We start from the raw sequence: 57,671 nt of genomic DNA on the forward strand, positions 1-57,671 counted from the left end.
GGCGCCCGGTGCCCACCTGGACCTCATCCTGCCCTCGGGCAAGGTGCGGCAGTACTCGCTGTGCGGGGATCCCGACGACCGCGCTGCCTACACGGTGGCGGTGCTGCGCGACGAGCACGGCCGTGGCGGCTCACGGGAGATCCACGACAGCGCGCTGGTCGGCCGGACGATGTCGGTGCGCGGACCGCGCAACCACTTTCCCCTGGTCGACGCCCCCTCCTACCTGTTCGTGGCCGGGGGGATCGGCATCACGCCGATGCTCGCGATGGTCCGCGAGGTGCGGCGACGGGGGGTGCCGTGGCGACTGGTCTACGGCGGGCGCAGCCGGTCGTCGATGGCCTTCCTCGGCGAACTGGACCGCCTCGGTGGGGGGAACGTCGACGTCGTCCCCCAAGACTCGCACGGGATGCTCGATCTGGACGCGGCGCTCGCCGCGGTCCCTGGCGACTGCGTCGTCTACTGCTGTGGGCCCGAGGGTCTGATCCGGGCGACCGAGGAGCAGGTCGATTCCCGATTCGCGCCGGACGCCCTACATGTTGAGCGCTTCGGTGCGGCGTCGAGCAGTCAGTGCAGCGAGAGGCCCCCGGCCGAGAGCGCCGGCACGGGGTTCGAGGTCGAACTGCGTCGTACCGGCGCGGTGTTGGACGTGCCGCCCGATCGAACTCTGCTCGACGTCGTCCGGGACTCTGTCCCGGACTTCCTGTCCGATTGTGAGGAGGGCTTCTGCGGAGCCTGCGAGGTGCGGGTACTCGAGGGCGAGCCCGAGCACCACGACCTACTGCTGTCCGACCGCGAGCGCGAATGCGGTGACCGGATGATGATCTGCGTGGGTCGCTCGAGGTCCCCGCGTCTGGTCCTCGACCTGTAGTTCGCCGCGCCCCTACAGATGGGAATAATCTTGGAATCCATAACATTTCCGGCGGTCGGCCGCCCGCGTGGCGCGGCGGCAGACTTCCGGTACGACGCAGGGGCGACGGCGCCCGCACCCGCCCGGGTGCGGCCACTCGACGAGATCGTGCGTGAGGTGGTGGAGCCGGGAGACCAGATCCATTTCCCGTGGCTCTCGACGCGCGCGTACGCGTCGCTGTTCGAGGTGCTCCGGCAGGTCAGATCGGGCCGACTGCGCGGGCTGACCGTCATCTCCGCGTCGCTGCGCGCGGAGGTCGCCCTCCTCGTCGCCTCCGGCGGAGTGGACCGGCTCGTCACCGCGTTCGCCGCCACCACGTATCCGGCGGTGCGGCCGAACACGATCCTGGCGCAGGCCATCCGGGACGGCGCGCTCGTCGTCGAGGAGTGGTCCATCCTGGCGCTGATCCAGCGGGTGCTCGCCGGCGCGCTCGGATGGCCGTTCGTGCCCGCGACGACGATGGACGGCACGGACCTGCCCGTCGTGCCCGGATCGCGGCCCGTCCGCAACATGGTCAATCCCTTCGATGAGTCGGACTGCTCGGTGATGCCGGCCCTGCGTCCGGATGTGGCGCTGATCCATTGCCCGGTCGCGGACTGGCACGGCAACGGCGTGGTGTTCCCGCCGTTCGCGGAAGACCTCCACACCGTCTATGCGGCGCGCAAGGGCGTCATCCTGACGGCCGACCACATCGTGTCGCCGGCTGATCTGCGGCGGTGGGCGGGCCACGTGAGGGTCCCTGCGGCCTGCGTTCGCGGGGTCGCGCACGTCCCGTTCGGGGCGCACCCCTCGGCTTCCCCGGTCCCGATTCGGGTAGAGGGCGCCGCCGGGTACGGCGAGGATTACCGGTTTCTTGCCGACCTGGGGTGCCTGCGGACCCTCGAGGAGGCGGAGGAGTTCAGCCGGCGCTGGATCGACGTGCCGACCCGCGCACGCTACCTCGGCGAACTCGGTCGTGAGCGCATCGAGCACCTGATCGCGATGGACCTCGACGAGTCCTGGCGGATCGACGAACTCGATGCCGAACAGACCCGCGCGGAGACCGGCTCGGTGACCCTGGGCGAACGCCTCGCCGTCTCGGGTGCCCGCGCCATGGCGAACCTGGCGCGCGCGTCCGGCACCCGGACCGTGGTGGCGGGCGCCGGCGTGTCGCACCTCGCCGCTGCGCTGGGCCGGGTGACACTGCTGGACGACGAGCATGTCGTCGACCTGGTCTTCGAGAGCGGGGTGCTCGGGTATATCCCCAGACCGCACGACGCGACGCTCTCGAACACCCGCAACCTCCCCACCGCGCGTCACCTCAGCAGCGCGCTGGAGGTGCTCGGCATGCTGCTGCCGGCCACCCCGGACACCACGATCGCGGTGCTGTCGGCCGGGGTACTCGACAGCGATGGGAATGCCAACAGTAATCGCACGCCGTCCGGACAGTTCCTTGTCGGCGGCGGGGGGAGCACCGACATTGCGTCGCGGGTTCCGACGGTCGCCGTCGTCGCCGCCGACTCTCGAAAATTCGTGGGCATGGCCGATTTCACCAGCTATCACGGAGCGAATGTCGCGGTGATCGCCACCGACGTCGGGCATCTGAGTAAGTGCGACGGCAAGTACGTGCTGTCGGCGTGGTTCAAGGAGGCCGCCGCCGGGGCCGACGAGGCGCTGGCCCGCGTGCGCGCGGCGACCGGATGGGATGTGCGGCTCGCGCCGGACGTCGAGCAGCTGGCGGCGCCGTGCACCGCGGAACTCGAATACCTCAGGGCCATCGACCCGGAGGGCAACCTGATCGGATGAGCGCGGACTCGCCCGATGATCGAAAACGCAAGGATGGGCCGGATGAACAGCGAGGACCGAGTACTCGTACAGTTCGCGGCGAACTGGGCACCGTTCGGGGGCGCGCCACCGGACGAGGTGTTTGTCACGTTCGGGATGACCGTGGACCGGTATCAACGCCGGCTGCGGGAGATCCTCCGCACCGCGCGGGCAACCGATTCGCCGACCGCGTCCGGACGGGCAGATGTCGCTAGGCGAGCTTATAAGCTGATGGAATCAGTTGAACCACAGCGTATTCGATGATCCATTCCGTTGACCGGTTTCGTGACATCGTGTACCTTCCAATCGGCAGGGTAAAATGCGATCGATATCACACCTACTCTGCTCGGGTGGGTAGAGCTCCGAGCGATGCCCGCCGGCGAGCCAGGCGCCATCGATGCCGGTCCGAGCCGACACGTAGGTGGACGGCGCAGTGCAGCGCGACCGCGGTCCGGTCGTTCCTCGGGGATCCGAGACTTTCTTCGGTGCATAACGTCATGTCGACAGAATGGAGTCATGAATGGCGCTCGATATTCACAACCCGGATGTCGAAAGTCAGGGTAGGGAACTGGTGCGGTCGGAGCCCACCTTTCTTCCGGATCCGCAGCCTGGGGAGCTGTGGTGTCCCCTCATCTCGGTGGACGATCACGTTCTCGAGCCGGCGGACATCTTCACCAGCCGAACGAGTTCGCGGTATCGCGATCTTGTTCCGTCGGTCGTTCCGGATCAGGACGGCATACCGTATTGGCACATCGATGGTGACCGAGTTCCCATGCGTCTCACGATGTGTGGTGCGGTCGGTCGGCCGATCGAGGAGTGGAGTCTGGCACCTCAGAAGTACGAAGATTTCCGCCCCGGGGTGTGGGATGTTCATTCCCGGATAAAGGATATGGATCTCAACGGGGTGTATGCCTCTCTGAACTTTCCGTCATTCATCTGGGGGTTTGCCGGGAAGCGGTTGAGCGGGATGCGCGATCGGGAGGTTGGTCTGGCTTCCGTTCGGGCGTACAACGACTGGATGCTCGAAGAATGGTGCGGGGCCAATCCGGACCGATTCATCTCGTGTCAATTGCCCTGGCTTCTCGACCCGGAGGTGGCGGCATCGGAGGTGAGAAACAACAGGGAACGTGGCTTCCAATCGGTGACATTCTCGGAGAATCCCGAGGGGCTGGGTCTTCCGTCGCTCTACTCCGAATACTGGGATCCGTTCTTTCGTGCATGCGAAGAGACCGAGACCGTGATCAACCTGCACGTGGGGTCCTCGGGGTCGATTTGCCAACCGAGCGTGGCATCGCCTGCAGATGTGACGGTTGCGCTTTTTCCGTTGAACTCCGTCCAGGCAGTGGTCGATTGGATTTTCTCTCGGATCCCTCTGCGGTTTCCGCGTCTGAAGATCGTACTCTCCGAATCCGGCGTCTCATGGGTGCCGATGATCATTGAGCGACTCACTCGTTCCTACCGACAGGCTGCCAGTTCGAAGACGTGGAGCCCGTCGGATCCGAACCCGGTCGACATCCTGCGACGCAACTTTTGGTTTACGTCCATCGAAGATCCGGCGGCGTTCCGGATGCTCGACATCATCGGCGCCGACAGAGTCATGGTCGAGACGGATTATCCGCATGCCGACTCCTCGTGGCCGGAGTCGCAGGACCTGTTCCGTCGGGACATGAAGTCGCTGCCTCGTGACACGGTCGAGAAGCTCTGCTTCCGGAATGCGAGTGCGCTCTATCAGCATCCTCTCCCTCCTCAGGCGCTGATCGATTCCTCGAGCATCGCCCACTTCTGATCTCGAGTATCGGAAGCGACATCACTCTTCCTCCCTTCCAGGAGTAGTCAATGATGCACACTCTCGACCTGCCGGATCCGCCGACATTTCAGTCTGTCGCTGAAGAACGAAATCACAGGAAGGTGCGCCTTGCCGCAGCGTTCAGGGTCTTCAGCAAGTTCGGATTCGACGACGGAGTCACCGGACATATCACTGCCCGCGATCCCGAGCACACCGATCACCTCTGGGTGAACCCGTGGGGGATGTCCTTCGGCCACATTCGCGCATCGGACCTGTGCCTTATCGATGGGACCGGACAATTGGTCGAGGGTGTAGGTCCCGTCAATCCGGCAGCAATCACGATACATGCCAGTGTGCACGACGCCAGACCTGATGTGGTCTGCGTTGCTCACAGTCACTCGTTGTATGGGAAAGCGTGGTCCGCATTCGGCCGGAAGTTGGAGCCCATCACGCAGGACGCGTGTGCCTTCTACGAAAGGCACTCCGTTTTCGATCAGTACAATGGCGTGGTGCTGGAGGGCGACGAAGGTCGTGCCCTCGCGGAAAGTCTGGGTGCGAATCGCGCTGCAATTCTCAAAAATCACGGCATACTTACGGCCGGGGCAACGGTTGACGAAGCCGCATGGTGGTTCATCTCCCTCGAACGATCCTGTCAGGCGCAGCTCCTCGCCCTCGCCGCCGGGAAGCCGGACGTGATTCCTGCCGGGACTGCGCGGCAGGTCGCCGCGCTCTGCGATCAGCGTGCTGGTTGGTTCAATTTTCAGCCAATACTTGCGCGAATCATGCGAGAGCAGCCCGACCTGGCTGAGTAGATCGCCGAACTTCGATGTCGGTGCCCGAGGTCATTCGTCCACGCCTCGGTCGGTGATTACGGCCTGCCGAATCGTCCACCCGTCTGCGCATTGCGCTAGAGGGTCACCCAACGCAAGCACATTTCTCATTCCTCCGGAATGTAATACGAAAGGTGATGTAATGCGCACACGCTTTCACGTCAGTAGACTTACTTGCGGGCTCACTGCCGCTGCGGTCGCCCTCACGCTCGCCGGCTGCGGGGCTGCCAGTAACGCCGAGTCGCAAAGCGATGTCATCAGACTCGGTGAGACGAGTGGAATCAGCGGGCCGGCTGGGGGGTACGGCAAGGCACTGAGTGAAGGCCAGCAGGCGATCTTCCGGGCAGTCAACGACGCCGGGGGCGTGAACGGGAAGAAGATCGAACTGACCCTGCTCGACGACGGCCTCGATGTGGCCCGCGCAGTGCAGAACGTCCGAAAGCTCGTCACAGACAAAAATATAGCGATCGTCGGTGGCTCGGGCTCGGGCTCGATCGATGCAATTGTCCCGGTTCTGGACAAAGCGGGCGTTCCTCTCCTCTTCCCGGCGAAGTCGAGTCCGTCGTTTGTGAACACGGTGGTGCCGCAGGCCTTCGCGCTGGTCCCCACCTTTCCCGACCAGGCGCATGCCGTAGTGTCCGCCGCCTTCCAGAAGACAGGCGCCGGCAGCGTCTTCCTCGTCCGCACGGTGTCCGACCAGAACGATGCCATTTTTGCGAAGGTCGAGACAGCCGTGCGCGATGGTGGCGGCGCATTTCTCGGCACGGCAATCGTGCCTTTCGGCGCCGACGTGACGCCGGTAGCCCTTCAACTCGCCGAGGCGCGACCGGATTATGTGGTGTTCACGTCCGCTCCCGCAGAAACCACCAAGATCGTCAATTTCCTTGCTGGTAAGGACATGCTGCCCAAGAAGGCGATCCTGGGTACGAGCTCGCTGCCTGGTAACACCTTCTTGCAAGGGACCCCACCGAGTGCGCACGGTCTACTGTTCAGCCTGGCAATTACCAAGCCACCTGCGGACCCGAGCGCAGCCGAGTGCCTGGAAGCGGTCGAAAAGTACTACCCCGGCGCGGAGGTCGACACAGTGACCACGTTCGGGTGCGCGATCGCGCAAACGGTGGTCGCGGGGCTCGAGATGGCCGGACCCAACCCGAGCAGCGAGAGCCTGGCCGATGCGTTTGCCTCCATGCGGGACCATCAGACCAGTCCTCTCATCCCGCCCGTAACGTTCTCTCGAGATTCGCACATGGGCCTGACGTCATTGCCGGCGGTCACTGTCAAGGACGGTGTGTACGAGGCAGTCGAATCGGTCAGCGTACCGGTTCTGCAGTGATGCTTACCCGATAGTCACTGGAGGTGTCATGAGTCTGTTCTTGGAGACGGTTCTGAGCGGCGTCGCTGTCGGCATGCTGTACGGCCTGATGTCCTTTGCGATGGTTGTGCTTTTCAAGACAACCGCGACAGTAAATTTCGCCCAGGGAATGATGGGCACGGCAGCTGTCTTCGTCGCCTTGACTGTAATGGTCGAGTTCGGCGCCTCCCTTGTCGTGGCCGTCGTGATGGGGTTGTTGTTCAGCACAGTCTTGGGCGTGGTCACCTTCTACGCCGTCATCCGTCCCAAGCCGAGGGCGGACAAGACGAATGTGATCATCAGAACGCTGGCTCTGTCGCTCGTACTGGCCGCATTCATCGACCGATTCAAGGGAGTCGGCCAACCGTTTCAGTTTCCACAGCTTGTGGCCTCCGGCAGCTTTGGTATTCTTGGGGTTCGCATCGACTATTCCCTGATGGAAGCGGTCGCCGTGGCAGCGATTCTCCTCGGTGGCTTCGGTCTCTTCTTCAGATTCTCCGGCGCTGGTCTGCTGCTTCGCGCGGTGGCCGAATCTCGCGAAACGGTCAGGTTGCTCGGCGTCCGGAGCGACCGATTGTGTGCGATAGCTTGGGGGATCAGCAGCTTCTTGGCCGCAATCGTAAGCCTCTTGGCTGCCAACCACGCCTACGTCTCGACATTCATGCTCGAGGGCTACTTGCTCTATGCCTTTACGGCAGCGATCGCTTTCGGGCTCACGAGCCTGACCGGGGCGGTCATCGGCGGCGTCAGCGCGGGTATCGTCAGCAATGTAGTGGCAACCTACTTTGGGCCCGACGCGGCCAACCTCGTCATCTTCGTGGCACTCATCACCGTCCTGGTCATTCGTCCCCAGGGAGTTTTCGGAGAGCGGAGCGTACATCGTGTTTGAGCACTCGATACCGCGACAGCAGCGAAGGTTCCCTTATCGGTACTGGGGCCTGTCCGCGACACTTGTATCGCTTGCAGCCCTCGGGATGATCGTTCGTGACCCCTCGTGGCAGTACATTCTTATACTCGGTATGGCATGGGGCACCGTGGCCGTCGGGATGAACCTGTGGCAGGGGCACCTCGGCGAGATCTCGTTCGGCCATGGTGCTTTGGTCGCCGTTGCCGCGTATACCTGGACAGTCGCGAGGACCGCGGGGATGTCTCCGTTTCCGGCGCTCGTTGTCTGCCTGGGCGTCACCCTGGTTGCGTGCGGGATCGTTGCGCTGGCAGTGGTTCAACTTTCTCATTTCGGTTCGGCAGTGGCCACGTTCTTTCTGGCGTTTGTCGTGGCGGCCGGCCTACAGTCGAGTGCGTTCGTCAGTCTTACGGGTAGTCAGTCTGGTCTGCTGGTTCCGGAGCTCCTCGTTCTCGGCGTCGACCTCGGAAATGGCGCTGGGCTGTATTTTCTTGCGCTCTGCTTCTTGGCGCTCGTTCTCTTCACCTCCTCAAATTTCGGCAGTGGAAGGCGCGGGCACGAGCTACGGTTGATACGCTCGAGCGAGCAGGTTGCTTCCTTGCTGGGAGTCAGGGTCAAGCACGCTAAATGGACCGCGTTTGTCTTTACAGGGCTCGGTGCAGCGTTGGCAGGAATTGTCATCTCCCAAGGGCTTACGGTGATCACCCCAGATTCGTTCGGGGTGGCGGCGTCCATCACGCTGGTCGCGATGGTTGTCGTGGGTGGGCAAGGAACCTTGTCGGGCCCATTGCTCGGTGGGCTGTTCTTCGCAGTGTTGCCTGCCGTGTTTCACGGCGCTCCTGAGAACCAGGCCCTATACGCAAGCATCACCTTCCTTGTCTTTGTCGTGCTGGCTCCGGCAGGGATTCTGGGTGCGCTGTCGAAGTGGAGTGGTGGAGTTCACTTGTGGGGGGAAGGCACTGTCGCGCGGCGAGCACCCGAGCGTTCCGGCACTGCGGTGGACATGACCGGCGATCTCGATAGCGTTGACGCTGGCGAGCCCTCATCCGAGGATCTCGATCGTACGGCGCTGGGCCGGGGCCAGAAGTCTGCGGAAGATACCGCGACTGCAAGGACCGAGGTCGCCGCGATCGAGCTTGCCGGCGTTGGTGTCGCTTTTGATGGGGCGCAGGTACTTCATGGAGTCGATCTTGCGGTAGGCCACGGTCGGATCCATGCTCTGATCGGTCCAAACGGCGCCGGTAAGACAACGTTGATCAACACGGTCACCGGCCTGCTCCGACCGACAAGTGGCGAGATCAGGATCAACGGTCTCGAAACCACCACTATGTCGCCACCAGAAATCCGTGCGACGGGAGTCGGACGCACCTTTCAGAATCCCTCGCTCGTTGATGACTTGTCCGCGGTGGAGAACGTTGCCCTAGGTCTTTTGCATCAGCACCGTCGCTGGCTGCTGGTAGATCTGTTGCGCCCGACGCCCGGCCGAAAAACGGATGCCGATGTTCGAACCAGGTGCGAGGAGGCCCTGTCTCTCGTCGGCGTGTCCGAGTCCGTGTGGAACAAGAGGGCCGATGAAATCTCTCTGGCTGACAGGAAACTGGTCGACCTGGCCAGGTCGTTCGTGTCGGAGCCGAAGGTCTTGTTGCTCGACGAACCCACAGCCGGACTGGGTGAACATGAGATCCACTGTGTTGAGAATGCGATTCGAAAACTACGCAGCAGTGGGAGAGTCACGATTCTACTCGTCGCCCACCATATCGCGTTCGTGCGGCGAGCAGCCGATACCGTCACGGTACTGGACGGCGGGGAGGTTTTGGCCTCCGGAGAACCAAACCACGTCACACGCGACGAGCGGGTACTGGAAGCCTTCGTCGGCAAGCCCGTCGAACTGCCGGACCCGGAGCGTGAATCGGACTCCAACCCAGTCCAGTCAACCGCGGTCCGCGGGGCTGAGTCAGTTGGCGCCCGATCTTCCTCGACGAACCCTCAGGCGGAATCGCTCAGCTTGAATCTGTCGTCACAAGGCTTGGTGGTTACCGACCTGACCGTCGGGTACGGACCCACGCGCGTTCTCGACAATGTTTCCCTGCATGTCTCCCGCGGAGAACTCGTCGGCCTTACAGGCAGGAACGGCGCGGGAAAGACGACACTACTACGCGCACTGTCCGGAGTGATCCCGCGCGGAGACGGTCTTGTCACCATGGATTCGACGCCGGTTCCTTCGTCGCCAGTGGCGGCGGCCAGATCTGGGTTGATCCATGTACCGGAGGGCCGGGGCGTAGTCGGATCGCTTTCTGCGCTGGCCAATCTGCAGGTCGGCGCCTTGGCGGTCGGCCACAAATTGACGAATGAGGACCTAGATCAGATTTTGGACCGGTTCCCGGGGCTCAGGCCTCTGTTGGATCGCCCCGCAGGGCTATTGAGTGGGGGTCAACAACAGATGCTGGCGATAGCCCGGGGACTTGCCGCCGAACCTTCCATTCTGATGGTGGACGAACTCAGTCTGGGGCTATCGCCCAAGGCGACAAGCGAAGCGCTACGGGTGTTGTCGGCCCTGGCCCGCGAAAACGGCGAGGGTGTGCTTGTCGTCGATCAGAATATCCAGACGCTTTCGAGTGTCTGTGATCGGTTGTACGTCCTGAGGGATGGGTCTGTCGTCGAACTCGACGGAGACGCCGGATCGATTCACGAGTTGCAGGATGTCTATTTCTAACCTCAATACCGGTGGGCGTCGTTTCCGAAGGGGGCGGGTCTGTCAACCTGGCAGTGTGCCGTCGTCGGCCTCTGTAGGCAGCACCGGGTGAGGGCTGCGGTCGAGACGGAACGCCCGGTCGGGCCGTCACTACCCGTCTTCTGCAGTATCTGTAGCAGCAGATCCATGCGCAGGCGATGAACCACCACGATCCGGAGGCGCGGCAGGTCGACTGAGCGATGCCAGGGCCGGTTTCACCGTTATGGAGATTCCCCGGCAGTTCGTACTGCGTGCCACCCAGTTGGAGACACTGGGCGGCACGCAGCCGACAGGGCTGGATCTGCGCTGGAGTTGTCGGTTCACGATGTCGACGAACCGAGTTCATCGGCTCTTCCGGATTTAGAGTGCATCGATCGGGTGGGAGAGGTTGCCGCAGTGCAGCAGTGACCGGATCCGGTAATGGGTCAGGTTGCGGAATCCGAGGGCATGCCGGCGCAGCGCTTCGAGCCGGCCGTTGATCGCCTCGGTGGGCCCGTTCGAGGCCCGGTACTCGAAATAGGCCAGTACATCGGCCCGGCGCCGGTGCAAGGTTCGCCCGAGCTGGGCGAGCTCGTCGAGACCGTCCGGCACCCCGGTGCGAATCGTGTCGATCACCCGGGTCAACCGCTTCTTGCCACGCCGACGGTCGTGGTCGGCGTAGGCGTCGCTGACATCCCTGGTAGACCCGCCACGTGACCGCGAATGGCAGGTGCCGATCCTCGGCGAACACCACCTCGAGGCGGCGGCGTTGCCGGCCTGTGAGCAACTCCTGCCGGGTGCGGGCGCTGCGACGAACCCCGTAGAGCGGATCCCCCGAACGGCCCCGATGTCCGCGGGTGTGCTGCTGGATGCGCTGGCGACACAGATCCAGCTTGGCGCCGGCCAGGGCGACGACGTGGAACGGATCCACCCGTCGTCACCGCATCTTCGAACTGTGCTGGTCGCAGCGTGTGTGTGGCCGCCGAACCCGTCCATCGCGACGACCTCGATCCGGTCCCGGAACGCGGCGCCCTGCCGGTCGAGCCAGGTCGTGAGCACCGCCGAGGACCGGCCCGGCACCAGATCGAGCAGGCGTGCCGGTCCGGTGCCGTCGAACACCGGCGTCAGGTCCACGATCACGGTGACGTATCCGTCGCCGGCCGCACCACGGGTGTGCGCCCAGCGATGCTCGTCGACCCCGATCACCCGCACCGACTCCAGGCGGAGGTGTCGGTGGTGATCAGTGTCGTGGTGGCCCAGGTCGCGATCGCGTTGACCGTGTCCCACGACAGGCCGAGCTCTCGGGCGATCGCCGCGATCGAGGTGCGGTCGATCATCAACCGGCGCAGGATGTGCCGGGCGCAGCGTCGGGTGGTCGACCAGCCGGGACGCGCCAGACGATCGGTGTTGTGTTTCGAACACCTCCCGCTCACACGAGGCGCTCTCGCACCGGTAGCGGGGCACCCGCACCCGTAGCTGCAGCGGGTGGCCGGCCACCGGCAGGTCCGTCACCGTGCGCACGATCGTGTCCCGGTACGTCCCTGCCTGGCTGCAGCTCGGGCACCGGTCGGGTCCGTCGACCAACAGATCGCAGAACACCACGGTGACCTGGTCGTCGAGGGCGGCGTCGGTGATCGTGACCCCGAGTTCGATCGTGCACATGATCGTGTCGGCGACGATCGACGCGGGCAGGGAAGTAGGCTCGGACACTGGGCTCCCGGTGTGGTCGCGATGTGTGGCGTAGGACCCTTCATCTTCGACTGCCCGGGGCCCTTCTTACGGCAACGACACCAGCGTCAACCTCGGACCTAAGTTAGGACATTTCGCTTAGAGCGTGTCTCTTATGGATAGGATCGTCTGTGCGGCATGATGCCTGTCGTGGTCGATGCGTTGTCTACTCGGTTGGTGCCGGATGCGTTGTGGGAGCTTGTCGAACCGCTGTTGCCCGGGTTCCGGGCTCGGCCGCAGGGTGGCGGTCGGGCAGCGCTCGACGATCGGGCGGTGTTCACCGCGATCGTCTATGTGCTCACCAGCGGCTGCGCGTGGCGGCACCTGCCGCCGTCGTTCGGGGTCAGCGTCCCGACCGCGCACCGCCGCTTCGCGACCTGGGCCAAGGCGGGGGTGTTCGACGAGTTGCATCGGCAGGTTCTCGACCGGCTCGGAGCCGGCGGGGACCTGGACTGGTCCGCCGCGATCCTGGACGCCGCGCACGTCCGGGCGAAAAAGGGGGATCTTTGACCGGTCGCAGTCCGGTCGACCGGGGCAAGAAGGGATCGAAGATCCACGTCCTGTCCGACGCCGACGGTATCCCGCTGCTCACCACGGTGACCTCGGCGAACACCCACGACAGCGTCATGCTGCAACCCATGGTCTCCGCGATCCCGGCGGTGCGCTCGCGCCGTGGTCCGCGGCGTCGCCGACCCGGCCGGTTGCGGGCCGACAAAGGTTACGACGCCGCCGTGCACCGCCGGTGGCTGCGCGAGCGTGGCATCGTTCCGCGGATCGCGCGCCGGGGTGTCGACACCAGTGAGCGCCTGGGCCGGTACCGGTGGAAGATCGAACGCACCCTGGCCTGGCTGACCGGCTACCGCCGGCTGACGATCCGCTACGAACGCCACGGAGAGCATTTTGCCGGCTTTCTCCAACTCGCAGCCGCGCTGACGTGCTGGAAGAAGCTCGCCAAATGAGATGTCCTCTTAGTACCCCGCTTCGAACCCGAGGCGAGACAGAATTTCCTGGTCGGCGGCCGGGATCTGCGGCGGGAAGTCCTGGACGGCGGCGTTGATCGCGATCGTCGAGGTCCGCAGCGGCCGCAGTTGCTTGACCACTCGTGCGATCGCCACACCGGTCCGGTCCTGAACACAGCGCGCGACTGCCAATGCCGCGAACACGATGGTCAGGTGCGCCTCGATCGCGTCGCGGGTGCGGTGGAACATCGGCCGTGCCCGCAGATCGGTCTTCGACATCCGAAACGACTGCTCGACATGCCAGAGATCGTGGTACTTGCCGATCACCTCACCCGGTTCCATCAGCGTGACCGGAATGTTGGTCACGTATCCCTTCAGGCCGACGAGGGACCGGGCCCTGCCCAGGGCGGCATCATCGAGTTGCTGACCGGCCGTGGTGGTCTTGACGAACCGAGTGGCCTTGGCTTTCTTCGTGCCGTCGACGACCGCCTTCGCCCGCGCTTCCTGCGCATTGAGGGTTTGGTTGTCGCGCACGGCGCGTTTGCGGGTGTACTGCCAGATCGCCCGCCACGAGGTGGGGTGCCGCACCGGATCCCAGACCGGTTCGGCTCGTCTCTTCACGGTGTTGACGACACTGCGTGCGTGCCGGGGTGTGACGGTGTCGATGATCTGCCCGTCGGTGAACACATCACCGTGCCAATGGAAATGAGACGTCAGATCAGCGGGCGCCTTCGTCACCCGGGAGCCGACGATGAACTTCAGGCCCGCCTCGTCGAGAGCGGTCAGGTTCGAGGCGGAGAGCATGCCGGCGTCGGCGGCGATGACCATCTCCACACCGTCGACGCCGTGGCGGGTCTGGAACTGGCGCACGATCGGGATCAGGGTGTGGGTTTCGGCCTTGTTGCCCTCGAAACAACCGATCTCCAAGGGGAAGCCGGTTCGATCGACGAGCAGTCCGACCACGATCTGTGGATCGACCCGCCGCTCCTTGCTGTAGCCGACCTCGCGCAGGTCGTCTTCCTTCTCGGCCTCGAAGTACAAGGTCGTCACATCGAACAGCAACAACCCCAACCCGCCGGGGGCGGCGGCGTATTCGAAGCAGCGGCGGGCGATCCGATCCCGGTAGTCACCGGTGATGATCTGCGCGAGGTGGCGTTGAATCGTTTTGTACGACACGGTGTCCGCACCGAGATCGTCGAGGACACGCAGGGCATCGATCTTCGAGGTCGGTTCGACGATGCGTGCGATCACCAGATCCTTGAACACCGCCTGAGTTAGGACATTTGGCTTAGTGTCCCGATTCGAAGCCGAGACGGGTGAGAATCTCCAGTTCAGCAGCAGGGATCTGCGGCGGAAAGTCCTGGACGGCGCCGTTGATGGCGATGGTCGAGGTTCGTAGCGGCCGCAGTTGCTTGACCAGCCTCGCGATCGCCACACCGGTGTGGTCCTGGGCGCAGCGGGCGACGGCCAGAGCGGCGAACACGATGGTCAGGTGCGCCTCGATGGCGTCGCGGGTGCGGTGGAACATCGGCCGTGCCCGCAGATCGGTCTTCGACATGCGAAACGACTGCTCGACATGCCACAGGTCGTGGTACTTGCCGATCACCTCGCCCGGTTCCATGAGCGTGACCGGGATATTGGTGACGTATCCCTTCAAGCCGACCAGCGATCGAGCTCGTGCCAGCGCGGCATCATCGAGTCGCTGACCTGCGGTGGTGGTCTTGACGAAGCGCGTCGCCTTCGACTTCTGGGTGCCCTCGACCACCGCCCGCGCCCTCGCCTCCTGGGCATTGAGAGTCTGGTTGTCGCGCACGGCACGTTTGCGGGTGTACTGCCAGATCGCCCGCCACGAGGTGGGATGCCGAACCGGATCCCAGACCGGTTCGGCCCGCCTTTTCACGGTGTTGACCACGCTGCGGGCGTGCCGGGGGGTGACGGTGTCGATGATCTGCCCATCGGTGAACACATCACCGTGCCAATGGAAATGGGACGTCAGATCAGCGGGCGCCTTCGTCACCCGGGAGCCGACGATGAACTTCAGGCCGGCCTCGTCGAGAGCGGTGAGATTCGCCGCCGACAGCATGCCGGCATCGGCGGCGATGACCATCTCCACGCCCTCGAGGTCGTGCCGGGCTTGGAACTGACGCACCATGGGGACCAGGGTGTGCGTTTCGGCCTTGTTGCCCTCGAAACAGGCGATCTCCAGTGGGAACCCGGTGCGGTCGACGAGCAACCCGACCACGATTTGTGGATCGACCCGGCGCTCTTTGGAGTAGCCGACCTTGCGCAGGTCGTCTTCCTTCTCGGCCTCGAAGTACAAGGTGGTCACATCGAACAGCAGCAATCCCAACCCGCCGGTGCTGGCCGCGTACTCGAAGCAACGGCGGGCGATCCGGTCGCGGTAGTCGCCGGTGATGATCTGCGCGAGGTGGCGTTGAATCCTTTTGTACGACACCGGATCAGCGCCGAGATCGTCGAGGACGCGCAGGGCATCGATCTTCGAGGTCGGTTCGACGATCCGGGCGATGACCAGGTCTTTGAACACCGCGTCGTCGATGATGTCGAAGCCGAGCCCGTCGTAGACGAAGGTGAGCACGTCGTAGAGCAACCGGGCGCTGGTGCGCACGGTTCGTCCCGCCCCGGCGAGCTCGCCACCCTTGCTCGTCGTCGGGCCGGGCAGTTGGCCGGTCCGCCAGTCGGCAACATCGGCGATCTGCTCGACGGGCGTCGGCACATCCAGCTCCAGCACGCCTTGATCGCCGTGCAGCAGGTGTCGGGCTCGTTCGAGCAGAATGCCCAGCTCGACGTCGGTATGCGCGGACCCGACGTGAGCGAGGATCTCGTGCCGGCCGCGGTGTTTGCGCACGACCTGCACCGCTACCGCCCCGGATGCGGTGCGCACTTTCCGCACGAATGCCACGGCCCGAACCTACCTGCTTAGTGTCCCGATCCGCTTCGTCGACGTCGTGAATGCGCAGGTGGAAGCCTCGGCAGGTGTTCTACCCGCCAGTAATGTCCTAACTCAGGTTTGCGCACGAGCTGCACCGCGACCGCGCCGGATGCGGTGCGCACTTTCCGCACGAATGCCACCGCCCGAACCTACCCGCTTAGTGTCCCGATCGGCTTTCGCGGGATCACGAAGGCGCAGGTGACGAGCCTGCCGAGCTTTCTACCCGCCAGTAATGTCCTAACTCAGGACACCAGCGTCAACCTCGGATCTTCACGCCCTCTCCTGCACTCCATTTCCGGAAGAGCCCCATAACCAGCTTCGTCCACATGAGACACGCTCCAACTAAGCCAGGTTCGAACACGCAGGTTGCTACTGAGAAAACCTCGCTGTTTCCTTACCGTCTAGATTATGCCATCACGACGGAGTTCCTCGATCTCATCGGCGCTCAGATCCAGAATGCGGGTGAGGACGTCCTCTGTGTCCTCACCGTAGTTGGGTGCGCCACGATCCTTGGGACCCCCCATCCGAATCGGCGTCTCTTCGAATTCGGCGGGAAACGTGCGGACAGGCCACGTTCCCGTCTCAGTCTGATTCAGTTCCGTCATCCAGTCGAGAGCGGCAAGCTGGTCGTCGCTCTCGAATCGGTCCTGTGTATTCTGTGCGACCCCGGCGGGAACCCCCGCCGACTGGAGTGCGGACATCAAGTTGTACCGCTCCCATCTGGCCGTTTCCTGGTCGATCAACTCATCCAACGCATCCTGATTCGCGAATCGTGCCTGACTCGTTGCGAAGCGAGGGTCGGACGCCCAGTCTGGGTTGCCCAATACCGACATTGCTGCAGCCCATTGACGATCAGTGAAGATCGAGATGGCGATCCAACGATCTGTACCCTCGCACCGGTAGATTCCGCTCGGGGCAGCGATCTTGTACGGTGATCGGTTACCGTAGCGCTGCCACGTTCGGCCGTTGGCCGAGTTATCGAGAATCGCAGTCCCCGTGAGATAGAGACCGACCTCCACCTGCGAGGCATCGATATGGCATCCCTCACCGGTCACATTCCTCCGATGGAGGGCCGCCAATGTCGCGGTCGCCACATTGTATGCACCGAACCAATCCAGGTAGCTGAAGCCGATACCCGCCGGAGGCCAGGGATTCGGAAGACCCGACATGTCCGTGATTCCGGAGAACGCCTGTGCGGTCGGCCCGAACGCCTTCGCGCCACCGTACAGACCGTATTGCCCGAGACCCGATTGCTGGACATAGATAATGGAGGGGTTCAGTTCCTTCAATCGATCGAATCCGAAGCCGAGGCGCTGCATCGTCCCGGGCGAGAACCCTTCGACGACCACGTCCGCGTCACGGATGAGATCGGCCAAGATTTCCTTTGCTCGATCCGTCTTCAGGTTGAGCGAGATACCCAGCTTCCCTGTATTGATTTCATTGAAACTGGCGGACTGATTCACCGACTCCTGAGGGGGCGCGGTTATCGGGGAATCTGCGCTGTCTCGCTCAGCACGACCACCTTCGGGATATGAGATCCCTGATGACCTCATTCCATCGAGTCGCGACAGGTGCTCGACCTTGATGACTTCCGCGCCCATGGCAGCCAGGATGCGGCCGGCACCGGCGGATGCCAGCATCCAACTGAGATCGACTACGCGGACGCCGTCCAGAACAGTCGGCCGACTTGCTGATATGGCCCCGACACGGCTACCCCGCCGAGGCGCTGCAACCGTGATCGGCGTCTTCGCCCACGCCGACAGCACTTCTGCCGTGTGCTCACCGAGATGCGGTGCCCTTCTTGGCGCCGCCCAGTTCGCCTCTCCGGACAGCCACCGCGGCCCAACGTCGGTGAAAGTGCGGCCGAGCTCAGGGTACGGCACTTCTACGAAAGTCCCCCGCTTCGCCCAGTGCTCGTCACCGAGATTTTCTTCCGGACTGCGAATGGGGGCCCAGGGAACTCCTGCATCGAGCATCTCGCGCCACAGACCGGAATCGAACGTTGTCCGCTTTACGAGTCGATCCATGACATCGGCGAGATGCTGGCGGTGATCTGCCCGATACTCCGGGTCCTCCCACCGTGGGTCGTCGAGGTCTTCTTGCATTCCGTACTTGCGCAAGATGGCGACGTCAGCATCCCAGCTTGACGGGAAGTTCTTGATATACGTGGCGTAGGGCAAGATGTATCGCCCGTCCTTCGTCTGAGACTGAGCACGCATACTCAAAGCCGGCATTGCGTGGCGGCCGGTCTGGCGTATGGACGGAGTTCTCAGCGCCACCCACCGGGGAATGTCGGACTCGGTGGTCACCGCAACGGCATGATGAACCGACAGCGACAGCCTCTGGCCCCTGCCAGTCGACAAACGATGGTTCAGCGCAGCCAGAACCGACATGACTCCGATCTCGCCTGCAATGTGATACGCCTGCCACATTTGCGGCGCGATCGGCGGAGTATCGTAAAACCCGTTCGGATCGGGGTCGTAACCCGAGTTCATCGCGATTCCCCCGAGTGCCAGGTGCACCAGATCACTTCCGGCGTAGCCCGCCCATGGACCTTTTTCCCCGAACGGCGTGATCCGCAGATGAATCAAACCTGGGTTTGCAGCGCGGAGGCGATCAAAATTAAATCCAGGAACGTCATCGCCAGGCTGACGGGCGTCGATGATGACATCAGCGCTGGCCGCCAGTGCCTCTAGATCAGTCTGGCCCGACGGTGCCCGAAGGTCGAGGCAGATGCCCCGCTTACCCATGTTGTAGTGCCAGAAGTAGAGACTGCGATCAGGGCCTGGAACGTCCTCGTAGAACGGGCCGTACTCGCGTGTCCGCTCGCCTCTCGGCGGCTCCACCTTGACAACATCCGCACCGAGCGCAGCAAGCACTTTGCCCACATACTCGCCGTGCTCATCGGCAAGCTCAAGGACGCGAATGCCATCCAGATAGGTGTCGGTAGTCGTCGTCATGGCTAGATCTCTCTCTCAAACGTCACGTGGGCAGAATGCCTGCGCCTCCGTGCCAATCAGCAGATTACTGGGACGTCGTAGATGTCGAATCGCGAAGTACTCCAACGCAGGAAACGACGATGAGCGCCGGCTGATCGGTGGGATTGCGCCACGCGTGGCGGGTCCCGCGCTGGACCACACAGGATCCCCGGGTCAACCGCTCCAGCCGTCCCCCATCAAGTTCCAGTACAACCTCGCCTTCGGCGACAAAACAGTAGTCGATCGTGTCTGTCGCATGAAACGCCGCGTCTTCGCCGGCAGTCTCGTGTGCCTCTCGAAGCCCAGGGAGGTCGTCAGTCGCTTGCCCCTCGCCATAGACGGGGTCGGCAACAGTCGAGTCGGGCGGAATCACGAAGACCAGGAAGCGCGTCCCTCCCGGACCCGGGAAGAGTGGTGCGTGGACTGGCTCCGCCAGGTCTTCAAAACTCACGCTCCCATCTGGCGTACCCCAAACTTGCCACAACGGCACAATGCGCTCGCTCTTACCCTGTTCATCGGCCGGGGGTCGTGAGAAGACCGGATTCAAAACGCCACTCGAAGTGACCGTCGAATTACCGGCGTCATCCACGCCGGTAATGACTCTCTTAATGGATTCGATCATGCGCACCCCTGTTCGTGTTACATTTTGTCGTGCAATCTCGTTCGCTTGGGTCAGCTACAGTTCGGAAATTCATTCGCCTTGACGTCCCGAATCCCCCGGGGGTTAGTCGGTTAATTCCTCGGCTCGCCAGTTGATCAGCGTCCATCCGTGAGCTTGGGGCTCGAATACAGCGCGAACCCGCATCCCGTCCTCCGGCACGTGTCCGGAAGATACGAAATTGCCGTAGGCAAAGAGATCTTCCTGCTCGACAAAATTTACGAGGAGCACGGTGTAGGGGGTCTTCCCCACGAGATTCGGATGATAAACCTGGTATGTCACTGTCCACGCCGCAACGCGGGCTCGGCCAGATACCTCAATCCACTCATATTCCATGCTTTCGCATGAAGTACATATAGGCGACGGTGGAAATCTGAGCCGCGAGCATCCTGAGCATCTCTGGACTACTAGACGTCCTTCCCTGGCAGCGTTCCAGAAGGGTTCAGACAAATCCGTTACGACCGGCGCGAGGGACGATATCACTGCTTCTCCAAAACAATCGCGGAACTTATTCCGTTGATATACCCGGGACCACCAGTGGAGAGGGCGACTGCCGCACCATCGATTTGCCGCTCGCCCGCTTGCCCGCGCAACTGTGCTACCGCCTCACAGATATGGTTCAGTCCGTGAATGTAGCCTTCGGAGAGAAACCCGCCGTGTGTATTCACCGGAAGTGACCCGTCGCGGCGGGTTGCGCCGGACTCCACCATCGGCCCTGCGTCTCCTTTGGCACAAAACCCGTAGTCCTCCAGTTGAACGAGAACTGAGTAGGTGAACGCATCGTACAGTTGTGCCACATCGACATCAGTCGGTCCGAGCCCAGCGGTGGGCCACAGCGATTCAGCGACAATGCGTGCAGGACTCTGAGTCAGATCACCCAAAGTGTTCGAGAAGTCGTTCGCGCCGATCGCCCATGCCCATCCGCGAATATTGACCGGTGGCTGGCGCAGGGAACGTGCATGTTCGCTCGTGGTGATGACAACAGCACAAGCCCCATCGGTCTCAAGACAACAGTCGAACAACCGGAACGGCTCGGTAATTATCCGAGAGTTGAAGTAGTCATCGATGGTTATCGGATCCTGCATCAGCGCGCGTGGGTTCAGGACGGCGTTCTCCCGCTGCTGGACCGCGATCGTGCCAAGCTGTGTCGGGGTCGTCCCGAATCGGCTCATATGCTGCTGGGCCGCAAGTGCATAGTTTTGTGCTGGGGCGATCATTCCGTAGGGGCGTTGGTACTGGAGTTCCTCGGACTGGATCGTGCGGTCACCACCGCTCCCGCCCATTCGCACCCCGGACCGGCCGTTCAACGCGCGATAGACGACGATATTGCGAGCAGCTCCTGAAGCGCAGGCCAATCCAGCCTGAGCGACAATTGCTGGTGCCTTCCCACCCCCGCCGAACTCGTCGTGGAACCATCGCACATTCTTCAGCCCCAGAAGGGCGGCAATATCAGCCATAGCGACACAGTCATTCACATGATGTGTGGCTATCCCGTCGATGTCTTTCAGCGACAGCCCCGCGTCGGCCACCGCCTCCTTTATGGCCTTAGCTGCGAGAGTCGCAGTTGTTGTTCCGGAGTTCTTGCTCAGCTTGCTGAACCCTACTCCCGCAATCGCTGCACGATTGCGCCACCTGACGGCACCTTCCACGTCGCGCGACGTCAAAGCACATCCGCCTTTCTGGACACAAGTATTAAGGGACGATGTGTACGCTGAACGCAGCTGACCGAAGAGTTCTTCGTGCCAGCGATCCGGACGTCGCCGGGCGAGAGCGGGATCCTCTGGATAATGGCAGACGCCCAGTGCGTCCGCGTAAACAGGGGGCAGTCCGATCGCAGATCTGTCTGAGTTTCTGGGAAACTCCTCGGGGTCTGCGTCGGTCGTCGCTAGGCGGCGCCTAGGGTGTGCCTTGACTGTGGGCACGGGTTCGCTCGGGCCAGGCGAGGAGACGTCAGAGCTTCTGCTTCTTCACGACCAGGGCGAGGTCCCCGTCTCGACCGCACAGGACCTTGGTGCCAACCGGATAGATATCCGGCATCTGATGGGGTTCGTATCGGTCCGATAGGAAGATGCGAAGGTACGTCTGATCAGTCGCCCTCAGAGTGACCTGCTCGGATCCCGTGTCGATCGTGAACCACCCCTCACCGACCTCGACGACCTCGCCGGCGACTCCGGTGTCCTCCCCGATCTTGGAGAATCGCAGATCCATGGAGATCCTGAACCTATCGGACACATTGTCCAGGCCGCTGTGCGGCATCGTGTCACAGAACATCAGCACGTCACCCGGACGATAGGTGTCCGCTCGAGCCCAGTCGGAGTCAGGAATCAGGCCAGCCGGAATAGGATAGGGCACAGGGGCATCCGTGTCGTGCAAGAAGCCGCGGGTGTGCCAGCCGGGCGCTATCGCGAGCCCTCCAACCGATGCATCCATTTCGGTGAAAGGCATCCAACAGGTACGGAAGTGGTAGCCCTGGTTGTAGAAACCGTCCTGGTGACGGCCCTTCAGCGGATCCTCCGACTCGGCCGCGAGTGGCGGCTTGACCCGGTACTCCATGTTCGGATTCCAGATCACCGGGCCTCCGGCGACCTTCTCGAAGAACTTGTTGATCGCGGGCTCGGCGACGAAATCCTGCCAGATACCGCTGCCCTCCAGTTCTGGAACACGCCCGGGGAAGTCGGTGAGATCGTTGCCATTCCAGACCGGTTCGAAAGCGCCAGCATCCACCTGCCCGTACTGATCTGCGAGCACCGACATGAACTTTGCTCGCACACCTTCCACAGCTTGGCGGTCTAGCACGTCCCTGAAGTACAGGTATCCATTGGCGCGGTATACATCTTCGAGCGCTTCACGATCGTCGAGCAGGTCATTGTGGACATCGAGTGCCTTTAGGGTACTGGCAAACGTCATGGCGAGGCCGTTCCTTTCGGACCTTAGGAAGGTGACCGTTCGGCGACGAGCCTCCCTCCATAACATGCTGGCTGCTTGGCAGAATAGGAGAGATTAAGTGATGAGTCAATAGTCTGGTTCCAAATAGTCGTGTTCACTCGTCAGTGATGGGCGCTGTGCGGCGACGGGCTAGGGCCGCAATCACGCGCGCGAGGCGCCGATACAGCCGCTGCGACCTGCTGCGGTCCGGGCGCGTGTGCCACGACCACCGCAGTACGGGCCCGAAGTGGTAGCGGCGCTGCGGTTCTGTTGGGCGGCGCGGTGCGCCGACCGGTAAACGCCTGACGCCGATACGACCGGAACTGGCGCCGATCCTGCGGCACGTCGGTGAGCTGACCATCGACGAGACGACCGCCGTGCTATGGGTGTCGATGTCGGCGACGGTCCTCGACCGTCGACGGGCCGAGGACCGCCGCAAGCTCGACCCCATGGGTCGAGCGCACACCAAGCCGGGGTCGCTGCTCGAGTCGCAGGTCCCGATCCGCACCTGGGCGCAGTCTGACGATGCGGTACCCGGGAACGCCTGAGAGCGACCTGGTCGGGCACGAGGACAGCAGCGCGATTGGCGACCATGACTACACCCTGACCGTCACCGTCACCGACATCGCCACCGGCCCGGCCGAGAACCGGTCGGTGCCGAACCAGGCCCGACATGGGTGCTCACCGCGCTCGAGGAGATCGCAACGGTTCTGCACTTCCCGATCCTCGATGTTGACTTTCGACAACGGCAGCGAGTTCATCAACCGCCAACTGTTCGCGCAGCCGCCTCCTACAGGCGCTCCAAGATCGTCGCATTCGCCATACCGCCTCCCTCGCACATCGTCTGCAGACCGAAGCGGCCGCCGGTGCGCTGGAGTTCGTAGATGAGTTTCGTGGCGAGGATCGCACCCGTCGCACCGAGCGGGTGACCCAGAGCGATCGCGCCCCCATTGGCATTCGTCTTCTCGAGCGGAACACCCAATGACTCGGCCCAAGCGAGGACGACGGAGGCGAAAGCCTCGTTGACCTCGAAGAGGTCGATGTCATCCACGGTGAGCCCGCTGCGCTTCAGTGCTGCCTGCGTTGCTGGGATCGGTCCGGTCAACATGTAGATCGGATCAGACCCCACTACCGTCATCGTGTGGACCTTGGCGATCGGAGTCAGGCCGTGGGTGCGCACCGCGGACTCCGAGGCGACGAGGAGCGCCGCAGCACCCACTGACGTCTGGCTGGATGTGGCCGGGGTAGCTTTCCCTCCCTCCCGCACCGGATTCAGTTTCGACATCGCCGCCTGCGATGTGTCACGGCGGGGCCCTTCGTCGACGCTGACGCCGGCTATCTCGGTGATCTGCGACGTGAAGCGCCCTTCGTCGACGGCCCTCACCGCGCGTAGGTGGCTCTCCACGGAGTACCTCTCGAGGTCCTCTCGAGAATGACCCCACTTGTCTGCGATCAGATCCGCTCCCCCGAACTGCGTAAGCTCGTCGTCGCCGTAGCGTTCCTTCCATCGCTCGCCTTCGCGGAAAGCGCCGATGTGCTGGGAAATCTTGGCGTTGAGATCCATCGGAACCAGCGCCATGTTCTCGACACCGGAAGCCACGACCAGATCCTGCACGCCGGCCATGACCGCCTGAGCAGCGAAGTGGAGCGACTGCTGAGAAGAACCGCACTGCCGGTGGATCGTCACGCCGGGCACACTCTCGGGAAAGCCGGCGGACAGCCACGCCGTGCGGGCGATATTTCCGGCCTGCGGGCCGAGTTGATTGACGCAACCCATTATGACGTCGTCTACAGCGGCAGGGTCCACGCCGGTCCGGTTCATCAGCGCTCGGAGAACTTCAGCCCCCAGGTCGGCTGGGTGGACTCCGGCCAGTGTGCCCTTGCGGGTCCCGACGGGACTGCGGACCGCGCCCACGATGTACGCGTTTTCAACCATGACAACAACCATCTCTCATCAGCGATTGACGGACATGCCGTAGGCAACGCTCGCGGATGTTGCTGATGGCCACGGCCACGCCCTGCAGAGGTGCCTACGGGGTCGCCAACAGGCGACCTCTCGCGATATTAATCGAACATTCGTTAAGATGGGAGTGCCGGTTCGAGCGGATCACGCCAGCAGATGTACGCATCCCGGTGGCCCCGGCAGGTGGCGGGGCAAACACCACAGCAGGGAAGTGGTCGCTCGAGGTTGGCCGCAGGTGCGCCAGAAGTGCACTTGCGGTGCGTCATACCGGAACTGAATCCAACTTGACTCGCCGAGTTACTCGGCGCTTAACGGAAGGCTGCGGGCCATGGCTGACTATCGAGATATCCGGCTGGAAATCGAGTCTGGCGTTGCCACGATCACCTTGAATCGAGCAAACAAGCTGAATGCAGTCTCATCGCTCATGATGACGGAGTTGGTGGACGCCTTCGACCGGACTGACGAGAACGATGAGGTCCGTGTGGTCATTCTGACCGGGGAAGGACGCGCATTCTGCGCTGGTGCAGACCTCAGTCGGGGCGCGAAAACTTTTGATGGAGCCGAGGAATGGCGAATTCGCGAGCGTGCCGCCCTGGGCACCGTCGCCGGCATCCCACGTGACGGAGCCGGTTTCGTGTCCCTAAGGATCGCGGCGTCCGTCAAACCGGTGATCGCTGCGGTGAACGGCCCTGCCATCGGCATGGGTGCGACCATGATGCTACCGGCCGATGTGCGGATCGCCGCGGAGTCAGCCCGTTTCGGGTTCGTCTTCAGCCGTCGGGGGCTCGTAATCGAAGGTGCATCGAGTTGGTTCCTGCCACGAGTGGTGGGCGTCTCCCAGGCAGCAGAGTGGGTTGCTACCGGCCGTGTGTTCGGTTCGTACGAAGCTTTGGAGGGTCGACTGGTGTCGCGTGTCGTACCGGATGGCGATCTGCTGAAAGCAGCCCGCGCGCTTGCGGCGGAGATCGTGGACAACACTTCAGCTGTCTCGGTCGCAATCTCCCGCCGACTTCTCTGGTCAATGCTCGGTGCATCGAACCCATGGGAGGCTCACCGCTTGGATTCAACGGCATTGTCCGTCCTCGGTCAGGGAGTGGATGCCGCCGAGGGCGTGAGTGCATTCCTGGAGAAGCGCCCCCCTCAGTTCCAGGGAAGAGTCGCCGACTACGCCGATGTGATTCCGCCGTGGCCCGCTCGGCCGGAGGGCATATAGGAGACGGAGGCGACCTGCTTACTCGCCGGAACGGATCCCGGAATAGCACCCTGCACCCGGTCCTCGCGCCCGGGAGCAGGACGTGGATCACGGCGGCTCATTTTGAACCGCATCCCACTCACTATCGCAGGTAGGAGAGCGGAGATCATATAACCACTCGACCCGCCGGTTACTTGGGCCATTACCGACGTGGTGCTGTGCTCCGGCGGTACGGTCCACACCCTCGTCGAGTTGTCCCCTGGCACCGAACACCATCGAGGCCACGGTGCCCTGTCTGACGGACTGGGCTACGGCGGAATCGATATCGATCGTCTACGGAATATGATTGCTGCCGAGACGGTCCCACGCGAGGGCGCGATCGTGTTGGCCGTCGATGTCAGTGCCTGACTGCGCCCGGATGCCCCCACCAGCCCGCAGCGGTCGTTCTGCGACGTCTACGAGCGCGGCCAGGGACAGGCGCAGCTGATTCCCGGCTGGCTGTACTCGTTCGTTTCCACGCTCGAGCCGGGTCGCTCCTCACCGGCCCCGGTGCTCGATATGGTCGCCTGCACCCCCGACCCGAGCGTCGTGACCGCCACGCAGATCCGGGACGTCGTCGGACGTCTGCGGGCGGCCGGACAGCACCACGACGAGGACTGGGGCATCCTGCTGATCTTCGACTGAAGGCTACGACCTCCCCCGGTCGGCGTTCATCCTCCTCGATCTGCCGGTGGTCGTGCTGGACGGCTGCGCAGTGACCGGGCGCTGCGCTCTCCGCCGCCGGGCGGCCCGGCGCCCACCGTGGCACGGGCCGCAGTTCCGCTTCGCCGACCCGACCACCTGACCCCCACCCGCGGCCCCCACCGCCACCGTGACCGACCGCTACGGCACGGCTGTGTCCGATGCGTGGAACGAATTGCACCCCAGGCTTGCCCACCGAGGGGGGTGGTCCGAGCATCCGGGTCCGCCACCGATCGTCGAGGACACGGTGATCCGGCTGACCGTCGAGCATCTGCCCGGAAACCGGCATCCGGCCCCGGTGTGCCTGTGGTGTCGAACCCGACGATCGGCGGGGGTCACATCGATCGACTGTCGCAGAGGTTTCTGCACCGCTTCTTTCCTCGAACACCCCTTCAAAGATGTTCAAGCAGACCCTGGGGGTGGACCGTGCCGAAGATCCGCAATCCCGAGGCGGCCGATCGCTGCACCTGGATCGTGCTCGTGGCGCACACCCAACTGCGGCTCCTCCGGCCCCTGGCCGAGGACCTGCGCCGACCCGGGGAGCGACCGCGGCCGCCAGCCGGCTGACCCCGGCCCGGGCCCGCCGCGGGTTCGGTGCATCCCCAGGCGATACCCACCCCGGCCGGTACACCGAAACCCTCCCGATCCGGTCCCGGACGACCCTTCGGCTCGAAGGACACCCGACCCGCACCGCGCAGGAACCAGCCGGAGTCAGCCGCACAGGTCAAAAATCCAGCCCAAGGATCGCGACGTTGCCGCAGACCGCGGACCGTCGCTACTGAGCTCAACGACAGCGTAGAAAAATACTCTCTTGACAGACCATCGATAGATAAACAAATGTAGGGACATGCATTCTCAAGGTCCAGGACATGCATCGCTTGGCAAGTAGAACCCCACCCCAGCCGCGGAGTTTGCACACCTGAATGCCCCTCGTCAGGCGTCGCGATCCGCCCTGGGCGCCAACTCTTGAGCCCAGCGGCCGGGGGCGGGGACGCACGCTCCACCTATCCCCCCACGCGACAGCACCGACCACAGCGGAGCCGACATGACTCCCGCCGCAGAAGTCGGCCTCTTACGAAAGGTGAACCATATGTTCGTTAGATACAAGGCCGTGCGCGGCGCGGTCGGCCTGGCGGCGCTGGCATTAACGCTCAGTGCATGTGCCGGGGCTGGCGGCGGTTCGACAGCCACCTCTCTCGAGGAGATGGAGCCGACGACGCTGTCACTCCACACGGCCGTGCCTGTGGGATCCCCCGACGGCAAGGCCCTGACCGCCTTCGCCGAGGATGTCGCGGAGCAGACGGGCGGGAAGGTGGAGATCGAGAACTACTTCTCGGGTTCCCTCGTCGCCGGCGATCAGGATCTCCAAGCGTTCAAAGCCGGCGTGGCGGACATGGGTATGCTGCTTTCCAGCTATCACCCCCAGGACCTGCCGGTAGCGAACTGGTTCGGGCAGATGCAGTCACTGCGTTCCGACTCCACCCCCCATGGGTTCCTTCAGGCGCGAGCGTCCTTGGCCAGGATGTGGTCCACCTCGGACGCCTTGAATCAGGAAATCGAGGCCCACAACCTCGTGGCATTGGGAGCCCCGACCGTAGGAACGAATTTCGGCCTGCTGTGCACCAAGCCGGTGACCTCGCCCGAGGAAGCCAAGGGCGTCTCGGTCCGTACTGGTGGGCCAACGTGGTCCAATGAGGCAGCGGCCATGGGCTTCACTCCCGTGTCGATGTCGATCCTGGAGGCGTACGACGCGATGCAGCGCGGGGTAATCCAGTGTGTAATGGGTAGCGCGACAACCCAGATGGCGTACGGATTTTGGGACATTGCGAAGTACTGGCACTCGGTTTCGACGAGCGGTACCGCTGCGACGGTGCTGGTCGTCAATGCGAACACTTGGAGGAGCCTGCCTCCGGACGTTCAACAGATTATTCAGAATGCGGCGAACACCTACTCTGGGCGAGCGATGCAAAACGGTCTAGACGACTACCGAATCTTCGGGGAGGAAGCCAAGGAACGGGGAGTGACGTTCGTGGACCCCAGGCCCCTGAATAAGCCCCTCGACGAGCACCAGGCGACCGTGATGGGAGAGTTGGCCTCCACGGCGCCCGCAACGGTCACCGATCCGGACAGGTTCATCGACGATTGGCGCGCAGCTTTGGACTGGGGGATGGAAGTGGCCGTCGATAACGTCGGGCGCGAACCTAACGAGTCCTACGCCCCGGACGATATTCTGAATGGATACCTCACCGGGCCAGACGATTTTGACCTGGAGGCTTTCACCGCTGCTGTACGCGGCAACGCGGGCAACTGATATCGACTGAACTTCCCAAGGTCTGCTCGTGCTGCGTCGAGGTAGTCTCCCACCCTCGGTAGGTTCGATTCGAGGCGTCGATCGCCCGGCCGCATGTGTATGAACAGAGTCCGCGTCCGGCTGGTCGTAGGCCCAGTGCAGCAGGGTCTTCGCTCACAGTCATGAAGCCTTCGGTGTCACCGCCATCAGATTGGTCGAGTAATGGGTGCGGCCGCGCTGCTGAGATGCATCCGGCAGGAGTGTGCCAATCGCGGTCACGAGGCCGGCGTGGACGTCGGAAGTCACCAACTGCACCAACGGCGTGTTCCGGAAAGCCCCCACCTGGGTGTGGAGTTCCTTCGCTGTCAACGACACTTGTGACTTCGACGACGAGGTGATACCCAACTGTCGACGAGTTGCCATTCTTCGGGTCGAGGCACCGAGCAGATGGCACACGGCGATCGCGTTCAACGTTGCTCGCGCCGCCGGTGTCGCCGCCTCGGCCCGGTACGCCCGCGCCCGCTGGGCCACGCTGCGTAAACACCTGATCAACGTCCCGGCCCGGATCACCTCTTCCGCTCGTCGACTGAACCTGAATCGACCCACCGACTGGGCATGGAAACAGGTCTAGCCCAACCTGTTCTGCACCGCAACCAGCCCACCCGCAGCCACCACCTAACCGCCGACCCGAACGGGTCACGACCGAGGACACCGGTGGAAACGCCGGACAGACCGGCGAGACACTCATGCCCGAATCCGGAACAGTGTCCGAAACAGCCGGAGACCAGACTCGGATCAATGACGGTGGATCAGGGCTGATCCGTCCACCCATGCACACCACGTTTGCAAAGGAGACTCTGCGATGTCATCCAACCGATCACAGAAGCCCGGAATCACACGCCCCCGAAGGAATGGGACCGCTCGACCCGATAGTGGCGGCAGCCTCACCGACGCCGACCTCGCTGCGGTGGTCCAAGCGCTGACAGGTACACACCCCGTCCACTCGGATCAGTAGCGTCCACCCACACGTTGGCGTAGCACTTCGTGAGATGATGGCGCTCACTGAAAGTGGATCGGGAGTGTGTCCCTAGAGATTACCAACGGATTGGTCGACCAGATCTTCGACCAGTGCGCCCGGGGAAATGCGCTGAACGCCAGCACCTGTGCCTTGGCCTGGTCCATCAACGGACCGATCTCGGGAAACCGGCCAGCCAACTGATCGCGGACCTCGTCCCACGTCGAGGCGGCGGTTGCGGGATCGGGCTGGGCGAGGATGGTGCGACACACCGTCGCGACCATGTCGGAGTGCGACCTGGGGCACGTGCGGGCAGGTTGCGCGCGAAATTCCCTCGACACTGCTGCTGCCCGGCCCCGGGAAGCAGCGGCGCAGCGCCGCGACCAGGTCGGCGTGCTGGTCGCTGATGACCAGCCGGACACAGGACAGGCCGCGGCGCCCCCTCCGATGCGAGGAAGCCGCGCCGGAACACCTCGTCCTCGCTGTCCCCCGATATCGAGGCCCGGCACCTCACGCATCCTCGGCGGTGATCCCGGTGGCGACCACGACCGTCATCGAGGTCACCTGCGAGGAGGTGCCCGCGTACGTGCAGATAGGTCGCGTCGAGGTAGACGTACGGAAACGTCGTGTGCTCGAGCGAGCGGGGTGCGCAGCGTGCCGACGACCTCACCCGAGGCCGGTGCAGATCCGCGACACGGCGGAGGTGGACATGCCCGAGTCGATTCCGAGGGCTGCGACGAGGTCGTCCACGCTGCGGGTGGAGACTCCCTGCACGTAAGTCTGCATCTCGACCGGGTACAGCGCCTGGTCGATCCGTCGGCGGGGTTCGAGGATCGAGGGGTAGACCGAGCCGGTGCGCAGGCTCGGGATCCGCAGTTCGACGTCGTCGGCCGGGGTGGTCACCAGCCGTGGCCGGGCTCGGGTGCGTTCGATTGTGCGTGATTCGGTGCGCTCGTAACGGCCGGCGCCGATCTGTTCGGTGGCTTCGGTTTCGATCAGTTCTTGCCGTGACCCTCCGGACCGATTCACGGATCAGATCGACTCCTTCTCCGGCACCGAATGCACCCGAGCAGCCCGGACAGGGCAGACTGGGAAAGGGACATCGGTGGACCTCTTTCTTCGATGCGTGCTTGGCCGTACACACCGAAGATCCCGCCGATGGTTCCCTTCTACGTCGGAGCCGCGCCGCTCGGTCCCAAACCCCACCACTCCACGGGACGCTACGCCATGATCGAAGCGATGCGTCTACTCGATAGGGCGTGGGACGCAGTCTTGATCCCTCCATGTCTGTGCACATGGCACGGGACGCGGACCGGGCACAGCGCTCAGACGGTGCGGGCAGCGCGTTCGCGACGTATCTTCCCGGTGTTCATGTTCCGGAAGACGTTGGCCGGCCGCGTGGTGCGCAGGCGGTTTCCCGGCGGACGCCCCGCGGTGCGTCGGAGCGGCGCGGCTGATCTGCACTGATCAGATGATGCTGTCGGAACGAAACGCGTCGATGTCGTCGGGGGCGTAGCCCAAATGGGCGAGGATGTCGTTCGTATGTGCGCCGAGAGCTGGGACGGGACCGAGGTGTGCTTCGACGCCGCTCAGGGTGGCGGGCGGCAGTAGGGCACGCACGGGGCCGCCCGGAGTGTCGATCCGACGCCAGCGATCACGTCCCTCCAGAGAGGGGTGGGCTAGGAAGTCGGAGACGGTCCCGAGTCGGCCGTTGGCGATCGCGGCTTTGTCCAACATGGCCAACGTTTCCTCGGTGGTGAACCGGCGCAAGCGTTGAGCGATGGCCTCGTTGCACTCGCGGCGGTGCGTTACCCGCGCCGAATTGCGTGCGAACCGCGCATCGTCGGCGAGTGACTCGTCACCGAGTACGTCGGTGCAGAAGGTGCGCCACTCGCGTTCGTTCTGAATTGACAGCAGGATGGTGCCGTCCGAGGTCGGGAATGGACCGTAGGGGGCGATCGTGGCGTGCTCGGCACCGACGCGGTCGGGTTGCCAACCTCCGTACTCGGTGTAGTACGCCGGCGCGCCCATCCATTCGCCTATCGCCTCGAACAGGGCAACTTCGACGGCGCGGGTGATGCCGGTGCGCTGACGCTCGTACAGGGCGGCAAGTATGCCGCTATAGGCGTACATTCCGGCGGCGATGTCGGCGATCGACACACCAACGCGGGAGGGGTGTTCCGGGGTGCCGGTCAGCGACATCAGCCCCGATTCGCCCTGGACGAGCATGTCGTAGGCCTTGCGGTCCGACCACGGACCGGTATTGCCATACCCGGAGATGTCGCAGATAACGATCCCGGGATGCCGCTCGGCGAGCGAACCGGCGTCGAGCTTCAACCGGGCTGCCGCCCCGGGCGCAAGGTTCTGCACGAACACATCGGCGCTGGCCAGCAGGCGCTCGAGGATGTCGAGCCCCTGCTCCGACTTCAGGTCCAGGGTCAGAGATTCCTTGGAGCGGTTGAGCCAGACGAAGTAGCTCGCTTCCCCGTGCACCGTCTCGTCGTACCGGCGGGCGAAGTCCCCGGTATCGGGACGTTCGATCTTGATGATCCGGGCCCCCAGGTCGGCGAGCTGCCTCGTCGCGAAGGGGGCGGCAACGGCCTGTTCGATGCTGACGACCGTGATGCCGGCCAAGGGGAGGGTGTTCGTCAAAGCCATACTTCCGCCTCTCAAATGTGCGGCCATAATTACATAACTGCAGTTCTGCGACAATACAAATCAGTTGATCACCTTTACAGTGGCACGCCGAGAGCGCCGGCTCCGGGTCATCGCTCGGCGGAGCGGATGGACATTCCACCCCTCACCGGCGCCCAATGCCACAAATGTACGGCCAATATGGGAGACTTGGGGAAGCGCAACGAAGCTTCAAGGACTGGCGATCTCGCCATACAACGTGGATGCCCCGTGCGTCACACCGTTGCGCGGAGTGACATTCGGTCGTTTTCCCAAACTTTGGCCGTACGAATTGGTGGCGCTGTGGAGTGCCCCGACACGGAAGAAGTCCCCATGAGCTACAACCTCAACGACGAAGAATCGTTCCTGGTCAAGACGGTGCGCGAGTTCATCGACCGGGAGGTCAAGCCGTCGGTGCAGGAGGTCGAGCACGCAAACGAGTACCCCGAGAAGTGGATCGAGCAGATGAAGCAGATCGGGATCTACGGGCTGGCGGTGCCGGAGGAGTACGGCGGGATGCCGGTGTCGATGCCGTGCTACGCGCAGGTCACCGAGGAACTCGCCCGCGGCTGGATGTCGCTGGCCGGCGCGATGGGCGGGCACACCGTCGTCGCCAAGCTGCTGTCGCTGTTCGGCACCGAGGAGCAGAAGCGCACGTACCTGCCGCGGCTGGCGACCGGTGAGGTGCGGGCGACGATGGCGCTGACCGAGCCCGGCGGCGGCTCGGACCTGCAGGCGATGACCACCACCGCCCGCCGGGACGGCGACGACCTGGTCATCAACGGCGCCAAGACGTGGATCACCAACGCCCGCCGCGCCGGGCTGATCGCGCTGCTGTGCAAGACCGACCCGGCCGCCACCCCGCGGCACAAGGGCATCTCCATCGTCCTGGTCGAGCACGGGCCCGGCCTGACCGTCTCGCGGGATCTGCCCAAGCTCGGCTACAAGGGCGTCGAGAGCTGTGAGCTGAGCTTCGACGGCTACCGTGCCCCGGCGACGGCGATCCTCGGCGGTGAGCCCGGCCGGGGCTTCGCGCAGATGATGAAGGGTCTCGAGACCGGCCGCATCCAGGTCGCGTGCCGCGCCCTCGGTGTCGCAGCGGCCGCGCTCGAGGACTCCCTCGCCTACGCGCAGCAGCGCGAGAGCTTCGGGCAGCCGATCTGGAAGCACCAGTCGATCGGCAACTACCTGGCGGAGATGGCCACCAAGCTCACCGCGGCGCGGCAGCTGACCCGCTACGCGGCGGAGAAGTTCGACAGCGGCGAGCGGTGCGACATGGAGGCCGGCATGGCCAAGCTGTACTGCTCGGAGATCGCGATGGAGATCGCGCTGAACGCGGTGCGCATCCACGGCGGCTACGGCTACTCCACCGAGTACGACGTCGAACGCTACTTCCGCGACGCCCCGCTGATGATCGTCGGCGAGGGCACCAACGAGATCCAGAAGGGCGTCATCGCGTCCCAACTGGTGGCCCGCGGCGGCCTGTGACCAGCCGTCACTAGGATTCATGGTCGTCATGGGCGAACGCGACACGGAACCGGCGTACGCGCAGCTGTCGCGACGGCTGCGCGAGGCCGTCGACGCCGGTGAGTACCGCGGCGGCGTCCGCCTGCCCACCGAGGCCGAACTCGCGCAGCGTTACGGGCTGAGCCGGCAGACGGTGCGGCGCGCGTTCCAGGACCTCGTCGCCGACGGCGTCGTCTACCGGGTGCCCGGCCGCGGCACGTTCGCCAACGAGGACGGGCGGCGCTACCGGCGCCAGCTCGGCTCCATCGAGGACCTGCTCGACCTCGCCGCCGACACCACGATGGAGATCGTCGCGCCGCTGCGCCGCGGCGTGCACATCGAGGCCGCGAGCCGGCTGCGCCTGGACACCGATCTGGTGCACGCGGTGGTGCTGCGCCGCGTGCACGACGGGATCCCGTTCGCGCTGACCACCGTGTACCTGCCCGATCACGTGGCCGCGCACGTGCAGGGCGCTTCGGAGCTCGCGGCCGGGGCGTCGAGCCGGAACACGGTGATGGGCCTGCTCGAGCCGTACCTCGAGCACCCCATCGTCGAGGCGGCACAGACGATCACCGTCGCGCGGGCCACGGAAGAGGTTGCGCGCGAGCTGAACTGCGGGCCCGGACATCCGCTGCTGCGGGTGGACCGGCTGTACTCGAACGATGCGGGCGAACCGACCGAGCTGTCCGTCAGCTACTTCCTGCCCGAACACTACACATATCGTTCCACCTTGCGTCGACAGCGACCGCACGCCCACCATGGGTAAGACTACTCGATACCGGTGAGAAGGCATCTGAAACACCGGGGCGAGGTCACGACGTATGGATGAGTCGGCGTGAGAGCGTCATGATCGTGGCGACGTGCACCATTGCCTCGTGACGGCCGGGGCGGGTCTCGTCGTCGCGCACGCAGCGGCGGTGCTTGCACAGCCAGGCGAGGGTCCGCTCGACCAACCACCGCCCAATAGGCCAGATCGATTCGAAGGAATGAGTCTGTGAAATCTCCTGCACCGCTGAAAGGTCTGAGGATTGTCGAGTTCCTCGGCTTGGGGCCCGCACCGTTCGCATGCATGATGCTTGCAGACCTCGGAGCCGACGTGGTAACTCTGCATCGTCCGAATGCGGAGATCCCTGCGCTAGTGCGCAATCGGATACCGATGGAAGTCGATCTCAAGGATGAGGGCTCCCTACGGTTGGTCCGGGACGCGATCCGATCCGCCGACGTCCTGGTGGAAGGATTCCGGCCGGGCGTGATGGAGCGTCTCGGCCTCGGCCCCGCCGATCTCGCGACTGTCAACGACCGGTTGATCTATGCGAGGATGACCGGGTGGGGTCAGACGGGTCCGGCGGCACCCACCGCCGGGCACGACATCAACTACATCGCACTGTCGGGCGCGCTACACTCCGCGACGCGCAGCGGAGGTGTTCCGACGCCACCGGCCAACCTCCTCGGTGACTTCGGTGGCGGAGCAATGTATCTTGTCTCCTCCATACTCTCGGCCGTGTACGAGCGGGACCGCACAGGCCGAGGCACGGTCCTGGACATCGGCATCTTGGACGGGACCACGTACCTGACGTCGATGCTGCACGAATATCGTTCTACCGGAAAATGGTCCGACGAATCCGGCACCAATCGGCTCGACACGGGCGCTCCCTACTACGACGTCTACCGTTGCGCGGACGGAAAGTTCGTGGCGATCGGAGCGCTCGAGGACTCGTTCTTCGCCGTCCTGCTCGAGATTCTCGGGCTGGAACCCGAACTGGCGCAGGGGCGCCACAACCCGGAGGTGTGGCCTGCACTGCGTGAGAGGATTGCCTCGGCGGTCGCCACGAAGACCCGCGACGAGTGGGGCGAGATCGCTGCTCCCACCGACGCTTGCCTGACACCGGTTCTCGACCTGGCCGAGTCGCACGGTCATCCGCAGGTCCGCGACCGCGGTATCCTCGAGCCGGACGGTCGCGGTGGATGGACCCCGCGCGTTCCCGTCGGATACTCCGCCACCGCCACGTCGTCCGCCGACCTGCTCCGTTCGTGGCTAGGCAGTGCGGGACGGAGTCGAGACCTGCGGCCCTCGGCGGAACGCTTGTAGCTGCGTCGAGGGATGAATTCCTTCAGGCCGGTTCGGGGTTGCGGAACCGGCCCGAGGGATCATCTGCCACCGGGCGGCCAACTCATTCGACGAGTTCGTAGATCGTGGCATTGGCGGTGCGTCCGCCTTCACAGCTCGTCTGCGGACCGTACCCGATACCCTTGTCGCGCGTGTGATGGATGAGGCGGGGTCCTCAGGATCGCGCCCGACGCACCGAGTGGATGTCCCACGGCGGTGACTCCACCGAGCGGATTGATCCGGCCTAGGTCTTCTCCGAGTTCGATCTGCCCCGCGCGTGGAACCGGAGCGGACGCTTCGTTGTTCTCGACGACACCGATGTCGTTGATGGTGAGCCCGGCCCGGACGACCTTTCGGGTCGCCCTGCCCTTCCACGGGGTGCACCGTCGTGCTGACGAACGGGCCCAAGCCCTCACTGGGCATCGACGTCCCGTCTCAATGGTCCGGACGATCGAGTCCTGCCAGGCGTCGACGGTGCGGGCCAGCGCGGTGACCTCGGGCACCGAGCGGGCGGCACAGAACTTGTAGAACCGATGCAGGGCGGCGCGGATCTCATCGCGCAGCACACCGGCGCGTGGTGCACGCGAGCAGATCCCGCAGGAGCTCTTTCGCGACCCACACGGCGGTGATTTCCTCACTCGGATCCGCGGGCGAGCAGCCTGGTGAACAACCTGGTGCGCTGCTCGCCGGTGGGAGTTCCGGCCCCGCGCAACAACTGGCGTCGGTTGATCCCATTCGACGTCGGGCTTGCGTCCGCCGGCCGCGCTGGGTCGAGGTGACCCGCCGGCGTACCGCGTCGACGACCTCGTTGGCTCTCTTGACCGGGGGAACCGGTCGACCACGACTACTTCAGCAGTCCAACCATCGAGACCAGTTCACCAGCGCGTCCAGCAGCGGGCTCATTCCCGCGGCCAGATGCGGTCCGCACCAGCCGCCCGACAGGGCCCACAGGTGTTCGAGGACCTCCCGAGAGTCGTTACTGTAATTGCGCGGCTCGGCTTTTCGTCGATCGATCCGGGTCGCGTTTGGAGTCCTGGTGGCGCTCTTGACCAGCAGGTGCCGCGCCTGCTCCTGTGACGGGCCGGTCAGCGCGCAGAACTCATCGCGCACTCGGCCCTTGTCCTTCCTCGACGCTCTGGCGTACTGCCCGGCGTACTTGCGGGTGACCTCCACCGTCGTTGACCTCGACAGATCCGATCCCATCTCCTCATCATCGATCCGGAACCCGTCATTTTCGCGGCTACCGATGGGTGAGGAACCAGGTCACGTTCGCGGCTGTCGTGCGCGAGGGTCGTCGCGCTCTTGACCACGTGTGAGCGAAGCCATATTGTGCTGATCACACGATCGTCGAGGGTCCGATAAATGTGGACTCTAGTTGTGCGCATGGTCAAGCCGGTACATCCCCCGGCCGGGCGAGTGACGTTCGTGCACAGGCAAAGCCGCCCCAAGGAGTAAACAAATGAGTGAAACAGTGGCTACATCCGGCCGCGGCCCCGTGAAAAAGGGGCGTATGTCGCGGAAGAATACCGCCGCGGCCAGTGTGGGCTCGGCCATCGAGTTCTACGACCTCAGTATCTATGGCTACCTGGCGGCGACCTTCGCTCCCCTGTTCTTCCCGTCCGACTCGGCTGCGGCGTCTCTGATCGCGGCTTTCGCGGTATTCGGTGTCGCCTACCTGGCGCGGCCACTAGGGGCGGTCTTTTTCGGTTGGATCGCCGACCGGATGGGACGTCGGCCAGCGCTGGTCGGCACGATCCTGACCATGGGCGTATCAGCAACTCTGATCGGCCTACTGCCGACGTACGCCACGATCGGCGTCGCTGCCCCCATCCTGATGCTGTTGCTACGGATGGCGTCGGGACTCTCCGCCGGGGGTGAGCTCTATAGTGCTGTCGCCTTCACGTCGGAGTCTGCCCCGGCAGGGAAGAAGGGATTTCACACCTCACTCGTCGTTGGCTCAACATTCATTGGGTTCTCGTCCGCAGTCTTCGTGGTCGCCATTGTCTCCTCCGTCTTGTCTGCGGAGCAGATGGTGACCTGGGGCTGGCGCATCCCGTTCCTGATCTGCCTCCCGCTGACCATCGCCTCGATGTGGCTGCGGAGGCAGATCCACGAGTCGGAGGAGTTCGAGAAGAAAGTCGTCGCACAGGCCCGGATCAAGCAGACGATCCCGCTCGTTGACCTCTTCCGTAATCACTGGCGGTCCGTCGGAAAAGTGTTTCTGATCGCGGTCGCCATCAATGCGCCCACTTACCTGGGCCTGACCTACCTTGCCAGCTACTTCGTGGTGAACCGTGAGCTCCCGAGCACTAGCGTGTATCTCCTGGCCGGTATCGGCGTCCTTGGCTCGGCACTGCTCAGCCCGGTAGCGGGCATGCTGGTCGACCGACTCGGTCGTCGGTTCACGCTAGCCCTCGGGCTGGGCATGTCCGTCGTTCTGACCTATCCGCTCCTGCTGCTGATGACTCTGACTGAAAGTATCTTCCTGCTCGGCGTCCTCTACTTCGTGTTTATGGCGATGGTGCCGTTCTATAACTGCGCAGCGGTGCAGTTGTTCGTCGATATATTCCCGACCGAGGTGCGTACCACGGGCGCTGCAGTCGGTCAGAACGCCGGCACGGCGCTTGCCGGCGGATTCGGGCCGGTCATCGCTGCGTCGTTGGTCGCAGCTACCGGAAGCCTCGCCGCCCCGTCATTCTTTGTCATCGGCGCCGGCATATTGGGCCTTATCGTCCTCGTATTCACGCCGCTGAAGCACGGGAACGGTTCTGCGCACACCAAGGACATTCTGGAACCTGCGGCATCATCGGTTGCGTCTCAGGATTGATTCTGTCAGTAGGACAGCGCAGGCCGGATGTCAGACGCCGCCCAAACATACGCGTCATGGCTGAGAAATTCGAGTGGCATTAGACAATCTATGGTCAGACTACTGCGCTTGCAAATACGCCGACGCGTCAGCAAAGGTCTATTTCTTCTAGGCTCTGAGTTATGCCGAGGGCCGGTTGCGCAGTTCGAATGAGAGGAAAACGAAGTGGGCAAGCTAGACAATAAGGTCGCGCTGGTCTCGGGGGCTGCGCGTGGGCAAGGCCGCAACCACGCCTTGCGACTCGCCGAGGAGGGCGCAGATATCGTCGCGGTCGACCTGTGCCAGGACATCGCCACGGTGCACTACCCGTTGTCGCGCCCTGAGGATCTCGACGAAACGGTAAGACTGATCGAAAAACTCGACCGTCGCGTCGTTGCCCGTCAGGCCGACGTGCGAGACCCTGTGGCGCTGAGTTCGGCGGTGAACGACGGTATTGCTGAGTTCGGGCGCCTCGACATCGTGGTTGCCAACGCTGGCATCGCCCCGCTGGGCGCAGATGTTCCGCCGATCGGCTTCATGGACGCGGTGAATGTCAATTTCATCGGAGTGGCCAATACGGTGACGGCTGCATTGCAGCACCTCGGTAAGGGCAGCTCGATAATCTGCACCGGATCCTTGGCTGCCTTTCTCACCCGTGATGCAGGGCCAGATGCCAATGGCCCTGGTGGCGCCGGCTACACCAGCTCGAAGAAATACCTCGCACAATTCGTTCATGACCTTGCTTTGCAGTTGGCACCACACAATATCCGCGTCAACGCTGTGCACCCAACGAATTGCGATACCGATATGCTGCAAAGCGCACCCATGTACAAGAGCTTCCGGCCCGATCTCGCCGAACCGACGAGGGAGGACGCGTTGGAGACCTTCCCAATGATGAACGCGCTTGGTGGTGTCCCCTGGGTGGAAGTTGACGACGTATCGAACGCGGTCCTTTTCTTAGCCTGTGACGACTCTCGCTTCGTCACGGGGCTCCAGTTGCGCGTCGATGCGGGCGGGTACCTGAAGGTGCGCGACTACACGCCCTAAAAGTGCTGATCACTGGAAGTGAGGTGTGAGAGCGTGTCGTCGATTCGACAAGCTCATCGCACCCGTCGATTCCGACCCAGCATCCCGCCCGAGCAGACCTGGATCAAGATCCTGTTCGGGCACGGCAAGAGTGAGGGGTCCCATCCTGCAGTTGAGCACCGGCCCCGGCACGATGGCGTCCAAGTTCGATGAGGTCCGAGACAAGTGCAACACGTGCAGGCTCCAGCCAGGATCGGTTACGTCACCCGGGCGCGGAACACTGAGGACTCGGTGAAGCCATCTGCCGACGTCGCGACGTCCGCCCGCCAACGCCGGCTCGACTACCGCCGAGGGAAGACAGAAACACAACCATGAGCACGACCGGCCCTGACCGGCTATTGACCCGGCGGACTACCGAATTGAGGCCAGACACACCTCAGTCTATCGATCCCGGTCCTGAACAGCGAGCCACGCCAATCGCAAAGGAGCGATCACGCAGATGACAACAAGGCCCACGGTTGAGTCAGCGATTCACGAGACCCTCTTCATTGGAGGGCGCTGGGTCAAGCCGGATTCCGACCTCACCATTGAAGTCGTTTCGCCCTTTACCGAGGAGGTCGTCGCCAAGGTCCCCAGCGGGTCCCGAGCCGACATTGATCGTGCCGTCCTCGCGGCGAGGACAGCATTCGACCAGGGAGACTGGGCCCACGCTCCCTTGGGCGAACGAGTTGATGTCCTTCGGCGCCTCAGCGACCTTTACGCCAAGAATCGAGACGCTCTCGCGCAACTGGGGACCATGCAGATGGGGACCCCGATCTCGCTGACCGAGTCCCTCCAGTCGGCCTTGCCCAGGATGATTCTGGACAGCTTCACACGACTCGCCCAGCAGTACCCATGGACCGAGCATCGACGCTCCACCAACGGACAGGCGTTGGTTCGGCGCGCACCGGTGGGCGTCGTCGGAGCGATAGTCCCGTGGAACGCACCTCAGATGGTGATGATGTTCAAGTTGGTACCTGCGCTGCTGGCTGGCTGCACGGTCGTACTCAAACCTGCGCCGGAGACTCCGCTCGACGCGTACTTCTTGGCTGAGATGCTCCAGGAGGCAGGCCTGCCCGACGGTGTTGTCAACGTCGTGCCCGCAGACCGGGAAGCCAGCGAGAGCCTGGTAACCCATGCCGGCGTGGACAAGATCACCTTCACCGGGTCGACGGCCGCTGGTCAGCGCATCGGTGCCCTATGTGGTCAGGATCTGCGCCGTGTCAGTCTCGAGCTCGGTGGCAAGTCGGCTGCAATTATCCTGGACGATGCAGATCTCGACACGGTGATGGATGCGGTCAAGCGCGGGTCGTTCACGAACGCAGGGCAGGCTTGCAATGCGAAGACTCGGATCCTTGTCTCCCGAGACCGGCAAGAGGAATTCGCCAACCGCTTCGGCGCCGCGGCCGACGCGATCGTGCTGGGAGATCCTATGGACCGGGCCACGGAGATGGGCCCCCTCGTTACCAGCCGCCAGCGAGAGCGGGTCGAGGGCTACATCGCTCAAGGACATCAGGAGGGAGCGCGCCTGGTCGCTGGGGGTCGACGCCCTGACACGCAGCAGCGAGGCTGGTTTGTGGAACCGACCGTGTTTGCCGATGTCGACCCCGACGCGCGAATCGCCCAGGATGAGATCTTCGGACCTGTGGTGGCCATCATTCCCTACGACGACGAACGGCAAGCCGTCGAGATTGCCAACAACTCCGCGTTTGGGCTCAGCGGATCCATCTTCACCTCAGACCCCGAGCGGGCCCTCAAGATTGCCACGCGGATTCGCACAGGGACCGTCGAGATCAACGGCTGTCCGCCCGGGAACGACGCCCCGATGGGCGGCTTCAAGCGGAGCGGCATCGGCCGGGAACTCGGCGTCGAGGGGATCGACAGCTACGTCGAGTACCAGTCCATCGGGCTGCCTGAATCGCTTGCCCTCTGAATTAAGAGCCTGTCTGAGGTGATGGTGCGCACCGCGATGCGAGATGTGCTTCGGTCGACGATCGCGCAGCGTTCACGGCGATGGTGTTCGTACGCCCGCGGCCAGCACCTGCTTCACGCGGCTCTTCGCACCAACGCCCTGGTACCGGCACTCCGCGTCCCCCGGGGACGCAACTGTCGCAGCTGGCGTTTGCCCACATCGGCGACCAACGGTCGGTCCCTATGTGCAGGTGATGTACCAAGACGCCGACCGAGGTGAATGGTGGTGTTGTAGAGCAAAATTGAGTAGTGTATCGATGCCGACAGCGAATGTGGTTGCCGGGGAGGACGGCCATACCTGTCGACAGCTCGTCCCACAATCATCCACCGCAGGTAATACGTTGGGCCAGCGGTGTGCATGCAGAGTGGGCGAGGCGGCGTGCCCTCCATGTGTGGACACGGGCAGATCCTGACACCCCCCCTGATTGGGGCTGCCTGAGCCCTGTTTCGATGGCCAAGGATCATCGAAGCAGGGCTTTCCGCCCTCTTGCAGGACGTCGCCCTACCCGGTGTGTTTCTTCCAGCAGGTCAGTGCGCCGGCGGGTTGCAGGAAGCCGCGAAGGGGGGGCGAAAGCCCACGACGCCGTGATGCTGCCACCGCTGGTCGCCGCGATATCGTCGGTGCGCTTCCACCACGGCCGGACCCCACCCACGGTCACGTCAGTAGAGCCCAGAAAATGGCTACGATTCCACTGCCCACCGCCGGTGGCTGCGCGAGCGTGGCAACGCAGGTGGCAGCGGTTCGACGGTCTCCCACTACGTATCCGGCACCAACCGGGAGAACTAGGCATCGACCACGGCATGCATCATGCCGCAAGGGGATCTGGTTCATAAGAGAGCATCTGAAAACTCCGTTCGGCTCAGGCGGTACTGGCGAGTCGGCGCGACATGGTGGCGATCATGGCGATGTAGACCATCGCCTCGTGGTGGTCGGGCCGAGCCTCGTAGTCCCGGACGCAGCGACGGTGTTTACAGATCCACGCGAAGGTCCGCTCGACCACCCACCTGCGGGGCAGAACCTTGAATCCTCTGCTGTCGTCCGTGCGCTTGACGACCTCGACCGCAAGTGCAAGAACGTGTTTCGCCCAGCCGATGAGCCGTCCGGCGTAGCCTCCGTCGGCCCACACGAGCTCGACGGTGGAGAACCGGGCCCGCACCGCCGCCAGCAGTCGCACCGCACCGTCGCGGTCCTGGATCCCGGCCATGGTCACCACCACCGCGAGCAACAGTCCGTTGGTGTCGACCGCGATGTGACGTTTGCGGCCGTTGGTCTTCTTGCCGGCGTCGTATCCACGACTCGACCGGCCCACGGTGTCGGCGCCCTGCACCGATTGGGAGTCGATGATCGCCGCCGACGGCAGCGGGTGGCGTCCGCCGCGGACACGGGTGCGGTCCCGCAGGGCGTCGTGGATACGCTGCCACGCCCCCGCCCGGACCCAGCGGGCGAAGATCGCCCACACGGTGCTCGCCGGTGGGAACTCCGCCGGTAGCTGCCGCCATGCGATGCCGCCCCGTACGACGTAGAAGATTGCATCGAGGACCACTCGCCGGCAGTGCTTTTCGGGGCGGCCACCTCGACCTTCGGTGTTTCCGAAAGGTGGGAGCAGGGGCTCGAGCAATGCCCATTGCGCGTCGGTCACCGACGATGACGGGTACACCGCGCACCGGTGTCCACCGAGCTGATCGGGGGTAGGGCATGACGGGCACAGCGCGATAGGTGAAGATGGCAAGTGATCTCCTGGTAGGGCAGGGACGTAAGCACTCACTGACCTACCAGGAGCTCGCCGTATCTCAGCTGTCACACGCCGACGCTCACCGAGTTCTCAGATGCTCTCTAAGAGACAAGTTTTGAATTTATGGACGGTCCTTGACGGACCGTAGCCAGGACCACTATGTTCGACACTAGATAGTCGATGACTAAACAAGTGGGTAATCGTCTAGTTTCATCCGTTAATCATTTCGGCTTGCAGTCCGAATCGAACCCCGGCTGGAGGATCGTGCAACCATGACAGGGGCTTGTATCTCTGCGCCGCTCACGGCGCTCATCATCACGTTCGATGTCGTCCCTGTGTCGGCGACTACGTTGGGGGTTGTCGCCCAATGAGCGTCCTCGACCCAGTCCTTGCTGAGTTTCGGGGCGACGTTCGCGCATGGTTTGCTGACAACGCACCGTCGCCCAAAGAAGACCCCCGCGCTCCTGGTATCGATTCCGCTGAGCACCTGGATCGGCAGCGTTCTTGGCTGACGATCCTCAACAGGCGGGGTTTCGGGGCTCCGCACGTGCCCGTGGAGTGGGGCGGTGGCGGGCTCGACATGGCTCATCAGATCGTGCTCTTCGAAGAGTGGGCACGGGCTGATGCACCCACACTGGATGCCTTTCTGATCTCGCTTCGCCACCTGCCGGAGACGTTACTGGAGGCGGGTACCGTTGAGCAGCGCGAGCGGTTTATTCGGCAGGCAATTTCGGGAACTGTCTGGTGCCAGGGATTTTCGGAGCCAGGGGCCGGCAGTGACCTGTCGTCTCTACGCACGAAGGCGGTGCCTGACGGCGACGGCTGGGTGGTCACGGGGCAGAAGATCTGGTCGAGCAACGCCGTTTTCGCGGACCACTGTCTCCTTCTTGCCCGGACCGACCCGGATTCGGTACGGGGCGAAGGGATCGGCTACTTCATCATGGACATGAAAGCTCCCGGCGTTGACGTGCGTCCGATTGGGCAGATCACGGGACATAGCGAGTTTTGCGAGATCTTCATCGACGAAGTGCGCATCCCTGGGGATTGTGTTATTGGCGACCCCAGCGACGGTTGGCGCATCGCCCAGACTACTCTCCAGGCCGAACGCGGCCCCTTCGGCGTAGAGCTCATTGAGCGAGTCGTGTTCAACCTTGAACAGGCACTGTCCTCGACCTGTTCGCACGAGGAGGCGCGGTCGCGTGAGCTGACGCGGATGCTGGCTCGAGCCTACGCGGTGCGTGCCCTGGCGCTCGAGACCTACAGCTCCATGATGGACGACGAGACCTCCGGGGGTGCTGCGTCCACGCTGAAGGTCGCCTACACGGAGTTGCTTCAGGACGCGACCAGTTTGTTGATGCTGCAACGGGGGACTACGGCACTGATCGACCCGTCTGTCGAGCACTTTCAGGGTTGGGTCAGCGGCCACTCGAGCATTGACTGGCTCGGTTCCTGGGGTCTCACGATCTCGGGTGGCTCTAACGAAATTCAGCGCACGATCATCGCTCAGCGTGTCCTGGGCCTGCCGCGGGGGGTGCGTCGATGAGCGGACCGGAGGTGTACATGCCTGCTGGGTGGACCCCGGACCACGTCGAGCTCGCCGCGGTCGCACGAAAGTATCTGGCCAGCGCAGATGCAGGCCGCAGACAGACCGCGGCCCTTGGCTGGTACGGCATAGGCATGGACGAAGACTTGGGCGGAGCAGGCGGTTCCTTCGCGGATTTGGCACCCGTGCTTGAGGCTTGCGGCGAAGTCCGCGCCGACTCCGATCTTGGCTGGACCGCCGGCGTTGCACTCGCGGTTCTGACTGCAGCGGAAAGTTCCGACGCGGTGACCTGTGCTGTGGAGCGCATCGTCCGCGGAGACGCCGAGGTCGCGCTTGCGGTGGACGACCCCTTAGCTGCAGCCGACGAGAACGAGGTTCTCGCTACCGGATCGCCGGAGGCCGATTATCTGCTGCTGCCGATCCATTCCCCTGGTGGCGGGGTATCCGCGGCGTTCGTGTCGCGCGAGAAGGGGCTCCTGTCGTCGACGGCCATGGCAGCGTTTGACCCGACGCGGCCTCTCACTGTCCACATGGTTGACCGTTCGGCCGCGGTGCCCCTAACCGGGGTGGGTCTCGTCGATATCTGGCGGCGGCGACGAGCAGTGGTGATCGCGCTGGACGCTATCGGCACGGCTCGAGGAGCCTTGCAGGCAACGGTCGATTATGCACGCACTCGTGAGCAGTTCGGCACTACGATTGGCTCGTTCCAAGCCTTCCAGCACCGCTGCGCAAGCGCGTATGTGTCGTTCAAGGCGGCGCAGGCGCTCGCCTACGAAGCGGCTCGCCGACCTGATGACGAATGTACCTGTTTCGCTGCTGCAATGGAGGCGACCCGGGTAGCAACACTGGTGTGCGGCGAAGCAGTTCAGTTGCACGGCGGGGTTGGCTTCACCTGGGAGTTCGGCATCGGGTCGGCGCTGCGGCGCGCGCGTGCGGACGAGTTGATGGTCCAGGGAAACCTGACCGAGCTGGCGCGGATCCACCGGGGCCGTTGACGCTGCGCTGGAAGCAAACAGAGCGCCTCGCCGAAGCCGGTCTTCTGCATTATCGCGACCACTTCCGGCACCACCCTCCGAAAGGAAACCATGACGTTACGGCACTACCTGACCGTAGAGCGCGACGGTGACGTCGCCGAAGTGACACTGCGTCGGCCCGAGGTGCGCAACGCCGTCAACCAGGAGTTGCACGACGCGCTGGTGGGGGCAGTTGAGACTTTTTCGCACGACACGTCGCTGCGAGCGGTTGTCCTTGCGGCGGAGGGGCACGTGTTCTCCGCCGGCGGCGACTTCGAATGGATGGCCCGCTGCCACGCTGATCTGCCTACGCGTGACGCGACAGTGCGGGAAGGACTCCGGCTCCTCGAGGCACTCACCCAGCTCGACGTGCCGGTGGTGGCGGCCATGCAGGGCGATGCCATCGGACTGGGCGCCAGCCTCGTTCTCTCGTGCGACGCCGTCGTCGCCAAGTCATCGGCCAAGCTCGCTGACCCTCATGTCGCGATCGGGTTGGTCGCCGGGGACGGCGGGTGCCTGCTCTGGCCACAGGCGGCAGGCATGCTGCGCGCCCGTCGCTATCTGCTCACCGGTGACCCGATCCCCGCGTCGCTCGCCCATGACTGGGGCCTGGTTACCGACCTGGTCGACAACGCCGAGGACGTATTACCTGCGGCCCGGGCACTCGCGGCCCGATTGGCCGCCCTGCCCCCCTTGGCCGTCCGTGGCACCAAGCGAGCGCTCAACCAGGTAATGGCAGCCCGGTTCGCGGAGGTGGCCGCCCTGGCGGGTGCGGAGGAGCTGACCACGCTCGGCTCGGACGACCTGTTAGAGGCGATTGATGCCTTCAAGGACAAGCGTGTACCGAAGTATCACGGCCGATGAGTGAGCCGTCACTTGGTCGGGATGATCCGACCTACGGGGATAGCAAGGCCGTTAGAACATTGGAGAAGCGATGAGCGAAACATCCCACACGGTCCGGCGAGTGGCCGTCATCACCGGAGCCGCACGTGGAATCGGGGCAGCGACGGCGAAACGGCTCGCCCAGGACGGGTTCACCGTCGCATTGCTCGACCTCGACGAGGCTGCGTGTGCCGAGACTGTCGGTCAGATCATCGACGATGGGGGACAGGCACTAGCGATCGGCACTGACGTGGCCGACAGAGCGCACGTCACCAGTGCGATAGAACGGGTCGCTACTGAACTGGGGCCGCCCGTCGTCTTGGTGAACAACGCTGGAGTGACGCGCGACAACCTCCTGGTGAAGATGGTTGACTCGGAGTGGGACCTGGTCATGAACGTTCACCTCAAGGGGGCGTATCTGATGACTCAGGCAGTACTTCCTCACATGCGAGAAGCAGGATGGGGTCGGATCGTGAACCTTTCGTCTGCTTCGGCACTGGGAAACCGCGGGCAGGCCAATTATTCGGCGGCCAAGGCTGGGCTGCAAGGTTTCACCAAGACCATGGCGATCGAGGCGGGTCCGTACGGGGTGACGGTCAATGCGATCGCTCCCGGGTTCATCGCGACCGACATGACTGCGGCGACCGCGGAGCGGTTGGGGGTGGCGTTCGACGATTTCAAGGCGACGGCAGCGGAGAAGATCCCGGTACGCCGCGTAGGTCGCCCGGAGGACATTGCCGGAACGGCATCGTTCCTGGTCGGTGACGACGCGAGTTTTGTATCCGGGCAGGTCTTGTACGTTGCGGGTGGGCCTCGGGCCTGAGGTGTCGCCAGCGAGAGATGCAAGCGGCCGCGGAAATCCGACACCGTCCTGAGGCCCGGCTACATCGGGTCGGCCTCTTTCGGTGGGTAGGAGACGCCTGGACGCTAAGCCTCAAGGGTTGCGTCCATCAGGATGGATGCTCCTATTGCTTTCAAGCCGCGCTGAGCGCGGCCGGCATCACGGTCGTCGAGGTCGAATGCCCGCGACGCCGGAACCGCCGCGGCAAGTCCGGTCCAGCCGACGCCGGCGTCGTCGCACTCAAAGTTCTACGCATGCCAGAACACCCGGTGGAGGCTATCCGTGTGCTGCGGGTGCTGCGGGTGCCGCGGAAGGGCGCAATCAAGGCGCGGACCGCGGCATTCGACCAGTTTCACGAGGTGATCGTCAGTGCACCCGCGAAGTTGCGCGCTGACTGGACGGGGGCTACGCGGGCAGCAGTTGGTTGATCGCTGTGCGGCGTTCCGCATCGACGACGACCGGGTCGGTGATCCGACCATCTCCACCAAAGCAGCATTGCGCGCCGTCGCACGCTGGATCACCGCGCTGCACGATGGAACCCGCACAGCAGATCGGCACCTCGCTCCGTTGTCCGCGGCGGTCGCGCCCCGAACAACGGCTGTGTTCGGTGTCGGTGCCGAAATGGCGGAGCAGATGCTAATAGACCGTCGCCGCTAAGTCTTGGGATATAGGTGGCGGAGTTTGATGCGGGCGTCGTCGGTGGTGAAGTGCCACTGGACCTGGCGTTGATCGGCATTGGTCTGCCGTTGCCAGGCAGTGAGTTCGGCGCCCAGCATCTCGAGGTCCTCGATGCGCCGGTCCAGGCACTGGCGGGTCAGCACCGAGAGCTCGATCTCGGCGATGTTGAGCCACGAGCCGTGTTTGGGGGTGTGGTGGATCTCGAGCCGCTGCGCGAACGCCTCGGCCGGCTCGAAGGCCTCGTAGAGCGATCCGATGCCGTGAGTATTGAGATTGTCCATCACCAGCACCACCGTCTCTGCGTCCGGGTAGTCCACGCACAATAGCTCTTTGACCTGCCGGGCCCAGTCGACCTTGGTGCGCCGGGGCTGGGCATCGACACGCCGCCAGCCGGCCAGAGGCTCGACCCAGCAGAAGATCGAGCAGGTCCCCTGCCGCACGTACTCCGAATCCTCTCGCCGGTCGCGGCCCGGGGCTGCCGGGATCGGGTCACGCACGTGAGCGAGGAGTTGGTAGGGCTTCTCGTCCATGCACACCACCGGGCGAGAGGGATCGTGGGGGCGGGCGTAGACCGACAGGACATCCTCCATCCGAGCCGTGAACTCCGCGTTCGCCTTGGGTGGGATGGTCCAGCACTTCTTCAGGTGAGGACGAAGTGTCGTTTTTTTAAGATCCGGCCGATGGTCGAGTGGTCCAGGTCGGGGATGTCCTCGACAAGGGCGACGTGCTTCTCCAGCAGTCGCAGTGACCACCGGGCATGTCCTGCCGGGGGCTGTGAGCAGGCCAACGCAATCAACCTGGCCTCGATCTCGCCGGTGATCTGCGACGGCACCGGCGGGAGGTCACGCTGTTTGCGCCCGATCGTGGCCTCCACGTCCTGACCGGTCTCGGCGAACCGCTTGGCCACCAGTCGCACCGTCTCACCCGAGACTCCCAACCGTGCTGCGATCGCCTTCTTCTCATCGACCGCCCCGGCCGAGGTGTCCAGCGCCAGCAACATCCGGGCCCGTCGGATCATCGAGGCCGGATGCACCCCGGTGGTGGTCAATCGTTCCAAGAATTCACGATCAGCCGAGCTCAACGTCACCGGACGCTTCTTCTGCGAAGGCATGACAACAGTCCTGACCGGCAGAGGGGAAGGGGAAGCCTGCCGCCCCAACCGTAACGAAACAGGACAGAATTAAGCAGCGACACGCTACTAGCTAGGATGATCCTTCCTGGATGTCTGGCATCTGCTGCGCATCCAGGGGTACCACGCCGAAGATCGGCCCTCGCGGTACTTCGCACGGTTTCCAGTCTCGGTAAGGTCCGCTGGGTGGTCGAACGCACACTTGCCCGGTTACACCAGTTCAGGCGCCTGCGCGTTCGCTCCGAGGTACGCGCCGACCTGCACCAAGGGCTGCTCGAACTCACCTGCAGCATCATCTGTTTGAGGCGATTCCGAAAGGCATCCTGAAACGATCAGTCAGGCGTGCTGTCTTGGGTGCGGACGGTCTGATCGCGGACCGTGTCACCCAGAGCGACGCGAAGGTGTGCCAGTTGTTCCAGAAGGAGGCCGCGGTCGATGTCAAAGACGCTGTCGGGCAAACCGAAGTTGTAGGCAGCCATGGCTGCGCTCGCGCGCGCCAGCAAAGCACGTCCGTCCTCGGTGATGAATACGAGCGAGACCCGGCGATCCATGGGGTAGGGACGTCGTTCCACCAGGTCGAGACGCGAGAGCGCATCGACGACAAGGGTGACCGTGGTGGGGTGAATTTTTAGGTAGTCTGCCAACTCTTTGTGTCGAAGCCCGTTCTTCCAAATTGACAGGGTAACGAGTGCGAAGTAGCAGGTGAGATTAGTTCCAAAAGGCTTGAGTGCTTCCTCCATGCGCATCTGGACCATGGATTGCAATCGGTACAGCGACGTCATCAACTCGAACATCTCGCTGTTGGGGAAGCCAACCTCCCGTAGCTGGGTCATCGCTACCTCGAGCGGGTCCTGGAGATCAAGCTGCCCCACAGGGGCCTCCTGTCCCTGCTTCGTCCCATTGCTCTTTCGAGTGGCCATGCCGCGCTCCTCTGGTAGTACATGTGTGGATCACGCGGCCAGCTTCGCCGGCTGCTACGTCAAAACGACAGAGAAACATCCCTGATACTCCACATCCTAAATTATCCCCAGAGAGATAATCTAGATGCTAATAGTATAGCGGGCGGCGCCACAGCCCCAACCTGAGCGTGTTGTTGTGGCACACCTCCATGATCGAGGCCACTGTCGAGGCACTTAGGTGCGCAAGGAAACACGCCTGTCATCCCTGTAGGATGGACGCCGACCGCCGCCCAACGCCCAGGCTGCCGCCCTGCTTGGTAATGCGCCCACGGTGTCGGACTTGCCGTGCTTCGGGGTCAATCCGGCTCAAGAGCACGGGCGCGCGGGACCGGCGAAGCGGTGCACGGCGACGAACACCGCAGCCAGGACGGCCCCACTCCAGGCAGGGCCTGGATCGCCGTACATCCGCGATGATTGCTCAGTTCTGCGGTAATTCGGGCAGCGAACCGGACCTCGTGTTCGTCGAGGACGTCGATCAGCTCAAGCAGAGAGGGAAGAATACCCACTGTGCGTACATCTCACCGAGTGGTGCCTTCATTCAGCTTCTCGCGGCCCGCGACCCCGAACAGCTCCGAGACCAGGATCGACACCCCGGTCTAGACGAGCACGGCGTGCACCTGGGCCTTCAGCCCCGACTCGGAGCGCCACCAGCTTGGCGCGGTACCGCATCGGCTTCTGCAACTCGCGGGTAGTCGGGAGCGCGTTCCACGCCTCGGGCAGTCGGTGCATTCGCAGCAGATCCGCCAGATCCGCGGCATCACGTACATCGCTCTTCCCTCGACGGTATCGGAATCCCTCAATCCTTACGGGTGTGCCAGATGCACTGATGTGCCGGCAGCCTGTAGGGCATCGACTGCCCAGTGCCAACCGTAGATGGCGTCGAGCACCGCCTACGGGCGCTCTCCTGCCTTCTCCAGCTGCAACGCCAGTGTGGCCGGATCGCCTCAGGATCCGCACCGCGCCGAGCTGCTCGCCGGCGGCGGTATGTTGGACGATCACCGACTGCTGCCGGTGCAGGTCGATCCCGATGAACTGTTTTCCGTCATAACTCACTCATCGGCGCCTCCCTTGTCGCGTAGGTGAGCGCCCCCCCGTATCCCCCGGGAACACTCGAGGAGCGGAGGCCCCGCTCCTTCATCGCACCGAGCTGCGGTCCGCAGGACTGCGAGGGGCGTGCTGGCGGGCGGTCTGCTGCGTGGACGCTTCGTTCCGGCATCCGCGCATGGCCCACACATCGGCGCCGGTCGGTAGGCAAATTAGTTTTGCACTGGACTATCGGATTCACTGTGCATTCGATAGAGTGCGCGACATGGGCATCATGGATTATGATCTCGCAAGCCGTTTCGCCAGCACTTCGGGTCAGGTGCGCCTGAGTGGGACTGACGCCCTCGTGCGACTGTGCTTGGATCGGGCCGAATTGGACGCCCGGGAAGGTCTCAACACGGCGGGGTTCGTCTCGGGGTATCAGGGGTCTCCGCTGGCCGGGCTGGATCTTGCCTTCACCAAGGTGTCCGAGACCCTGGAGCAGAAGCATGTGACGTTCCGTGCCGGAGTCAACGAGGATCTCGCGGCGACCGCGATTCTTGGTACGCAGCAGGTTCCGTTACTGGAGGGTGCTCGAGTCGACGGCGTGTTCGGGATGTGGTTCGGCAAGGGCCCTGGCGTCGACCGGTCCGCTGATGCACTCAAGCACGGAAACTTCGCGGGTGCCTCATCCAAGGGTGGAGTCCTGGTCGTCGCCGGTGATGACCCCGGCGCGGTATCATCCTCGCTCGCCCATCAGAGCGACCATGCGTTGATTCATTGCGGTATCCCGGTCCTGTATCCCTCTGATGTACAGGACATCCTGAAACTGGGCCAGCTAGGTTGGGAGATGTCACGGTTCTCGGGAGCGTGGGTCGGCATGCGCTGTGTCACCGATGTTGTCGAAACCACCGCGTCGGTGGATGCCGGATTGCTAAACATCAAGCCGAACCTGCCAGTGGACGAGTTCGGCGAGCGCCACATCGCCCTGGACCGACCGGGCCGTGAACTTGAACGGCTCGCGATAGACGTCCGGATCCCAGCGGTCCATGCCTTCGCGCGTGCGAACCGCATCGACCGGATCTCGAGGGACTCGACGAACCGACGCATCGGCATCATTACGGCCGGCAAAGCGTACACAGATCTTCTGCAGGCCCTGGCCGATCTGGGGATCGATGAGGCGCGTGGTGAAGAGATCGGATTGTCGATCTACAAGGTCGCGATGGTGTGGCCTTTGGAGCCCGAAGGTCTGCGTGAGTTCGTCGACGGCCTCGATGAAGTACTTGTAGTGGAGGAGAAGCGGCCGGTACTGGAGGAGCAGGTGGCCTCGATTCTGTACAGCGGCGGCATGCGTCCGAGATTGCAGGGGAAGCGGGACACGAACGGGCGTGCTCTCGTTCCTCAGACTGGGCAGCTGAGCCCCACGCTCGTGGCGTCGGTCCTGCGCAGGTGGATGTCGGAGGTGTCGCCCGGGGTGGAGCTGGAGGCGGAGCGTCGGCTTCTTCAGCTCACGGTGGCGAGCCAGTTGGAGCGCACGCCGGCCTTCTGTTCGGGATGCCCTCACAACACCTCCACGAACGTGCCCGAGGGGAGCATCGCCTTCGGAGGGACTGGCTGTCATGCGATGGCGGTTGGGGATCCCAAACGACGGACGACGTCGTGGACACACATGGGCGGAGAGGGCGCGACCTGGATCGGTATCGAGCCATACACCGAGACGGGCCACGTCTTCCAAAACATGGGCGACGGTACGTATTTCCACTCGGGCCTGCTCGCCATCCGTGCAGCAGTGGCCGCCGGAGCAACGATGACGTACAAGATCCTGGCCAATGGCGTTACTGCGATGACTGGCGGACAGGTGATCGAGGGCGAGAGCGTGAACTCGACGGTGATCGTCCCTGACATCGTGACCCAACTTCTAGCGGAGCATGTCGATCCGGTCGTGGTGGTCAGTGATGATCCGTCGCGCTACAAGCGAGGTGACCTGCCGCGCGGGGTCGTCGTACGCCATCGGCGGGACTTGGACTCGGTGCAAGAGAAGTTGCGGAACACCCCCGGCGTCTCCGCGATGGTCTATGACCAGACCTGTGCCGCCGAGGCGCGGCGACTTCGTAAGCGAGACAAGTTTCCGGACCCTGATCAGCGGGTGCTCATCAATGAGTTGGTCTGCGAAGGCTGCGGTGACTGCAGTACCCAGTCCAACTGCATTGCTGTAGAACCGCTCGAGACTGAGTTCGGCCGGAAACGCAAGATCAACCAGGATGCCTGCAATAAGGACTTCTCCTGTTTGAACGGATACTGCCCGAGCTTTGCGGTCATCAAGGGCGGCACCCTGCGCAAGCCGACGGGGCTGCGTCAAGACGCCCTAGGCACGATGCTGGAAGGGCTGCCCGCGCCGAAGATGGCGGAGTGCGACCATGGACACAGCACACTGGTCGCCGGCATTGGTGGCACTGGTGTCGTCACTGTCGGCGCCATTATCAGCATGGCGGCTCACCTGGACGGTAAGGCGGCGACGGTCCTCGATGTCACCGGTCTGGCGCAGAAAAACGGTCCGGTGACCAGCCATGTGCGAGTTGCGCCCAATGCCGAGGTGCTGCGGACCAAGCGGATCGGTCCGGAGATGGCCGACCTGATCTTGGCCATCGACCTTGTGGTCGGTTCTAGCCAGACCTCTCGTGAGGTGATCCGTTCCGGTAGCACGAAGGTTATCGTTAACGACGTCATCACGCCGACTGCAGAGTTTGCGCATTCGCCTGATCTGGAGCTCTCCCCCGACGGCATGCTTGACCTGCTGGAGGAGACCGCGGGCGCTGAGCACTGCGTTAGCTTCTCGGCCACCGATGTCGCGGCTCGACTGCTGGGCAGCGAGGTCGCGGTCAACATGTTCATGGTCGGCTACGCCCTCCAAAGTGGTGCACTTCCAGTTGGGCTGGATGCGATCAATCGAGCCATCGAACTCAACGGCGTTGCCGTAAAGATGAATCTCGACGCCCTTTCGTGGGGACGGGTATATGCAGCCCGTCAGGCCGAGGTCCACGGGCTTCTCGCGGAGGACGGCGCTGCCCCGAGAAGCTCGGAGCCGGCTTCACTTGACGAACTCGTCGCACGGCGCAAGGAGTTCCTGACCGATTACCAGAGCCGGTCGCTGGCCGAACAGTACGGAGCGTTCGTGGCGGAGGCGCGACGTCGTGAGGTTTCGGTGATGGGGAGCGAGGGTCCCCTCTCACGCGCTATCGCGCAGTACCTGTTTAAGCTCATGGCGTACAAGGACGAGTACGAGGTGGCACGCCTGTATTCCCACCCGTCGTTCCGGCGTCAGCTCGAGAAGACCTTTGAGGGTGATTACAAGGTCTCCCTCCACCTCGCGCCTCAGTTCCTGCCCGCCGACAAGAACACCGGACGGGTCCGCAAGGTCACCTTCGGCCCGTGGATCTTCCCACTGTTCGCGCTGCTCGCCGGTTGGCGACGTTTTCGCGGCACACCATTGGATGTGTTCGGCTACCTGCCGCACCGGCGCCGCGAGCGCGCACTGATCGGGAGCTACCGAGAGACGATGAGCCGCGCACTCGCCCAGCTGCGGCCGGAGGTCTATGACACCGTCGTCGAGCTGGCGAGCATTCCTGAGAAGATCCGTGGCTATGGCCTCATCAAAGATGAGGCGATCGAGGCTGCGACACGCACTGAACGCGACCTGCTGAGCCAGCTTGACGCTGCCGCAGTGCTCTCTCGGAGGGTGTCATGACGGCCAGCTCGGGGGCTCAGCCACCCCGCATCGAGCCCCAGGATGACGAGGCCTTGCTGGCGACCCTGCCCGCACGCGCCGTTAACGGCGCGTCAGGGCGAAATCTGTTCGCCACGATGATGAGGAGTCCCGACCTCTACAGTGCGTGGCGTCAATTCGCGCGCCACCTCAACTCGAGTGAGCAGATCAGCGTGCGACACCGAGAGTTGTTGGTCCTGCGCACTGCCTGGGTCACTCAGTGCGAATATGAGTGGGGGAGTCATGTGGAGGTGGCGCGCGCGGCAGGCCTGTCCGCCCACGAGATTGAGGCGGTCAGGACTGGTGCCGACCACCCGCTCTGGAATGAGCTGGAATCCGCGCTCCTCAGGGTCCCGGATGAGTGCCGCGAGCGCGCTCAGATCACCGATGAGACGTGGCAAGTACTCGACCGTGCTCTGACGCAAGAACAGCTCCTCGAGGTGCTGATTGTCGTCGGGCACTACCTCATGCTCGCGATCCTCATCAACACAGTTCGCATTCCTTTGGAGCCGGGCGTCCCGGGGTTCGACATCGACAATGGACGGACGCAGATCCCTTGACCGGAGCAGTCTCATCGAGGCCAGTCCCCCGGAACCGTCCACCGCATAAACAAGCTCCACTCAGAAAGGTTAAGAAGATGGCATACGTTCAGCACATTGGAATGTTCGTGAAGGATATGGACGAGACGATCGGTTTCTACGAGCGGGTCTTCGGTATGCGCGTAGTCGCCGACATGGACCCGGGTCCTGAGTGGAACATGAAGGTCATCAACATGGCCGATGACCGAGGACACGCCATCACGATGATCTCCCCTGGGGACAGTGATGCCTACCGCGAATGGAAGTACAAGACCTGGGGGGTCAACCACATCGGGTTCATCGTCGACTCGATGGAGGAGACCCTCGCGCTCCTGGAGAAGGAGGAGAGCGTCACCGAGATCCAACGCCTCGACTTCGACGGCAACCCGGTAGCCAAGTTCCGCGACCTGAACGGAACCGAAATCGACGTCGCCGACATCCGATACAAGATCTGGGACATGACCTCGGCGTGAACATCTCGATGTATCGCATTGATGCCGACTATGCCGTCATGGGCGGGGCCATCCTCGGAGGGAACGATGTACGACAAACTCTTTGAGCCGATCCGGTTAGGAGGCGTGACCGTCCCGAATCGGATCGCAAGGGCGGCGCACGGTGCCGGTCTCCCATGGGCCGAGGACGACGACGACCTGGTGGCCTTCCATGCAGCCCGTGCCAAGGGCGGTGTAGGTCTGCAGTTCCTGGCGTGGGGCGGAATCCACCCCACGTCGTCGGCTCAGTTCCCGTTCTACGACCCCAGCATTCGGAAGGGGGCCGAGCGCATCGCCGCCGGCGTGCACGAGCATGGCGCGAAGATCTTCGTGCAGCTCGTCCACCGAGGCAACCAGCTGCCGAACCCTCACGGTCAGCTCTGGTCCGCCAGCGCTGTGGTGAATCCGCACACCGGCCTAGTGCCACGTCCCCTGACTCGCGGCATGATCGATGAATTCATCTCAGGCTATGCCTCAGCCGCCGCACACTGTCGCGACGCCGGCCTGGACGGAGTCGAGATCCAGGCGGGACATGGTTACCTTGTCGCACAGTTCCTCTCGGCTGCCACCAATGAGCGTGAAGACGAATATGGTGGTTCCTTCGAGAACCGCCTTCGATTCCTGCGTGAGATCATCGGCGCCGTGCGTTCGGAGGTCGGACGGGACTATCCGGTCGGCATCCGCATTTCGGCCGACGAAAAGTTCGAAGGCGGAATGGGTACTGCTGAGGCATCGGACATCGTGTCCGCTGTCGAGGAAGATCTGGACTTCGTCGATGTCTCGGTGGGCTCGTATTACGCGTACCACAAGCTGTCGGGCACGATGGACGAGCCGCTGGGATACGAACTGCCCGACAGTACTGTCGTGACCCAGCGCGCAAGAATCCCTACGATTGTCACTGGCCGCATCATGACCCTTGCGGATGCCGAGCAGATTGTCACCTCGGGTCAGGCGGACATGGTCTCGATGGTCCGAGCGCTTCTGGCCGATCCGGATCTGGTCAACAAGTCGCGAGCCGGCCGCGAGGCCGAAGTCAGGCCGTGTGTCGGAGCCAGCCAGGGATGCATGGGTATGACCCAGGCCAAGGGCCGCTTGCAGTGCGCTGTCAACGTGGCGGTCGGGAGGGAATCGGTCGTCCCATTCGAACCGGATCCTGCAGCGACGCCACGCAGCATCTTCGT

40 protein-coding genes and 9 pseudogenes (2 of these 49 cut by a window edge) are annotated in these 57,671 nt (G+C 63.6%); 27 read left to right on the plus strand and 22 right to left on the minus strand.

The window, feature by feature from the left end:
* From HFP48_RS30105 to HFP48_RS30140, 8 genes are all read left to right on the plus strand, one after another.
* Positions 1–868: the 3' portion of a PDR/VanB family oxidoreductase gene (locus tag HFP48_RS30105; RefSeq protein ID WP_246872649.1), read on the plus strand. It extends 131 nt beyond the left edge of the window; the window shows 868 of its 999 coding nt (coding positions 132–999); its start codon lies off the left edge, out of view; the stop codon is at positions 866–868.
* A 30-nt stretch (positions 869–898) separates the two neighbouring features.
* Positions 899–2,692: a CoA-transferase gene (locus tag HFP48_RS30110; protein ID WP_168580968.1), complete on the plus strand. Its 1,794-nt coding sequence runs from the start codon at positions 899–901 to the stop codon at positions 2,690–2,692.
* A 42-nt stretch (positions 2,693–2,734) separates the two neighbouring features.
* Positions 2,735–2,974: a hypothetical protein gene (locus HFP48_RS30115; RefSeq protein WP_168580969.1), complete on the plus strand. Its 240-nt coding sequence runs from the start codon at positions 2,735–2,737 to the stop codon at positions 2,972–2,974.
* Positions 2,975–3,230: 256 nt separating this feature from the next.
* The gene (locus HFP48_RS30120) at positions 3,231–4,496 is read left to right on the plus strand and encodes an amidohydrolase family protein (protein WP_168580970.1); all 1,266 of its coding nucleotides are present in this window, start codon (positions 3,231–3,233) and stop codon (positions 4,494–4,496) included.
* 53 nt (positions 4,497–4,549) lie between these two features.
* Complete coding sequence (locus HFP48_RS30125; RefSeq protein ID WP_168581162.1) at positions 4,550–5,308, plus strand: class II aldolase/adducin family protein; 759 nt, start codon at positions 4,550–4,552, stop codon at positions 5,306–5,308.
* A gap of 160 nt (positions 5,309–5,468) precedes the next feature.
* On the plus strand, positions 5,469–6,659 hold the full coding sequence (locus HFP48_RS30130; protein ID WP_168580971.1) for an ABC transporter substrate-binding protein: 1,191 nt from the start codon (positions 5,469–5,471) through the stop codon (positions 6,657–6,659).
* A 28-nt stretch (positions 6,660–6,687) separates the two neighbouring features.
* Entirely contained in the window at positions 6,688–7,566 is an 879-nt protein-coding gene (locus HFP48_RS30135; RefSeq protein WP_168580972.1) for a branched-chain amino acid ABC transporter permease, read from the plus strand.
* 85 nt (positions 7,567–7,651) lie between these two features.
* A complete protein-coding gene (locus tag HFP48_RS30140; protein ID WP_282597491.1) occupies positions 7,652–10,294 on the plus strand; it encodes an ATP-binding cassette domain-containing protein in 2,643 nt (880 codons plus the stop codon).
* A gap of 378 nt (positions 10,295–10,672) precedes the next feature.
* On the opposite strand, the gene HFP48_RS32225 is transcribed toward HFP48_RS30140, so the two are convergent.
* The 3 genes and pseudogenes from HFP48_RS32225 to HFP48_RS32235 all read right to left on the minus strand — a co-directional run.
* Positions 10,673–11,029: a transposase gene (locus HFP48_RS32225; protein WP_348983379.1), complete on the minus strand. Its 357-nt coding sequence runs from the start codon at positions 11,027–11,029 to the stop codon at positions 10,673–10,675.
* Positions 11,019–11,222: pseudogene (locus HFP48_RS32230) on the minus strand (transposase); the annotation flags it as partial. The pseudogene HFP48_RS32230 and the gene HFP48_RS32225, both read right to left, overlap by 11 nt.
* Positions 11,223–11,275: 53 nt before the next feature.
* Positions 11,276–11,953, minus strand: a pseudogene (locus HFP48_RS32235) (transposase family protein); the annotation flags it as partial.
* Between the two features lie 207 nt (positions 11,954–12,160).
* Between HFP48_RS32235 and HFP48_RS30150 the strand changes: the two are divergent.
* Positions 12,161–12,978, plus strand: a protein-coding gene (locus HFP48_RS30150; RefSeq protein WP_210432867.1) for an IS5 family transposase whose coding sequence is annotated in 2 segments (ribosomal slippage) — positions 12,161–12,512 and positions 12,512–12,978 — 819 coding nt in all. Because the reading frame shifts where the segments join, the coding sequence is not laid out codon by codon here.
* Between the two features lie 9 nt (positions 12,979–12,987).
* Here HFP48_RS30150 and HFP48_RS30155 read toward each other — a convergent pair.
* The 6 genes and pseudogenes from HFP48_RS30155 to HFP48_RS30185 all read right to left on the minus strand — a co-directional run.
* Positions 12,988–14,247 (minus strand): annotated as a pseudogene (locus tag HFP48_RS30155) (IS1634 family transposase); the annotation flags it as partial.
* 19 nt (positions 14,248–14,266) lie between these two features.
* Positions 14,267–15,898 (minus strand): IS1634 family transposase, encoded by a 1,632-nt coding sequence (locus HFP48_RS30160; RefSeq protein ID WP_168579021.1) that lies wholly within the window; start codon positions 15,896–15,898, stop codon positions 14,267–14,269.
* 431 nt (positions 15,899–16,329) lie between these two features.
* The gene (locus tag HFP48_RS30165) at positions 16,330–18,888 is read right to left on the minus strand and encodes a CoA transferase (protein WP_168580974.1); all 2,559 of its coding nucleotides are present in this window, start codon (positions 18,886–18,888) and stop codon (positions 16,330–16,332) included.
* A gap of 64 nt (positions 18,889–18,952) precedes the next feature.
* The gene (locus tag HFP48_RS30170; RefSeq protein ID WP_168580975.1) at positions 18,953–19,528 is read right to left on the minus strand and encodes a cupin domain-containing protein; all 576 of its coding nucleotides are present in this window, start codon (positions 19,526–19,528) and stop codon (positions 18,953–18,955) included.
* Positions 19,529–20,043: 515 nt separating this feature from the next.
* A complete protein-coding gene (locus tag HFP48_RS30180) occupies positions 20,044–21,093 on the minus strand; it encodes an acetyl-CoA acetyltransferase (RefSeq protein WP_348983372.1) in 1,050 nt (349 codons plus the stop codon).
* A 421-nt stretch (positions 21,094–21,514) separates the two neighbouring features.
* Complete coding sequence (locus HFP48_RS30185; RefSeq protein ID WP_168580977.1) at positions 21,515–22,471, minus strand: phytanoyl-CoA dioxygenase family protein; 957 nt, start codon at positions 22,469–22,471, stop codon at positions 21,515–21,517.
* A gap of 410 nt (positions 22,472–22,881) precedes the next feature.
* On the opposite strand from HFP48_RS30185, the gene HFP48_RS30190 reads away from it, so the two are divergent.
* Positions 22,882–23,037 carry a hypothetical protein gene (locus tag HFP48_RS30190; RefSeq protein WP_168580978.1) on the plus strand — a complete coding sequence of 52 codons (156 nt, stop codon included), beginning with the start codon at positions 22,882–22,884 and terminating at the stop codon, positions 23,035–23,037.
* Between the two features lie 48 nt (positions 23,038–23,085).
* Here the strand turns inward: HFP48_RS30190 and HFP48_RS30195 are convergent, their stop codons facing one another.
* Positions 23,086–23,253 (minus strand): hypothetical protein, encoded by a 168-nt coding sequence (locus tag HFP48_RS30195; RefSeq protein ID WP_210432858.1) that lies wholly within the window; start codon positions 23,251–23,253, stop codon positions 23,086–23,088.
* Positions 23,254–23,279: 26 nt separating this feature from the next.
* Positions 23,280–24,425, minus strand: coding sequence for an acetyl-CoA C-acyltransferase (locus HFP48_RS30200; RefSeq protein ID WP_168580980.1), 1,146 nt, complete (start codon positions 24,423–24,425; stop codon positions 23,280–23,282).
* A gap of 355 nt (positions 24,426–24,780) precedes the next feature.
* Between HFP48_RS30200 and HFP48_RS30205 the strand changes: the two genes are divergently transcribed.
* Complete coding sequence (locus tag HFP48_RS30205; RefSeq protein WP_168580981.1) at positions 24,781–25,665, plus strand: enoyl-CoA hydratase-related protein; 885 nt, start codon at positions 24,781–24,783, stop codon at positions 25,663–25,665.
* Positions 25,666–27,430: 1,765 nt separating this feature from the next.
* Positions 27,431–28,696: a TRAP transporter substrate-binding protein DctP gene (gene dctP, locus HFP48_RS30210; RefSeq protein ID WP_168580982.1), complete on the plus strand. Its 1,266-nt coding sequence runs from the start codon at positions 27,431–27,433 to the stop codon at positions 28,694–28,696.
* Here the strand turns inward: dctP and HFP48_RS31910 are convergent.
* The 3 genes and pseudogenes from HFP48_RS31910 to HFP48_RS30225 form a co-directional block, all read right to left on the minus strand.
* Positions 28,597–29,137: pseudogene (locus HFP48_RS31910) on the minus strand (transposase); the annotation flags it as partial. The gene dctP and the pseudogene HFP48_RS31910 sit on opposite strands and share 100 nt — an antisense overlap.
* A 636-nt stretch (positions 29,138–29,773) precedes the next feature.
* Positions 29,774–30,793, minus strand: a pseudogene (locus tag HFP48_RS30220) (IS256 family transposase); the annotation flags it as partial.
* Between the two features lie 364 nt (positions 30,794–31,157).
* Positions 31,158–32,348 carry a CaiB/BaiF CoA-transferase family protein gene (locus HFP48_RS30225; protein ID WP_168580984.1) on the minus strand — a complete coding sequence of 397 codons (1,191 nt, stop codon included), beginning with the start codon at positions 32,346–32,348 and terminating at the stop codon, positions 31,158–31,160.
* 348 nt (positions 32,349–32,696) lie between these two features.
* On the opposite strand from HFP48_RS30225, the gene HFP48_RS30230 reads away from it, so the two are divergent.
* Positions 32,697–33,851, plus strand: coding sequence for an acyl-CoA dehydrogenase family protein (locus tag HFP48_RS30230; protein WP_168580985.1), 1,155 nt, complete (start codon positions 32,697–32,699; stop codon positions 33,849–33,851).
* 19 nt (positions 33,852–33,870) lie between these two features.
* Entirely contained in the window at positions 33,871–34,635 is a 765-nt protein-coding gene (locus HFP48_RS30235; RefSeq protein ID WP_168580986.1) for a GntR family transcriptional regulator, read from the plus strand.
* A gap of 46 nt (positions 34,636–34,681) precedes the next feature.
* Here HFP48_RS30235 and HFP48_RS30240 read toward each other — a convergent pair.
* A pseudogene (locus HFP48_RS30240) lies at positions 34,682–34,828 on the minus strand (IS5/IS1182 family transposase); the annotation flags it as partial.
* A gap of 35 nt (positions 34,829–34,863) precedes the next feature.
* On the opposite strand from HFP48_RS30240, the gene HFP48_RS30245 reads away from it, so the two are divergent.
* Positions 34,864–35,958 (plus strand): CaiB/BaiF CoA-transferase family protein, encoded by a 1,095-nt coding sequence (locus HFP48_RS30245; protein ID WP_282597492.1) that lies wholly within the window; start codon positions 34,864–34,866, stop codon positions 35,956–35,958.
* An 82-nt stretch (positions 35,959–36,040) separates the two neighbouring features.
* Here the strand turns inward: HFP48_RS30245 and HFP48_RS31915 are convergent.
* From HFP48_RS31915 to HFP48_RS30255, 3 genes and pseudogenes are all read right to left on the minus strand, one after another.
* Positions 36,041–36,338, minus strand: a pseudogene (locus tag HFP48_RS31915) (acetyl-CoA C-acetyltransferase); the annotation flags it as partial.
* A 66-nt stretch (positions 36,339–36,404) separates the two neighbouring features.
* Positions 36,405–36,798 (minus strand): annotated as a pseudogene (locus HFP48_RS31920) (transposase); the annotation flags it as partial.
* Positions 36,799–36,825: 27 nt separating this feature from the next.
* On the minus strand, positions 36,826–37,179 hold the full coding sequence (locus tag HFP48_RS30255) for a transposase (protein ID WP_168580988.1): 354 nt from the start codon (positions 37,177–37,179) through the stop codon (positions 36,826–36,828).
* 256 nt (positions 37,180–37,435) lie between these two features.
* On the opposite strand from HFP48_RS30255, the gene HFP48_RS30260 reads away from it, so the two are divergent.
* The 3 genes from HFP48_RS30260 (at position 37,436) to HFP48_RS30270 (ending at position 41,819) form a co-directional block, all read left to right on the plus strand.
* Positions 37,436–38,803 carry an MFS transporter gene (locus HFP48_RS30260; RefSeq protein WP_168580989.1) on the plus strand — a complete coding sequence of 456 codons (1,368 nt, stop codon included), beginning with the start codon at positions 37,436–37,438 and terminating at the stop codon, positions 38,801–38,803.
* 204 nt (positions 38,804–39,007) lie between these two features.
* The gene (locus tag HFP48_RS30265) at positions 39,008–39,868 is read left to right on the plus strand and encodes a mycofactocin-coupled SDR family oxidoreductase (RefSeq protein WP_168580990.1); all 861 of its coding nucleotides are present in this window, start codon (positions 39,008–39,010) and stop codon (positions 39,866–39,868) included.
* Positions 39,869–40,346: 478 nt separating this feature from the next.
* Positions 40,347–41,819: an aldehyde dehydrogenase gene (locus HFP48_RS30270; protein WP_168580991.1), complete on the plus strand. Its 1,473-nt coding sequence runs from the start codon at positions 40,347–40,349 to the stop codon at positions 41,817–41,819.
* An 898-nt stretch (positions 41,820–42,717) separates the two neighbouring features.
* Here the strand turns inward: HFP48_RS30270 and HFP48_RS30275 are convergent.
* Complete coding sequence (locus tag HFP48_RS30275; protein ID WP_168580992.1) at positions 42,718–43,515, minus strand: IS5 family transposase; 798 nt, start codon at positions 43,513–43,515, stop codon at positions 42,718–42,720.
* Between the two features lie 442 nt (positions 43,516–43,957).
* Here HFP48_RS30275 and HFP48_RS30280 point away from each other — a divergent pair, with 442 nt between their 5' ends.
* The 4 genes from HFP48_RS30280 (at position 43,958) to fabG (ending at position 47,851) form a co-directional block, all read left to right on the plus strand.
* Complete coding sequence (locus tag HFP48_RS30280) at positions 43,958–45,133, plus strand: acyl-CoA dehydrogenase family protein (protein WP_168580993.1); 1,176 nt, start codon at positions 43,958–43,960, stop codon at positions 45,131–45,133.
* Positions 45,130–46,128: an acyl-CoA dehydrogenase family protein gene (locus tag HFP48_RS30285; RefSeq protein WP_168580994.1), complete on the plus strand. Its 999-nt coding sequence runs from the start codon at positions 45,130–45,132 to the stop codon at positions 46,126–46,128. The genes HFP48_RS30280 and HFP48_RS30285 overlap by 4 nt, the downstream gene beginning before the upstream one ends.
* A 90-nt stretch (positions 46,129–46,218) precedes the next feature.
* The gene (locus HFP48_RS30290; RefSeq protein ID WP_168580995.1) at positions 46,219–47,010 is read left to right on the plus strand and encodes an enoyl-CoA hydratase/isomerase family protein; all 792 of its coding nucleotides are present in this window, start codon (positions 46,219–46,221) and stop codon (positions 47,008–47,010) included.
* Positions 47,011–47,080: 70 nt separating this feature from the next.
* Positions 47,081–47,851: a 3-oxoacyl-ACP reductase FabG gene (fabG, locus tag HFP48_RS30295; RefSeq protein ID WP_168580996.1), complete on the plus strand. Its 771-nt coding sequence runs from the start codon at positions 47,081–47,083 to the stop codon at positions 47,849–47,851.
* 671 nt (positions 47,852–48,522) lie between these two features.
* On the opposite strand, the gene HFP48_RS30300 is transcribed toward fabG, so the two are convergent.
* Together HFP48_RS30300 and HFP48_RS31925 are read right to left on the minus strand one after the other, a co-directional pair.
* Entirely contained in the window at positions 48,523–49,299 is a 777-nt protein-coding gene (locus HFP48_RS30300) for an IS630 family transposase (RefSeq protein WP_246872651.1), read from the minus strand.
* Positions 49,188–49,658 carry a helix-turn-helix domain-containing protein gene (locus HFP48_RS31925; RefSeq protein ID WP_246872653.1) on the minus strand — a complete coding sequence of 157 codons (471 nt, stop codon included), beginning with the start codon at positions 49,656–49,658 and terminating at the stop codon, positions 49,188–49,190. Before HFP48_RS31925 ends, HFP48_RS30300 begins: the two co-directional genes overlap by 112 nt.
* A gap of 161 nt (positions 49,659–49,819) precedes the next feature.
* Here HFP48_RS31925 and HFP48_RS31360 point away from each other — a divergent pair.
* Positions 49,820–50,003 (plus strand): annotated as a pseudogene (locus tag HFP48_RS31360) (transposase); the annotation flags it as partial.
* Between the two features lie 5 nt (positions 50,004–50,008).
* Here the strand turns inward: HFP48_RS31360 and HFP48_RS30305 are convergent.
* Positions 50,009–50,596, minus strand: a complete 588-nt coding sequence (locus HFP48_RS30305) for a MarR family transcriptional regulator (RefSeq protein WP_168580997.1) — start codon at positions 50,594–50,596, stop codon at positions 50,009–50,011.
* Positions 50,597–51,944: 1,348 nt separating this feature from the next.
* On the opposite strand from HFP48_RS30305, the gene HFP48_RS30310 reads away from it, so the two are divergent.
* From HFP48_RS30310 to HFP48_RS30325, 4 genes are all read left to right on the plus strand, one after another.
* Complete coding sequence (locus HFP48_RS30310) at positions 51,945–55,403, plus strand: indolepyruvate ferredoxin oxidoreductase family protein (protein ID WP_168580998.1); 3,459 nt, start codon at positions 51,945–51,947, stop codon at positions 55,401–55,403.
* Positions 55,400–55,981 carry a carboxymuconolactone decarboxylase family protein gene (locus HFP48_RS30315; RefSeq protein ID WP_168580999.1) on the plus strand — a complete coding sequence of 194 codons (582 nt, stop codon included), beginning with the start codon at positions 55,400–55,402 and terminating at the stop codon, positions 55,979–55,981. The genes HFP48_RS30310 and HFP48_RS30315 overlap by 4 nt, the downstream gene beginning before the upstream one ends.
* Positions 55,982–56,058: 77 nt before the next feature.
* Positions 56,059–56,472, plus strand: a complete 414-nt coding sequence (locus HFP48_RS30320; protein ID WP_168581000.1) for a VOC family protein — start codon at positions 56,059–56,061, stop codon at positions 56,470–56,472.
* 66 nt (positions 56,473–56,538) lie between these two features.
* Positions 56,539–57,671 carry the 5' portion of an FAD-dependent oxidoreductase gene (locus HFP48_RS30325; protein WP_168581001.1) on the plus strand. Its footprint extends 823 nt past the window's final position, so 1,133 of the gene's 1,956 nt are visible here — the first part of the coding sequence; the start codon lies at positions 56,539–56,541; its stop codon lies off the right edge, out of view.

Source organism: Rhodococcus sp. DMU1 (genome assembly GCF_012272955.1).
Classification (GTDB): Bacteria; Actinomycetota; Actinomycetes; order Mycobacteriales; family Mycobacteriaceae; genus Rhodococcus; species Rhodococcus aetherivorans.

Coding starts and splice junctions, on each gene's coding strand:
- HFP48_RS30125 (WP_168581162.1), top strand. CDS start 4,550: ATGCACACTCTCGACCTGCCGGATCCGCCGACATTTCAGTCTGTCGCT.
- HFP48_RS30200 (WP_168580980.1), bottom strand. CDS start 24,425: ATGGTTGAAAACGCGTACATCGTGGGCGCGGTCCGCAGTCCCGTCGGG.
- HFP48_RS30310 (WP_168580998.1), top strand. CDS start 51,945: ATGGGCATCATGGATTATGATCTCGCAAGCCGTTTCGCCAGCACTTCG.
- HFP48_RS30235 (WP_168580986.1), top strand. CDS start 33,871: ATGGTCGTCATGGGCGAACGCGACACGGAACCGGCGTACGCGCAGCTG.
- HFP48_RS30260 (WP_168580989.1), top strand. CDS start 37,436: ATGAGTGAAACAGTGGCTACATCCGGCCGCGGCCCCGTGAAAAAGGGG.
- HFP48_RS30140 (WP_282597491.1), top strand. CDS start 7,652: ATGATCGTTCGTGACCCCTCGTGGCAGTACATTCTTATACTCGGTATG.
- HFP48_RS30270 (WP_168580991.1), top strand. CDS start 40,347: ATGACAACAAGGCCCACGGTTGAGTCAGCGATTCACGAGACCCTCTTC.
- HFP48_RS30205 (WP_168580981.1), top strand. CDS start 24,781: ATGGCTGACTATCGAGATATCCGGCTGGAAATCGAGTCTGGCGTTGCC.
- HFP48_RS30190 (WP_168580978.1), top strand. CDS start 22,882: ATGTCGGCGACGGTCCTCGACCGTCGACGGGCCGAGGACCGCCGCAAG.
- HFP48_RS30170 (WP_168580975.1), bottom strand. CDS start 19,528: ATGATCGAATCCATTAAGAGAGTCATTACCGGCGTGGATGACGCCGGT.
- HFP48_RS30305 (WP_168580997.1), bottom strand. CDS start 50,596: ATGGCCACTCGAAAGAGCAATGGGACGAAGCAGGGACAGGAGGCCCCT.
- HFP48_RS30130 (WP_168580971.1), top strand. CDS start 5,469: ATGCGCACACGCTTTCACGTCAGTAGACTTACTTGCGGGCTCACTGCC.
- HFP48_RS30225 (WP_168580984.1), bottom strand. CDS start 32,348: ATGGCTTTGACGAACACCCTCCCCTTGGCCGGCATCACGGTCGTCAGC.
- HFP48_RS30115 (WP_168580969.1), top strand. CDS start 2,735: ATGAACAGCGAGGACCGAGTACTCGTACAGTTCGCGGCGAACTGGGCA.
- HFP48_RS30320 (WP_168581000.1), top strand. CDS start 56,059: ATGGCATACGTTCAGCACATTGGAATGTTCGTGAAGGATATGGACGAG.
- dctP (WP_168580982.1), top strand. CDS start 27,431: ATGACTCCCGCCGCAGAAGTCGGCCTCTTACGAAAGGTGAACCATATG.
- HFP48_RS31925 (WP_246872653.1), bottom strand. CDS start 49,658: ATGCCTTCGCAGAAGAAGCGTCCGGTGACGTTGAGCTCGGCTGATCGT.
- HFP48_RS30255 (WP_168580988.1), bottom strand. CDS start 37,179: ATGGGATCGGATCTGTCGAGGTCAACGACGGTGGAGGTCACCCGCAAG.
- HFP48_RS30290 (WP_168580995.1), top strand. CDS start 46,219: ATGACGTTACGGCACTACCTGACCGTAGAGCGCGACGGTGACGTCGCC.
- HFP48_RS30185 (WP_168580977.1), bottom strand. CDS start 22,471: ATGACGTTTGCCAGTACCCTAAAGGCACTCGATGTCCACAATGACCTG.
- HFP48_RS30135 (WP_168580972.1), top strand. CDS start 6,688: ATGAGTCTGTTCTTGGAGACGGTTCTGAGCGGCGTCGCTGTCGGCATG.
- HFP48_RS30120 (WP_168580970.1), top strand. CDS start 3,231: ATGGCGCTCGATATTCACAACCCGGATGTCGAAAGTCAGGGTAGGGAA.
- HFP48_RS30285 (WP_168580994.1), top strand. CDS start 45,130: ATGAGCGGACCGGAGGTGTACATGCCTGCTGGGTGGACCCCGGACCAC.
- HFP48_RS30315 (WP_168580999.1), top strand. CDS start 55,400: ATGACGGCCAGCTCGGGGGCTCAGCCACCCCGCATCGAGCCCCAGGAT.
- HFP48_RS30165 (WP_168580974.1), bottom strand. CDS start 18,888: ATGACGACGACTACCGACACCTATCTGGATGGCATTCGCGTCCTTGAG.
- HFP48_RS30280 (WP_168580993.1), top strand. CDS start 43,958: ATGAGCGTCCTCGACCCAGTCCTTGCTGAGTTTCGGGGCGACGTTCGC.
- fabG (WP_168580996.1), top strand. CDS start 47,081: ATGAGCGAAACATCCCACACGGTCCGGCGAGTGGCCGTCATCACCGGA.
- HFP48_RS30230 (WP_168580985.1), top strand. CDS start 32,697: ATGAGCTACAACCTCAACGACGAAGAATCGTTCCTGGTCAAGACGGTG.